Raw genomic sequence first — 57,671 nt, 5'->3', positions numbered from 1 at the left:
CTGAAAACCGCCCATACCTGTTGCTGCCAGCGCTCCGACGATACACATGGCACTGATTTGTTCGGGATTCCACGGACCGTACAGCAAACGTTCTATAGAAGGAAAGGCCAGTAACATAAAAATTGTCATGAATAAAGCTAACAGCGCTTCCAGTCCAATCGACAGCTGAACCGCCAGCGGCATCATTCCGTCACTGTATTTAATGAGCTGCCAAGTCAGCTGAGGAATAATCATCGCTCCTGCCACAGCGATCGGAATGGATCTCTTCACCTTAGGGATCTTAATGATTGCGTGGAACAACAGCAATTGGGCCAGATGGATGACTGCTTGTCCGATCCCGAGAAACGCACTGCCGGCCATTCCTCCTATGAACACGAAAATCATATGCTTGCGATAGCGCATACTCGCCAAGGCCCAGATCGGCAAGAAGAACGGCACTGCCATATCGAATACTACTGCCTGAGACAGAAAGAATGATCCCACTAAGAAAAGAAGAGCCGTCATCAAGTAGACTTTCCGGTTCATCAGCTCTTGCCATGATGCTCTGAACATCTGTACAAATGGTCGCTCCATATTATCTATCATCTTCATTTCCCATACCCCCTATGTTCTCTTACCTAAAACTATACATGCCATCTGCGAGAAATTTTGTCTGTTTGTGGCGGGGTATTCACAAAACATTTCGACGTTATCCGTATGTTTTTTCTTTTTGCAAAAGACCTGTTGACACTTTATCAATTGCCTAGTATGATTAGAGACGTTGCGTTTGAAATACACGTTTTTAACGCACAAATGTCTTGGCGGCGTAGCTCAGCTGGCTAGAGCGTGCGGTTCATACCCGCAAGGTCGTGGGTTCGACCCCCTCCGCCGCTATTATAGAAACACGAAAAACCTCTTGCTTAGGCAGGAGGTTTTTATCATGCAATAAAAATTCATGGGAAGTGCTTCGGCACCGGCCCGCGGCAGATCCGCCGCTGCACCTTTTACGCAAAAAAACGTATGCTCCATATTGCGGAACATACGTAAAGGATGTCATCTAATTTTAGTTCACAGTTGAAACAGACAGCAAGTTATCCTCTTCTGGCTCCACGGCCGCCACGTTTGGACTCTGTCGCTCTCTTTAAGGTAGTTAGACGTTCTTCGCTGTCCTTCATGAATTTCGCCATTTTCTGCTCGAAATTCTCTGGTCGTTCAAAGCTCGGTTTGCTGCCTTGGCGAGGTCTCTGTGGACGTTGCGGACGCTGTGGACGTTCTGACTCAGGCTTCGCCTTACGGATGGAAAGACCGATTTTACCGTCAGATCCCACATTCATTACTTTCACTTCAACCATATCGCCGACTTTTAAATGATCGTTTATATCTTTGACATAATTGTCAGCTACTTCACTAATATGGACTAATCCTGTGGACCCGTTCGGCAATTCAACAAATGCCCCAAAATTTGTGATCCCGGTTACTTTACCCTCTAACTTGCTGCCTACTTCAATTGACATAAAAAAAATGCTCCTCCTTAAGTTTTAAGCGGCTCGTAAGCCTATCAACCATATTGGCAGTGCCTGTATTTTACAGGCTCCTACTTATATTATAGCCAACAAAAAAAGAGTGTCAACATGACTACTCTTTTCTCATCTCTTTTTCTGACTCTTTTTTCTTATCAGGAATGGAAAAAATGATCTCATCGGACTCAGAAAGAAAGTATTCTTTCCGTGCAAGTTTGGCAATGTATTCATCGTCATCCAAGCGGATCAGCTGTGTATTCAATTGTTCCTGCTGGGCTTTCAAATCTTCCAGCGTCGCCTCTGCCTGCGCTTTTTCCTTCAGTTTAGCTGCAAGGATTTCTTTCTGTCCTGCATTCATGTTGAATAAACTTCCAGCCACCACACAAACGATGACAAAAAAGACGGCCAAACGATTACGAAGGCGTTTTTTTTGTGCTTTTTTATAATTTTCTTTTTTTTGCATAGAGCGCACATATTCTGTATCGATTGATGTGACATTCTTAGTTGAGGGCTTCTGTGGTTCTTTCATGGCGCACACACCTTTCTGACGTAATTCCGCTATTGCACTCTATTATATAGTACTCTGCATTTATTTTGAAGGAATTTCCCTATGTTCTTTGCAATTCGGATAAACGGTGACATAATCAGTGACAAAACCGAGACAATCAAATAAATAATACGCCGGCACGTCAGGAAGACAAGACGAATGATGAGCCAGATCGGCCTAAGCACCACAAGTAACAGTAGTCTGCCTGCGAACCGCGCGGGATGATAAAAAACAGCTGCATATAATAACAAGCCACTGATCTGGGCGACAGGGTCATACATTCTCCATGCCCCGCCGCGCACCATGATCAATACTAAAAATGCCCCGATTCCTAACCCAATCCAAACCATGCATTCAAACCAGAATGCCCATCTTTTAATGAATGAACGTTTATCGCTTGCCGCGACAATTGTCCCGAATAAATCCATTACAATTCCAGCCGCAATCCCTGTCCCGATCATCGCCAACAGACTGAAGAACTGGACGGACAGACTCATCCGAATAGTTTATGAAGGAAATTGCGTGAACCTGCTGCGTCTTCATCATCGTATTGCAGTGTTTGGACAGAGCCTTCAAGCGTCAATAAGCCCTTGTCCACGTCCAGATGTACAATACGCAATTCCTCCCCGCGGATTTGCAATACGCCTTGCGATGTTCTGACTAGAAACTCCTCCTGGTCAAAGCGGTCAATCGTTTTCACAGATGTGAGGTCCATTCTTTTGCGATTGCGCATCGTCACTACGTGATCTCCTGATGGAATAGTATACATGGAGCTGTCTGTTTGAATCTGCATATGCGTCCCCCTTTTCTAGTGCGTTCTCCATATCTTATGCAGGGGCTTGGTCAAACATGACAAGCTGTTTTTAAATTGAAGGGGGCCGGCTGCACGTTTAGCGGTCAAGAACTGCTGGCTATTGAGCGGCTGGACAGCGCTAATGATCGCTTGGCAGACAGTTTAGAGCGGATCTGATTCTCCATAGAGCGCTTGCGCATTGCCATTGAGCGGTTAAGGGGCCGCGTAGAGCGCTGGACAGATTTAATGAGCGCTTATGACTTAATCTGCATAAATCTGAAAAAAGAAGACAGCCTGACGTAAGGCTGCCTTCTTTTCACATATCTTTACTCTTCGTCATCCATAAATTCAGGTTCAACTTTCTCCAGACGCTCTTCACCTGTGATCGTGTACATGCCGGCTGCGTCCTCTTTTTTGGTGGAGGCCTTTAATTCATTAACTTTCGCCGTCACAATCTTTTGGCCGAAGCGGATGGACAGCTCGTCTCCCGGCTTGACAACCGAGGATGCTTTGGCTACTTTATCGTTGATGGTGATTCTTCCCTGATCAGCTACTTGCTTTGCCAATGTTCGGCGTTTGATCAGCCGGGATACTTTCAAAAATTTGTCAAGTCTCATTGAGTTCCTTCCTTTCGTTTGGCCTGTCTCCAGAATTCTTCCAGTTCCTCTGCTGTATAGTCTGAGAAATCACCGCTGCCCTGTTTTACGGACTGCTCTACGAACTGGAAGCGGGATTTGAATTTTTCATTCGTATGCCACATCGCTTCTTCCGGTGAGATTTTCAAGAATCTCGCTATGTTGATAATAGTGAACAAGACATCTCCAAGCTCGTCCAGCTGCTGCTCCGTCCCGCCGCTGCGCACTTCTTCCTGGAACTCCTTCCACTCTTCCCGGAACTTGTCAAAAGCTCCTTCTATGGAAGGCCAGTCGAATCCAACTTTTGCGGCGGCTTTCTGATAATTGTAGGCAGTGAGCATGGATGATGCCAGACGTTCCTGACCTTCCAGCAAACTGGACGGTCTCGGCTTTTCCTGTTCCTTGATCGCCTGCCAGTTTGTCAGCACGTCGTCTGTCGTATCTGCTTTCGTTTGCGCAAAGACATGCGGGTGGCGACGGATCATTTTCGCTCCGACCGTTTCAAGAACGTCTTCCATGGAGAAGTATCCGTTATCTTCACCGATTTGCGCGTGCAGGAACACTTGCAGGAGCACATCACCAAGTTCTTCAATGATTGATTCGTCGTCTTCTTCGTCAATCGCCTGTATCAGCTCGAAAGATTCTTCAATTACATAACGCTTCAATGATTCATGCGTCTGCTCACGATCCCAAGGACAGCCGTCCGGCGCGCGCAAGGCCGCGATAATCTCACGGAATGAACTCCATTCTTTCAACCGCTGTTCACGGTCAGGAAGCGGCGGTACGTAGACTGTCGTCAGGTTATTCAAAGCCACGACGCGGTCAAGCTCAAACAGAGGGACTTCTGTCAGCGATTCATCCTGTGAGCCTGCGGACGTTACAATCGTAACGGTGTGATCATCGGGATACTTTTCCATTAGAGATAATTTCACATCTGAAGCGACAAATGCATCGTAAACTTGTCCAATTAAGACATGCTGATCCATGCGTACGTCATCACGCTTCAAGTCCGTTCCGTCAAGCAGCTGAAAGCCTTCGATCGGATCTATACGCAACGCGGTAAAAATGGGATCCAAAAAGCTGCTTCCGCCTGCGATATGCAGTTCGATTTCACCCGCCCGTTCTTTCTCAATCAGCAATTGAACCGTGCGTTCCGCCACAAGCGGATGACCCGGCACGGCATATGTAATCGGCTGTTGCATACTCATTTCAAGCAGCTTTTCGACAATTTGCTGATAGACATCTTCAAATGCATCATTCGCTTCATAGATTGCATCGAAACTGTTCATTTTGAGACCTTCAGAACGCAATTCCTTTACGACAGGATGTTCTTCCGTACGGACAAAGAGATGGTCAGCCTGTTTCAATAATCGGTATGTGCCGAGTGACAGCTGTTCCAAATCACTTGCACCTAATCCAATGACGGTTATCTTATTCACATGATTCACCTTCTATTTTTAGTTAGCCATAGTTGAGCAGTCGCCAGTCTTTTACCGAAAGGCAGCAAATACCACTCTTTTTCTTTCATTATACGTGATTTCAAGACGACGAAAAGGAATATGATTGCTCCGATTGCGACAGCTGAAAGTGCAGTCAGCGCAGCGCTTGCGCGTGATGACAGTGCGTCTGACAGCCAATAATCCACTGACAGCATCCACGGAATCAGCACCCCCGCCATCGCTGCGCCTGCACCGGCCAGCACTGCATAAAAATGGAATGGCGCCAGCGGAAGCTTCCAGTAACGCTTGAAATAGATGATTAACAACACGGCAACAACAGCAAACGCAACGGCACCTGACGCAGCAGCACCTTCAATGCCGAAGTGCCGGACCATCGGCGGTGTGGCTGCCAGTTTAATGAGTATACCGAGCAGCATAAGTATAAGCGGCCCCCGCACGTTTCCGCTCCCCTGCAAGATCGCTGTCAAAGGCAGGATAATCGACAGCCAGAAAATCTGTATACAGAAGATGATCAGAGCAACGGAACCTGTCCGAGTCTGAAACAGCATTTCATTCACATAAGGCAGCACAAGAATCAGTCCGATTGTGGCGGCCCAGCCGAATAAAATAGACGTGCGGAATGTCAGACTGATGAATGGCAATGCACTGCGACCGTCTGTTTTTGAAGCATGGTGTGCAATTAGCGGCACTAATGCGAGCGCTAAAGTCGATGCCAGCAAAATGCCCATTTGCGCCAGCGGCTGTCCGCGGTCATAGACACCTTTCATTTCCATAGCCGCTTCACTTACTGTACCGGCCTGAACTAGCGCATTGTAAATTGTAAATGAGTCCACTAATTGAAAGACCAGTAATATTAAAGAGCTTGCACTGACACTTATACTGATTTTGGTCAGCTCCCTGACCACTTTCCACGGTTTCACGGCTGCTGCTGCCATGCGTTCACGCTGCAGGAAGAACCATGTGAGAATCAAGACGCCTGCCGCTTCGCCGGCCACTGCGGCCCACATTGTAATTTCCCCTATTTTATAAAGCGACGTTCCCGTGCGCACAGCAATCCACGTGCCCGCAAGTACAATCACGACGCGGAGTAACTGTTCCGACACATTGGATATCGCAACAGGTATCATTTGTCCTTCTGATTGGAAGACACCCTTCAGAACGGCAAGAAACGGCAGCACAAGCACAATATATGCCCCGGCCTGCAGAACAGGCGCCAATGCAGTGTCACCCATCCATTCCGCAAAGACCGAAGATCCAGACCGCAATAACAGAAAAACACCTGCGGATAATAAGAGAAGATAAGCAAGCGACACACGTAAAATTCCACGTGACTCCCCCGGGCTTCTGCTTTCCGCCAGCATTTTCGACACGGCGACCGCAAATCCTGACGATGTCCAGACGATAAATATTCCAATGAACGGATATACTTGCTGATAAATATAAAACCCTTTATCTCCAACCAGGTTTTGAAAAGGCACCCGGTACACTGCGCTCAACACTTTGACAATGACGGCCGCCATCGTAAGAATCGACGCACCTTTCATAAACGACTTCATATTCCACTTAGTCAACGCCATACATGCGCCTCTTTCATTCGATGATGGTTTCTAGTATACCATCTCACTGCATCAAAACAGGCGTGTGAATGCAATCAATAAAATAATCACGCCGCTCATGAATGTTCCAAACTGTCCGACAGACATTCTGCCGATTTGGACACCCGCCAATCTGGCACCTAATCTTACGCCCGCCGATAATGTGATATAACTGCCGATTGCCGCTGACAGCGCGATCGCAATGGGCGACAATGCCAGCAGTCCAGCTCCTACACCGTTCGTCAGTGCATTCGCGGAGAGTGCGATGCCGAGCAGCAGCGCTTCTCCAAGGCTAATATGCGAAGATCCGTCAAAGTCCATTCTTTCAGGCTCGCTGAATACATTAGACTGATGCCTTTTCTGCTGCCGAAAAGCAATGACCATAATTCGTATCCCGATCATACTGAGTACTGCAAATGCTATGAGATCAGGAAGCATTCCCGGTAACAGTTCAGCCAACCATGCCCCCGACACGATGCCGATCAAACTGAAGATAAAACAAATTGCCGCTATAAGCGCATTCGATGCGGGCGGAATCCGAACCCGCTGTACCCCGTAAGAAAGTCCGACTCCAAAGTTGTCGATGCTGGATGAAATTGCAAAACCCGCGATCAGTAGCCAAGTCATTCCGTTCCCCCCAAGCCTATTGGTTTTACCTTACTATACGTGCGGGAGGTTGCATGCGTGTGTGCGCGGGGCATACAGAAAAACCAGTCTTTCCATTGTGCAGGAAAAGGCTGGTTCATTTTTTGAAAAGTTAAGGAAATAAAACGTGCTGCCGTTTTGTGCTGCGGCGGAAAGCCGTGTGCCATCCGTTTTACAGGATCCCTGCATAAAAGCAAAACCCGTCTCCCCATAAGCCGGGTAAGACGGGCCTGCATTTCATTTATCGGTTTGGCAGAATCAGTTCTTTTGCAACGGATACACCTGTGCGCATTGCCGCTTTCCCTACTGCATGTGCAACAATTGTCGGAATACGATCATCGAATGGATTAGGAATGATATAATCATCACGCAAGTCTTCATCCTTGATCAAATCGGCAATAGCATAGGTTGCTGCAAGCTTCATCTCTTCGTTAATTTCCGTTGCCCTGACGTCAAGTGCACCGCGGAAGATGCCCGGGAATGCCAAGACGTTATTGACCTGGTTAGGATAGTCTGAGCGGCCCGTCGCAATAATACGCACGCCGTATTCTTCAGCTAACTCAGGCTTCAATTCAGGATTTGGGTTCGCCAGTCCGAATACGATCGGGTCTGTGTTCATCAGGGCAATCAATTCTTTCGTCAGCAAGTTTGCGACAGATACACCCACGAAGACGTCTGCACCTTTCATCGCATCTTCCAATGAACCTTCGATCTTTTCAAGATTCGTAACACGGGACATTTCATGCTTGATGTCGTTCATCGAATAGTCACGGCCTTCAAAAATAATTCCTTTTGAATCACACATAATAATGTTCTCGAAGCCCATGTTAAGCAACAGCTTTGTAATTGCCACGCCTGCCGCTCCGGCACCGTTCAATACGATCTTCACTTCACTGCGTTCTTTGCCGACCACTTTCAATGCATTCAGTAATCCGGCACCTACTACGATTGCCGTGCCGTGCTGGTCATCATGGAAAATCGGGATATTGCATTCTTCCCGCAGCCTTTGCTCAATTTCAAAACAACGCGGCGCAGAGATGTCTTCCAGATTTACCGCACCGAATGTCGGGCTCATCATTTTTACAATATTTACAATTTCATCAACCTTCTTTGTATCAAGACAGATTGGAAACGCATCGATCCCGGCAAACTGTTTCAGCAGCAGCGCTTTACCTTCCATGACCGGCAGTGCAGCTTCAGGGCCGATGTCTCCAAGGCCGAGAACCGCCGTTCCATCCGTCACGACTGCCACCAGATTTCCTTTGATTGTATATTCATATGCAAGAGACGGATCATGAGCGATTTCTACACAAGGTTCAGCAACACCCGGCGAGTACGCCAAACTCAAATCCTCTTTATTTTCCAATGGCACTTTTGAAACGACTTCCATTTTTCCGTTGTGAATTTGATGCATGTGTAAAGAAGATTTGTATTTCTTGTTCATAATATCGCTCTCCCTATCCGTTTTTAATTGTTCTTTCGTGTTGGTAGTGATTATAAGCGTAAACATAAAGTAAACACAAGGGCAAATTTTCTATTAACTCCAAAAATTAAAAATTCGTAAGCGGTTACATTACCTTTGTCAAAGGATTTGCAGCGTCTTTAAATTTTTTAAAAAAAGTTTTGACATTTGCCTCTTTTCGTAGTATGTGAAAACTTTCACTTTAGTTTTAGGCCTTGTGAAGCCCTTCACTAAGCGTTTTTGTGAAAAGGTTCACGTATAAAAAAAGGAGCACATGAAGCAATTTATTTCCGTAGTATGTGAAATTCTTCACCTTTTATCAAAAGAAATAACTAAATATTATTTAACCCCTACTTGGGGAAAACCGGGAATGTTTTACCCGTAACGGTGACCGTATTTACCATTTATTGTATCAAACCAAAACATTCGCACCGCCTGTTTGAATTAATATTTTACCCGGCGCCGCAAAAAGCCGGCTTTTCGGCAAAAAAACTCACAGCGGCTTCTTCCGCTGTGAGTTTTTTAATAAAAGTTTTATACATTCATTAAATCCGCTTAGTTTTCCATCTGTTTGGCCAGAAAACTCGCTGCGGTTTCTGCTGCCTTTTGTTCTACATCTCCTACGAAGTGAACTTTTGACAGCAAGTATACCGCACCAATTGCATCACCATTTGTAACAATCGGGGCAACACAATAGGATTTGACCTGTTCAACCTGACCGGGTACCCATTCCACGGACTTTTCGTGCTTCTCAATGACAGTTGATCTGCCGTTCAGAATCTCTTCACAGACAGGTGAAAGCTGACGGTTCATATAGTCTTTCTTTGAAAGGCCCGCCACCGCCAGCATCTCATCCCGGTCGCTGATCAAAGCCGGCGTCCCGATGGTTTCGTAAAGTGATTCCGCATATTCCACGGCAAATTCGCCAAGCTCTGAAATAGGCGAATACTTCTTTAAAATGACTTCTCCTTCACGGTCAGTGAATATTTCCAAAGGATCGCCTTCGCGAATTCGAAGTGTCCTTCTGATTTCCTTTGGTATAACCACTCTTCCCAGATCATCAATTCTTCGGACAATACCCGTTGCCTTCATATATAATGCCTCACTTTCTCGAAATGAAATGTATTTCTGAGAGTAGTATGCATCATCATTGGTCATTTTATGCAATCGAGGTGTTACAAGGCATCCGAAGATTCTACTTCCTTTGCAGTCTCCTGCATCGTGTGCACCATATCCTCCACCATATCGAACTCTGTGTACTGATTGGATTTCTTTTCATTTACTGTAATTATTATTTGCCCGTTATCGATCGTCAGTCCAACAGCGTGACCGTATTTCAATGATCGCTCCATAAGCTTTGCGCCATCAGCACGCGCTGTTCCTTCTTCTGACAAGCGAATTTCCGCCACGCCTTGCACATTCTTAATGGAAACTACGCCTGCTTTTCGTCCCCAGGCTTTCATTCGTCCGACACGAAGCAGCAAGTCGGCTTCAAACGGCATATCTCCGAAGCGGTCGATCATTTCGTCAACCAGCTCCAAATAATCCTCGTCCCCGGTAATTGCTTTCACCCGCTTATACATCTGGATTTTCTGATAGCCATCCTGAATATACGTTTCAGGAAGGTAGGCATTGATCGGCAATGAAATTTCTACATCCGCCTTGTCTTCTTTCACGACTCCTGTCTGTCTTTCTTCAATCGCTTCCTGCAGTAACTGCGAATACAAATCGAAACCGACAGAATCGATGAAGCCGTGCTGCTGGGAACCGAGTAAGTTTCCTGCACCGCGTATCGATAGATCCCGCATGGCGATTTTAAAACCGGATCCAAGCTCCGTAAACTCTTTAATTGCCTGCAAACGGTTCTCCGCCACTTCTGTCAGCACTTTATCGCGCTGATAGAGCATGTAGCTGTACGCCACACGATTGGAACGCCCGACTCGTCCGCGTAATTGATAGAGCTGCGATAACCCCATTCGGTCCGCGTCATGAACAATTAATGTATTGACGTTCGGAATATCAATCCCTGTTTCAATAATCGTTGTTGTGACGAGCACATCAAATTCCCCTTCAAGGAAACTCATGATCACCGCTTCAAGCGCAGCTTCACCCATCCGGCCATGCGCCGAAGCAATACGCGCTTCTGGCACCAGATCACGGATCTCCTGCACTTTCCGGTCCATATCCTCCACGCGGTTGTATAAATAAAAGACTTGCCCGCCGCGTCCCATTTCCCGCTCGATCGCTTCACGCACCAAGCCTCCGTTATGTTCCATGACATACGTTTGGACAGGGAAACGGTTAGCCGGAGGCGTTTCAATAACAGACAAATCCCGTACGCCGACCATCGACATATGCAATGTCCGCGGAATAGGCGTGGCGGTCAGTGTCAGTACATCCACGTTGGTCTTCAGCTGTTTCAACTTTTCTTTATGCGTGACGCCAAAACGCTGCTCTTCATCCACGACAAGCAGCCCCAGATCCTGGTAGACGACGTCTTTTGAAAGCAGACGGTGCGTACCGACCACAATATCGACAGTTCCCGCTTTAAGCCCTTTAATGGTCTCATCCTGCTCTTTCTTCGTCCGGAACCGGTTCAGCAAAGATACTGTCACAGGATAGTCCGCGAAGCGCTCTTTCATCGTCTCGTAGTGCTGCTGTGCCAGAATAGTCGTCGGAACGAGGAACGCTACTTGCTTGCCGTTTGTCACAGCCTTGAATGCCGCTCGGATTGCGACTTCTGTTTTCCCGTATCCTACGTCTCCGCATAATAGCCGATCCATTGGCCGCGCACGTTCCATATCTTTCTTAATTTCCGCAATAGACTGCAGCTGGTCTTGTGTTTCTTCATATGGAAAGGCATTTTCAAACGAACGCTGCAGATCGTCGTCCTCGCTGAACGCAAAACCTTTCTCCGCTTCCCGCTTGGCATACAGTTTGATCAAGTCATCGGCAATATCTTGAATGGCAGCCGTTACTTTACGTTTCGTTTTCGTCCATTCCGTACCGCCAAGCTTATGCAGTTTCGGCTCTTTTTCCCCAGACGCCACATATTTTTGGATTAAATCAATCTGATCGGCTTGAACGAACAGCTTATCCTCACCGCGGTACCGAATATCCAGATAATCTTTCTGAATACCTTTAACGTCAAGCGTCACCACGCCATAGTATTTACCGATTCCGTGATGGACGTGAACTATATAATCTCCAGGTTTGATTTCGGAATAACTTTTGATCCGTTCCGCATTTGTCAGCTTAGGCGGACGTGCTTTGCGTTTCGGTTTACCTGTAAACATTTCCGCATCCGTAACGACGGCCAGCTTTTGGAATGGAAGCTCAAAGCCCGCTGACAGATCTCCTTCAATAATCGACAAAACACCTTCTTTTCCCGGTTTGCCGTCTATTGCCGCTTCTATATCGTACTCCCGTAAAATATCCTGTATCGCCTGCATTCGTTCAGGTGAAGAAGCAAGAAGAAAGACGTTGTACTTGGACTGCTTCCACCGCTCGATTTCATTTTTCAATAATGGCATCTGACTGTGAAACTGCTGCATAGGCTTACAGGAAACCGAAATAGATTTCTTGATTGTAAAGCCTGGCACCGCGCGCGTAAATAAAGACAGATATAATCGTTTCTGATCAATATTCTCCAGTACCTGCCCGTATTTCCAGGCAAGCTTCGTGTCGTGCAACATTTTTCCGTCTTCCAGCATTGCCAGATGATATTCCTGCTCTTCTGATTCCAATGTTGCGACAGATTCCTGTATACGCCCGAGTTCGTCAAAGACAATCAATCCATCGGCAGGAAAATAATCTGTCAGCATGGCGCTGGCTTCCGAAGAGAAGGACGCATATTTCTTCATTGTATCCGGCACAATACCGTCTTTCATCATGCCGGTATCCTGCATGACGGTTATTAGAAGTTGCTGCTGCAAATCTTCGCTCTTAATTTTGTTCAGACTATCACCGAGTGCCTGCTCCACTTGCTGCGAAACTTTCAATAGTTCTTCAGGCGTCCAAATAAATTCTGTCGCCGGAAGCAGTGTGATGGAATCTAACTTGCCTGTCGAACGCTGATCTTCCGCAGAAAAAGTCCGTATCGAATCAATCGTCGTATCAAAAAGCTCGATCCGCACAGGTTCTTCCATCGTCAGCGGATAAATATCCAGTATTCCCCCGCGCAACGCAAATTCACCCGGTGCACTCACCAGGTCTTTTCGTATATAGCCCATGGATACCAGTTTCTCGAGCCAAATTCCCACGTCAATCTCATCGTCCGTCTTCGCTGTCACATAATGCGTCAGCCAGCGTTCCTTAGACGGCAACAGCTTTCGCAGTCCGGCAACCGGTGTGATATAAATGCCGGAGCCTGTACGCGCCATATGATCAAGCGTGTCAATACGGCCGGCACGCAGTTCGTAACTCGCAAATGAAAAATCTGCCGCCACCAGTTCTTCTGCTGTATAGAGGTGTAAGTGCGCCTCGTCGATCAGCTTGCTCAAGTCCTCATACGTACGCTGGGCTTGGAGCATATTTGGCGAGACAATCAGGACCGGACGTGTCAGTGACTGCTGAATCAGTTTAAAGAATATTGCTTTTGATCCGCCGGATAAGCCTGTGACCAACTGTTGGTCCTGTCCGGCTTCTAAATCATTCAGCAGGCCCTGAATCTCTTTCTCTTCCAGAAAAAGCTGCTCTATTACTCCCACTCGACTGCTCCTCTCTATCTATCGATTAATATAATGATGTGAATCAGAAAGATTTATGCACAAAAAGCTTTGGCTGTCTGCGCCAAAGCATCTGTTACTTATTGTAACCATTTTTTTAAGGTGTAATAATCCGGGAATGTCTGCAGGGATTGTTCACAGTATTCGCAAATGCATCGTATATGCAGTCCGCCATCTGAATCGACGGATAGAAATGTGCTTTTTTCCGCATCTCCCAATTGACTGAGCGTTTCCTTTGCTGATTCGAATGGAATTGAACCGATTTCCGTGTGACAGTGATTGCAAGAATAACGGATCATATTCTCTTCACCTTCCTTTTTCCAAAGTATAGGCAAAGAGTGGAAGTATTATGCTTATGATCCGTTAAATTTATTCATCACTTCAAGGAACGGCGTATTGCGGTGTACCCACTCTTCACAGGCGTCTGCACTTTTTTGTATCGCTTCTTCCATTAATGGCTGCTCATCCTTGCCAAAAGGAGACAGTACATAATCAGAAACTTTCATGCCGCCGGACGGACGGTCAACACCGATGCGGATACGGTTGAATTCAGAGGTAGCCATATGGGCAATTATCGATTTCATGCCGTTATGGCCGCCTGCACTTCCCTTTTGACGAAGACGGATTTTTCCGGCAGGCAAATCCAGATCATCGTATAACACAAGTAATTCTTCGTCATTTACCTCAAAGTAATCTGCCAGCGGACGAACGCATTCTCCGGACAAGTTCATATAAGTCATCGGCTTCAACAGTATCACTTTGCCCTCAGGCGTATGGATCGTCGTATACTGACCGTTGAACTTTTGCTGGAACGGCGGAGCCTGCCAGCGTCTTGCCAGTTCATCAATGACTTGGAAACCTATATTATGCCGTGTTTTTTCGTAGTTCTTCCCGGGATTCCCGAGACCAATCAGTAGTTTCATGCTCTTCTCTTCCTTTTCTAAACAATATATATACATAGAAAAGGAGCGCACGGTTCAAACTCGTGCGCCCATTTTGTAACTTATTTTTCTTCTTTATCTTCACCGATAACTTCCGGCTCTGCTTCAGTACTTTCAGTTGCTTCGTCAAGTGCTTCCATTTCAGCTTCTGAACGTGGTGCAGAAATTGTTACCAATGCTGTTTCATCATCATTCACAATTTCAAACTTCACTTTGTCGCGAATATCGCCAACAAGGATAGTTTCTCCGATCTGAAGTTCTGAAATATCCACATCAATATGCTCTGGAATTTCAGACGGCTTTACGCGAACTGTAACTTCCCACTGAGGCTGCTGAAGTGTTCCGCCTTCTTTTTCACCCGGTGCTTCACCAACCAGGTTAAGGTGTACATCTACTTCAAGCTCTTCCGTCATGTTGATCGCCAAGAAATCAGCATGTGTAAGGAATCCTGTTAGTACATCTGATTGATAATCACTCAATACGACATTTACATCTTTGCCGTCTACGTTCAACTTGATTACACCGTTTCTTCCTGTTTCACGAAGTGTGTCAAGAAGATCGCGTTCTTTTACCGCAATCGGTGTGCTTTCTGTTTGGTAGCCATAGACTACGGAAGGAATCCATCCGTCATTTCGTAATTGTTTTACTGTGCTTTTGTCAGTTTCTCTTAAGTTCGACTGCATTGTGCTCATTTGTATAGTCACCTTTCCTATAAAAAGTTTTTTCTACCTCTTGAAACGTTCAATACCAGACGACATCAAGTAACCTGTCATCAGTCAAATAATGTACTTACAGACTTGTTCTCAAACACACGGACAATTGCAGATGATAATAAAGGTGCAATCGACAGTTGTTTGATCTTTGGAGATTGTTTTTCTTCCGGCAATTTAATGGAATTCGTAATCACCAGTTGCTTGATTTTAGAATTATTAATGCGTTCGATCGCAGGACCGGATAAAACAGGATGTGAACAACAAGCATACACTTCTTTTGCTCCACTTTCAATTAATGCGCTCGCAGCAATGGTGATTGTACCGGCTGTATCGATAATATCATCAATCAGAATCGCCGTTTTACCTTCCACATTGCCGACGATATTCATGACTTCCGCTACATTTGGACGCGGACGGCGCTTATCGATAATAGCAATCGGCGCTTTCATGCGGTCAGCCATTTTACGTGCACGCGTTACGCCGCCGTGATCCGGTGAAACGATGACCAAATCATCGCCTCCTAATCCTTCACCTTGGAAGTACTCCGTAAGGATCGGCTCTGCAATCAAGTGATCGATAGGAATATCGAAGAACCCTTGAATCTGCGGCGCATGCAAGTCTACAGCGATCACACGGTCAGCACCTGCTTTTTCAAGTAAGTTTGCAACTAGTTTCGCCGTGATCGGTTCACGGGAACTTGCTTTACGGTCTTGGCGGGCATAGCCGTAATAAGGCATTACCACGTTAATTGTACGCGCAGAAGCACGCATCAAGGCATCTAGCATAATGAGAAGTTCCATTAGGTTATCGTTGACCGGATTAGAAGTGGATTGAATAACGAATACTTCACAGCCACGGATGCTTTCATCGATATTGATTTGGATTTCCCCGTCACTAAAACGTTTGACTGAGAGTTTGCCGAGCGGAAGCCCGACTTGATCTGCCACTTCTTGTGCAAGTGGTTCGTTTGCAGTTAAAGAAAAGATTTTCAGTTTGTCGTTTGGATAATGATTTGCCATGATGGCCCTCCTGTTGGTTGGGTAAGATTAGTTTTTTACGTATCCTTCTTTATTCTCTTGCCGAACGCGTGCAATTGCAAGTGAATTTTCGGGTACATTTTTAGTAATGGTGGAACCCGCTGCCACAATTACATTTTTTCCTATAGTGACCGGTGCGATTAAGTTAGCGTTACAGCCTACAAATGCATTGTCTTGTATTTCTGTTTTGTGCTTATTTTTCCCGTCATAATTGACTGTAATTGTACCGCAGCCGATATTGACGTTTTTGCCGATTTCCGTGTCCCCAATATAGCTGAGGTGCGACACTTTACTGCTGTCACCAAGCTGAGATTTCTTAACCTCTACAAAGTTTCCGACTTTCACCTTGTCACCGAGCTGTGTTTCAGGGCGTAAATGTGCAAACGGGCCGACCGCCGTCTCGTTCCCTACTGTACTGTCCCGGACAACAGACGAATGTATAGTCGCGAAGTCACCGACTGTACTGTTTTGGATATGACTGTTCGGGCCGATGACACAGTGTGCACCGATTTTGGTTGCGCCTTCAATCAGTACGCCTGGCTGAATGACTGTATCACGGCCAATCTCTGCTTCGGCGCTGATGACAGTCTGCTCAGGGCTGATGATGGTGACACCGTTGCGCATATGCTTCTCTGCAATGAGAAGACGCATTTCCTTTTCTGCCTGCGCCAGTGCTACGCGGTCATTGACGCCCAGTGTTTCATGGAAGTTCTGTGTCGTGTAAGCCGAAATTCTTTGCCCTTCCGACTGCAGGATTCCCAATACATCCGGCAGATAGTACTCACCTTGCGCATTTTCGTTATTCACTTTTTTCAAAGTATCAAATAATACGCGGTTATCAAAACAGTATGTGCCTGTATTGATTTCTTTCACCAGACGTTCTTCATCGTTTGTATCTTTATGTTCGACGTTTCGCAATACGTCACCGTTCTCTGCCCGGATAATTCGTCCGTAACCGGTCGGATCATCTGCGTTGGCAGTAAGTATTGTTGCTTTCGCTTCTGTTTGCTGATGATGTGCAAGGAGCGCCTTCATTGTCTCCGTGCTGATCAGCGGCGTATCCCCGCAGACAACGAGTGTTGTGCCGTCCAAATCTCCAAGCACCGCTTCAGCCTGCTGAACCGCGTGTGCAGTGCCCAGCTGTTCTGCCTGCAGCGCATATTCGCTTTTATCGCCCAGCGTTTGTTCTACCATCTCGGCTCCATGACCGACAATCGTGACGATCCGATCTGCGTGCAGATCGTGAATATGATCGATCACGTGCTCTACCATCGGTTTGCCGCAGACTGGATGAAGTACCTTGTAAAGATCCGACTTCATTCGCGTACCCTGTCCCGCAGCCAGGACAATCGCATATGTGTTTGTCATCTGCCAGCCTCCATCCTTGTTTCATAAATTCATAATTGACTATATCGGAAATGACTGATTTTTTCAAGCATATCCCCTTGACAATTACATGGCTTTATTTTATGATTATTAATCTTTTTGTAATTATATTGATAGGTAAATCGGCTGACGGGCGGGAAATACAATTCGAATGATCTCTATTCGGGAGATTGGATTTCCGGCAGCCGCTTTATTTCAGAACGGCCAAAAGACCATCTACTCGAATAGATGGTCTTTTGGCGGATACGATGTATAAATCTATTTTCTTTTTTCTCGAATTACAGCGCAGCTTCTTCCAATACCCCTTGCTGTTCGCCTGCTTGATGATACGCCGCCAGGATTGATTCCTGAACCTTCATGCGTGCATCAGAATTAATTGGATGCGCTACATCGCGGAATTCCCCATCCGGCGTGCGCTTGCTTGGCATTGCCACAAATAATCCGTCATTCCCCTCGATGACTCGGATATCATGGATGACAAACTGATCGTCCAGCGTAATGGATGCAATCGCTCTCATTCTGCCTTCCGTTTCCACCTTGCGTAACCTCACATCTGTGATCTCCACTTTCCCCACTCCCTTGTTGTCGTTTTCACACTGAATGTATTCTAGGCTGGATCATGCTGTTTCTTTTTCTACCCATAATACTTGTGCTGATTCTATAATACTATTTTTTGTTGCAGATTAAAATAGTATTTTTGTGAATTTTTAAATATTTGTATATTTCTTCAATAGACTGGCTACTTTCAGACTAATTTTTAATAAAAATAAGCCTTAACGTATTTGTACAAATACGTTAAGGCTTCTCAAATAATTAGCTGCAAATTGCGATTGCTTCTATTTCCACTCGGACATCTTTTGGCAAACGGGCTACTTCGACTGTCGAGCGGGATGGTTTATGCTCACCGAAATGTTCTTCATAAATTGCATTCAATGCTGCAAATTCATTCATATCCTGAATAAATACTGTCGTCTTGACGACTTGCTGCAAACTCGAGCCGGCTTCCTCGAGCACTTTGCTCAAATTAATAAGAACCTGATTGGTCTGTTCTTCAATCCCGCCTTCTACTACATCACCTGCGGCAGTTAAAGGTATCTGCCCCGATGTGTAGACTACACCGTTTACTTTTACCGCTTGTGAATAAGGGCCAATCGCCTGCGGTGCCTGCTCTGTCTTTACATATTTCATCAATCATTACCGCCTCTCGTGAAGTAATTTCCTTCTTCGAGCTCAATCTTCCGATGCTTCTCATCGACAGCGCGCAATTTAACTAATGAAAGATAGTCATCCACCAGCACTTCCTCAGGATGCTCCGCTTCCACTAGTACTGCTACACCGCCAAGTTCGCAATCGAATTCCTCGAGCAGTGTTTTCATTCCTTGAATCGTGCCGCCCACTTTCATAAAATCGTCTGTCAGCAAAACTTTTTGACCGCTCTGCATGCTTCTTTTCGACAGAACCATCGTTTGAATTCTGCGCGTAGAACCCGACACGTAATTGATGCTCACCGTCGATCCTTCCGTCACTTTGCTGTCGCGGCGAACGACGATAACCGGCACATTCAAATGACGCGCAATCGCATGCCCAATCGCAATGCCTTTCGTTGCAACAGTCATGATTGCATCTATTTCCTGATCATAAAAAGCCGATGCAATGACTTTGCCGACCCGGTCAAGAAACCTTGGATTGCCTAATAAATCAGTCATGTACAAATAGCCGCCGGGCAGCAGCCGATCTGATTTCCTGAGCTCGTCCATCAACGAGTGAATGACTTCTTTTATTTCACCGCGGCTGACTAACGGAATGTATTTGATGCCGCCGGCGGCACCGGAAATCGTCAGCAGACGACCAGTGCCGCTTTCTTCAAAAGTCTCTTTCAGAATGCCAAGATCTTCACTGATTGATGATTTTGCCGCAGCGTATCTGTTAGAGAAAAACGTCAAAGAAATGAGGGTGTGCGGGTTTTCCAGCAAATGGCGCGTCATATCTACAAGCCGTTCACTTCTTTTCCATTTCATATAATACCGACTCCTAAATCCGAATGATTTATAAGTAGACTATCATAATCGTCCGGTATTAATCAACTACAATTCGTTCGCCCAGCATACGTACCGCATGTACATCCGGACAGAACCCTCTCAGCGCATTAACAATTTTCGGCACACGCGATTCGTGCTTCACTAATCCAAAAACTGTCGGACCGCTGCCGCTCATCAATACTGCATCCGCACCGAATCGCTCCATTTGTTCCTTCAGTGTGACAACTTCCTGATGGAGACCCATCGTAACCGGCTCCAGCACGTTGCCTAATGACGCACACATCTTGTCATAGTCGCCTTCCCGCAAGGCCTCCATCATATGCCCGGTCTGCGGATGCGTGATGGCGGACAAGTCGAGCTGTCCATAAATATTGCCTGTTGATACGCCAATCGTCGGCTTTGCCAGCACGACCCAGCAATTCGGCGGGGCAGGTAAATGTGTGATATTCTCTCCGCGTCCTCTTGCGATGGCTGTTCCGCCATATACGCAAAACGAAACGTCCGATCCGATTTCTGCGCCAAGGACCGCCAGTTCATCCAGGGACAATCCAAGATCCCATAAGCGGTTCAGCCCGCGCAAAGCAGCAGCGGCATCTGAACTTCCACCCGCCAGTCCTGCTGCAATTGGAATATTTTTGTCCAGCGTAATTTCAACTCCGTGATTCAATTGATAGCGTTTACGCAGTAAATCCGCCGCCTGATACGCTAAGTTTTTACGGTCATTCGGCACAAATCGATGAGATGACTTTATCGTAATAGCTTGATCCGTCGTAGGACGGAGCCAGATGCGGTCAGCCAAGTCGACAGTTGTCATAATCATCTCGACCTCATGATAGCCGTCAGGCCGTTTACTCAGCACGTCTAACGTTAAGTTGATTTTCGCAGGCGCCTTTTCGTAAATCATGATAAAAGCTCCCTCCCCACAGCATTGTTCTTGCTCATATATTACCACACAATGAATAGAACGTAGGGGGAATAATAAAAAAAAGAACTGCGAAGACTTTGCGGTTTTGTTCACCCGCCGGAATCTGTTTATACAGATTTCCGGAGATGATTTACTGCGGCTATTGCCGTCTATTCATTACATTACTCCCGCAAAATCTTTTCCATAGTTTTTCCCTTTGCCAGCTCGTCGATCAACTTATCCAAATACCGAATTTCCTGCATCGTCGGCTCTTCAATATCTTCCACTCTCACACCGCAGATCACGCCTTTAATCAAGGATCTTGAAGGATTCAGCTGCGGAGCCTCCGCTAAAAATGTCTCAAAATCTGTTTGTTTTGCTATTTGCGCTTCTAACATCTCTTGGCTGTATCCTGTGAACCAGCGAATGATCTCATCGACTTCCTGTTTCGTACGCCCTTTTCTTTCCGCTTTCGCAACGTACAGGGGATAAACAACGGAAAAACTCATAGTATAAATTTTATGTTTCATGCGTTTTTACCACACTCTCATCTATTATTTATAATTTGATTCACTTGAGAAATAATATCGGACAGTAATTCAGCAGCCGGCTTTCTCTTGCTCAACCGCGGAGATTGTCCGCTCCACAAATGAATCCATTCCGGCCGGTTCTGTCTGGCCGCCTCGCCCCGGATACCTGTCGTCAGTGTGTTCATAATTGGGTATTCCGGCAAACTTTCTTCATAAGGTTTCATTTCCCGGATGAAATCGTTTTGGATACCCCTTGCCGGTTTACCGCTGAATACCGATGTAATAACAGTTTGATCTTCCGTACCAGTTAAAATAGCATCAATATGCTGTGTTTTCGCCCCGCTTTCAGCAGCTGTCACAAAAGCAGTTCCCATTTGAACCGCCTGCGCACCCAAAGTAAGGGCTGCCAGCACACCCCTGCCGTCCATAATACCCCCGGCAGCAATTACCGGAATCTGAATATGATCCGCAGCTTGCGGGATGAGCGACATCGTTCCAATCATGGCGTCTCCGAATGATCCCGAGAATGTTCCCCGATGTCCGCCTGCCTCACTGCCTTGCATGACTACCATGTCCATTCCCTGCTCTTGATTGATGAGGGCTTCTTTTACAGTTGTAGCAGTCCCCATCACGACAATATTCTCTTCTTTCAGCTTTTGCACTGTTTCTTTAGAAGGAACACCAAATGTAAAACTGCATACAGCCACCTTTTCCTGAATAATTATCTCCACTTGCTTGTCAAAGTTCGCAGTGGACATCTCTTTTATTTCAGGCTCCGCCACACCCAGCTCTTCGCGGTATGGGCGCAGTAATTCATTTGCTTTTTTGATCTTTTCCACGGATATTTCTGAAGCTTCAGGAACAAATAAGTTTACTCCAAACGGCCGGTCCGTTTTTTGTTTAATTTCGACAATCGTTTTTCTCATGTCTTCCGCCTTCATATATCCTGCACCAAGCGTCCCAAGACCGCCGGCATTTGAGACAGCGGCCACCAGTTCCGGTGTAGTAGTTCCAGCCATCCCTGCCTGTATGACCGGATACTGAATGCCAAGCTTTTCGGTCAAGTTGTTGTGATTCCACATCTTTTATACATTCCTCCATTCATTCCTCATTCAAGGGCATCGAAATAAATACTACTGCGATGATTGAATTGTCAAAAGATACGCATACTCTCTTTATTGTAACATTTATCTATGCTCATCCCTTGGTTATCACGGGGCTATTTTCCTTTGTATCATTTGAAAGTAAATAAGTAATATATAATCAGAATACACTAACTATAGTGTGTTGCATAACAGAACAAGGATAAATTCAGTAGGCAATTCTAATTATTTTTCTATGTGTTTTTTTGAAATCTTTTCACAATTACAGATCTTTATTTAGGCATATCCTCATAATTAATATCCATTTTTACTGCTAAATATTTCCTTAACGGCACATTTATATAAAAACTTTACTATTTCCACTGAAAAAGAACCGTTTTTCGGGCATTGATTAGCACCACGAAAGGTTCTATGATGATAGCATATTACGACATAGTTATTACAAACTAGCAGGAGGATAAAGTAGATGAAGTTACATATTGATCGAGAGATTCAATGGCCTGTATTGCTTGGTATTGCGTTCATAATGGTACTGACTTTTTCATTTTCAAGTCAGGCATCTGCACATGGATATGTAAGCCAGCCCGAAAGCCGCGCTCTCTTATGTAAGCAAGGACAAAATAAAAACTGCGGGAGAATTATTTATGAGCCGCAGAGCCTGGAAGCACCCGGGAATTTTCCTGCCGGCGGTCCCGCTGACGGTAAAATCGCCAGTGCAAATATATTTTTTGAATTAGATGCGCAATCCAGACTTCGCTGGGAGAAGGTTCCGATGAAAAGCGGGGATTATCAATTCAAGTGGAAATTTACAGCTCCGCATGTCACAGGATCATGGGAATATTACATCACCAGAATAGGATGGGATACAAACCAGCCATTACAGCGCGCAGATTTTCAAAAGTTTTGTACTATAGACGGTAAAAAACAAAGACCGCCTTCCGAAGTCACACATACGTGTAAGGTGCCTGAACGCACAGGCTACCATGTGATCCTGGCTGTCTGGAACATAGGCGATACAAAAAATGCATTTTATAACGTCATTGACACTGAATTCGGCGGAAAACAAGTACTGCCGACCAAGCCTGAAACAAAGCCTGAGGAAAATCACGGCACATCAGACAGTCTGACACCAGCGCCATTGCCTGACGTTCAGCCTGAAAAGCCGCTTCAGCCAGCAGCAAAGTGGGATGAGGACAAAGTGTATGTTGAAGGCGATAGAGCGCTCTACGCTGGCTCTTTATATGCCGCAAAATGGTGGACGCGCGGCGATCTCCCTGGCGATTCCGCTGTATGGAAGCTGTTGAAGCCGGCGAACGATGATGTACATGAATGGAAAACAAGAAATGTCTATGAAGTCGGCGATCAAGTCATGCATGAAGGCGTTCTATACAGCGCACAATGGTGGACAAGCGGTGACGAGCCAGGAAAATCAGACGTATGGAAATTATTAAAGATCATCAATGGCAATGTGAAGAAGTGGGAAAAGCAAAGTGTATATCTGGCAGGTAATCAGGTACTTCATGAAAATGTGATATATGAGGCCAAATGGTGGACCCGCGGCGATCTTCCCGGTAACTCTGCCGTGTGGACATTACTGAAAACTTCTGGCATGAATGCACCGGAGTGGCGGACTGCAAATGTTTATGTTGCCGGAGACCAAGTTATGTTCAATGGAAATTTATATGAAGCGAAGTGGTGGACACGCGGAAATGTGCCAAGTGACAGCGCACAATGGAAACGGCACTGAAAAATAAAAACCAACGGATAGTAATGCGTCATATCAATGCGCATTACTATCCGTTTTTTCAATAAAAAACTGCAAAGCACGTTCCCCTTTGCAGTTTTTCTTGTCAGCCTTTTTTGGATTCTACGGACATTGGTCGGTTTACTTCTTTTCCTCCACTTGTCTGCTTGCCATTTCAATTGCACGTTTTACCATATTTCCTGCATCACGTGAACGAATACCGCCCCAGCCCTCACGCTGTACTACATCGTAAAAGCCAAGTTCTTTCGCGATCTCTTCTTTCAACTGATCTGACATGACGCCTTTTCTCGCCATTTCGGTTTCCTCCTTTTCGGCTGACGTCTATAGTCTGTGCTGTAAAGGAAAAATTACACTTTATAATTACTAACAAAAAAACCCGCCAGAACGTACCAGGCGGATTCACTAGGAAATAAATTAAAATAGCATAAAAAATTATTTGATGATAAAAGCCGTTTGGTCTGAACCATCAAGAATTGTTATTTCAACCGCTTCGGTCAAAATATCTGCATAGCTGTAAGAAACTCTTTCAAACGCATTGTCATCCTGATCCAACTCGACTACGAAAACGGCACGATACGTATCGCGCAAGACTCCTGCATGTTCGATGGTCTTCTTACGACCGCCGTTTGCTTTCAGATGGAGACGTTTCCCTAAATGAGCGTCCAGTGACTTTTTAATGTCTGCTAATGTTTTTGGCATGTTACTTACACCTCACTAATAACTATCATAACATTTTTAGGAGGTGTTGTCAATCAAATTTTTCATTTTAACAGTATATCTATGTTTTTGTCAATTGTTTTATCATAAAATTTATCATTTTTCTCAACTAAATTTGTCATTTCTTTATTCCGGTTTCGGGTTGCCAAAGTGAGGGTAAAGTGCATTGGCCAGTTCAATAAACTCTGGTATTGACAGTGTCTCTCCCCTTCTGCTTGGGTCTATTCCGGCCTGATTGAATGCCTGCTGAATAAGGTCTTTCTTTTCTTTTCCCTCGGCGAGAGACGCCTGGAGATTATTCCATAACGTTTTACGCCGATGCAAGAATGATCCCTGCGTCACAGTAAACAGGAAATCTTCATCCGCCACTGCAGCATACGCTTCTTCCCGGCGCGTTAAACTAAGAACAGCCGATTCCACATTCGGCTGCGGAATAAACACGGTTTTCGGTACGATCATCGATACTTCCGCATCCATATAATACTGGACAGCAATCGACAAAGAACCATACGCTTTTGTGCCTGGCGACGCTGTAATACGGTCTGCCACTTCCTTTTGCATCATGATCACAAGCTGTTTCACCCGCGCTCTTTCCATAAGAAACTTCATAATGATAGGCGTCGTAATATAGTACGGTAAATTTGCCACCACGACTACGTCTTCATAGTCGGCAAACTGTTCTTCTATTACCCCGTGCAGATCTGCTTTCAGGACATCCTGGTGAAGCACTGTCACATTTGGATATGGCGACATCGTATCTTCAAGAACAGGCAACAGACGCCCGTCTATCTCGAACGCCACGACCTTTCCGGCTTGCCTCGCAAGGTGTTCTGTCAATGCACCAATTCCCGGTCCCACCTCAATAACGCCCGTATCTTTTGTAATTGCTGCGCACGAGACGATATTATGAAGTACGTTGGAATCCACCAGGAAATTCTGACCCAGACTTTTCTTGAACGAAAATCCGTGTTTCTGTAAAATCTCTTTTGTTCTCATAGGTGTAGCTATGTCTTTATACATCAGTGTTCATTCCCTCCCCGTCGACAATTCGTATCGCTTCATTTAACTGTGCGTTGGAAATCCGGAACATTTCCAGCCGCTTCTTCAATCCTTTACCGTTCACTTGGCCGATATGCAACAGCTCGGAGAGACGCTCCCTGCGCTTTCTGGAGTCCTCGTGACCGATCAATTGGGCTTCCAGCAATACTGCCATTGGAATCTCTTCTATAGTATGTTCACTCACCGTATAAACAGAAGCTAACGCGCGGCGAATTGCATCATCACTCGCATGTTCGATGCCTAACCCGTGACCATTTTTTGCAATTGTCTCCTTCTTTGTTAAAAATGCATGCTTTACGCCAGGCACCTGTTCTTCTACAATTGCCCGTATACGCCGCCCGGGAAAATCAGGGTCAGTAAAAACGATGACGCCCCTCGTTTGCTGCGCATGACGAATCCGTTCAATGGTCTTGTCTGACACCGCCGAACCGTTCGTTTCAATCGTATCGGCGCCGGTCGCTCTTCTGACCGCTACGGTATCCGACTTTCCTTCCACTACAATTACTTCTTCTATATTCACAATATTCCTCTTTTCTTCCGTTGTCATTCTTTCTATTTTACTGTTTTTTCGCATCGCACACAACCAAACCGCGGAGGTTCTGCGAAAACAGAAAAAACCGATAAGGGAAAGAGTTTTCTTCGCCTCATCGGTAGATTGCTATTAGTTAATTACTTTAATCTTTACTTGGCGGCGGCCAAAGTTATAAGCCGCTTCCTTTGTAGGCATGTGCAGATCAATGCGGTTTCCTTTGATCGCACCGCCTGTATCACCTGCGATTGCATAGCCGTAGCCTTCCACCCAAACTTTAGACCCGAGTGGAATGACACGCGGATCTACCGCGATTAATTTCATGTTCGGGTTTGCACGCAAGTTAATACCCGTTGCTGTTATTCCTGAACAGCCTGTGCAATATGCTGTATACGCACTTGCATTGGCATAGAATTCTTTTCCGCCGCTTGGCTCACTGCCGCTGCCGCGTGATACGGCAACTTGAGAACTTGCAGACGTGCCACCAGATTTTGCCTTGGCCGGTGCTGCAGCCACTTCTACTTTAGGCGCTTTTGCCCCTACGTGAACTACTTTATGTGTAGGCTCTTCCACCATTGTTTTGCCGACAAGTTCACGGGAAACAATCTTTCCGTTCTTTTTCGTGATTTGGAATTTCTTTTGTACTTTACCTTTTTTACCTTCAGTCACGACTTTCTCTTTACCTTTTAACATAGTCATATCTGTTTTTCTTTTCACTTTGAAGTTAGCCGATTCTTCTACTACATCGGTAACCTTTTCTACACGCGCAATGTTTACCACAGCATTAGATGCGGTCAGTTTTGCTTTTGTATCGCCTTCTACTTTATCTAAATTAGAAAGACGGATATTTTGATCTGTCAAAAACTGTCTGACAGTCGTTTGAGTGGACCATACCGTACGTTCCTTGCCGCCGTCTTTCACAGTAACAGGGAATGCTTTAGCAATAGTGATCGGCTGGTTATCTGTAACCTTTGCTGCCAATGCAGGCTCTACTTCGTCATGTGTCGTCACTTCAATTTCTGCTGTCTTCAGCACATCATTCACTGTGCGGTCTGTTGTCCAAAGTTCCTGTGTTTTGCCATCTATGTCAATCGTAACTTTCTTAGCCTGCTGCCACTTAATATCCGTATCAGCTGTAATCGGTGTATCAACTGCCGGCTCTACGATGTCATGTTTTTGCACTTCTACGTCATTTGCCGCCAATACTTCTCCAACTGTAGCTGCTGCTGTGCGTACTTCTACTTGTTTGCCGTTAAGATCCAACGAGACGTTCTTCTTTTTTCCGTCAATCAATACGAGTGACGTAGTAGTTACGAATAACGCCATTGCTACGAATAAAATTGCAATGCGCATACACTTTGTATTCTTTTGAAACATGAAAAAATTTCCCCCTTCATTACTCGGCTGAGTATATAGCGTTTATATTACACTGTCAAACTTCCAAACTATTAACCGGAAACTAGAAACATCTGAATTCTTTTTGGCCTTTGCAACAAATGTTTTCCGTAAATCGTTTACTGAATCTTAAACAGCTGTAATGCATTTGCAGTCGTTTGCTTCGCTACTTCCTCAACTGTCACTTCCTTCAACCGTGCGATTTCTTCTGCCACTAACGGGATATAGGAAGGTTCATTACGTTTCCCCCGATATGGATGCGGCGCTAAATAAGGTGCATCTGTTTCAATCAGCAGCTTGTTGAGTGGAATTTCTTTCGCTACTTCTTTTGGCATTCTGGCATTTTTGAACGTGACAGGGCCGCCGAGAGATATGAGGAAACTCATCTCTATACATTGTTTGGCAGTTTCAACACTGCCTCCGTAACAATGCATAATCCCTCCGACTTCTGCTGCATGTTCTTCCTGCAGAATGCGAACTACATCGCCTGTTGCATCGCGATTATGAATAATGATCGGCAAATTAACTTCCTTTGCCAATTGAATATGCTTCCGGAACAATTCTTGCTGTATGTCTTTCGGTGATTTATCCCAGTGATAATCAAGACCTGTTTCTCCGATGCCGACTACTTTAGGATGAGCGGATAATTCCTTTATCCATTGCAGATCGCTTTCTGTGCAATCTACCGCATCGACAGGATGCCAGCCAATTACGCCATAGATGAATGAATATTCATCAATTAACTTCATGGCTTTATTGATAGTTTTCGTATCAAAACCGACCACTACCATTTTTTCTACGTTTGCATCAATTGCACGCTGAATGACGTCTTGTAAGTCTTCTTCGTATTGATCTGCATTTAAATGAACATGTGTATCAATAAACATAGTATCTCTCCTAACACTGTTTCCTATTCTAGTAGGATTGATTGTGTCTTTCATCTCATTTATATTACAGTTGTGTAACAAAGAGTTTGTAAATTCCGTCTAACAGACCGTAAACGCTGTAAAACTAGTCAAATGCACCCACCGTGGAGTGTATGGTGAACAATTAGATTTCATACGTTTACTGTAACAACTGTGACACAAAACAAAAAAGCTGTCAGCAGAAACCGTATGAATGCGGCTTCTGCTGACAGCTCTGTATAGTATGGATTTATTTTACTCTCGCACCGTTTTCCAGTAACGGATCGACCGTTGCAAGTTTCAGGACACCGTCTTCCTCGCCTGCGAGGATCATGCCCTGTGATAGTTCTCCCCGAAGTTTGACCGGTTTCAAGTTCGCAACGACAATAACTTTCATACCGACTACGTCTTCAGCTTTATAGTGTTCGGCAATGCCGGACACAACTTGACGCTGTTCATAGCCGAGGTCGACTTGCAATTTGAGCAGTTTGTCGGCTTTTGGCATCTTTTCACACGCCGTTACGGTTGCTACACGCATGTCCACGTTCATGAACTCGTCAAACGTAATTTCATTCTGTTCTTCTATTACTTCCTCTTTTACCTCTTCCACTTCAGCGGGTGCCGTAATTGCCATTTGCTTTCGGATATACTCTACTTCCACTTCTGTATCCAAACGCGGGAAAATAGGAACACCTTTTTTGATAACTGTCGTGCCGGCTGGAATTGAATACTCTTCCTGCAAAGCATCCCAGTTTAATGAATCTGCGGAAAGACCAAGTTGTTCTATCATTTGTTTTGGCGCATTTGTCATGAACGGCTGCAGAAGAACTGCTGTGTGATGAAGGGAAAGTGCCAAATGATACATGACAGATGCCAGTTTCATACGGTCTTCTTCTGACTTCGCCAATACCCACGGTGCAGTTTCATCAATATATTTATTCGTACGGGAAATTAATGCCCATACGTCTGAGAGCACGACACTGAATTGCATCTTTTCCATGGAATGCTCGTATTTCGCCGCCGTTTGACGAATCATGTCACGCAACGGCGCGTCAAATTCAGTTGGTACAAGGTCTTCCGTCAAAATTTCCCCATCGAAGTATTTATTGATCATGGAAATCGTACGGTTCAATAAGTTTCCTAAGTCATTCGCCAAGTCGTAGTTGATGCGCTCAACAAATGCCTCCGGAGAAAATACTCCGTCTTGTCCAAATGGCAGCTCACGCAGCAAGAAGTAACGTGTAGCATCCAGGCCGTAGCGTTCAACCAGCATTTCAGGATAGACAACATTGCCTTTGGATTTCGACATTTTGCCGTCTTTCATCATGATAAATCCATGTGCAAATACTTTTTTCGGTAATGGCAGATCAAGCGCCATCAGGAAGATTGGCCAATAGATTGTATGGAAGCGAACGATGTCTTTCCCTACAACATGAACATCTGCCGGCCAATATTTCTTGAACAATGAGTCATCATCGGACATATAGCCAAGAGCTGTAATATAGTTCGTCAATGCATCGACCCACACATAAATGACATGCTTCGGGTCCCCCGGCACTTTAATTCCCCAGTCAAATGACATACGGGACACCGAAAGATCTTCAAGTCCCGGTTTAATGAAGTTATTAATCATTTCGTTCTTACGAGATTCCGGCTCAATGAATGTCGGGTTCTCTTCATAATACGCAAGAAGGCGATCCGCATACTTCTTCATATTAAAGAAATAAGACTCTTCTTCTACGCGGTGAACCGGGCGTCCGCAATCCGGACAATTTCCATCTGTCAATTGTGATTCTGTAAAATACGATTCACACGGCACACATTTCCACCCGTCATACTTCCCTTTGTAAATGTCCCCGTTATCAAGAAACTTCTGAAAGATCTTTTCGACAACGACTTTATGGCGGTCTTCTGTCGTGCGGATTAAATCATCGTAAGAAATATCCATCAGCTTCCACAGATCCTTCGCGATATCGGCAATGCCATCTACGTATTTTAGCGGAGTCATACCTTCCTCTTCCGCTTTCTCCTGGATTTTTTGGCCATGCTCGTCCATTCCTGTTAAAAATCTGACGTCATAGCCGCGCAGCCGCTTATAGCGTGCCATTGCATCCGATGCGATGGTCGTATATGCCGTTCCTATATGAAACTTCCCGCTTGGGTAATAAATAGGCGTTGTAATATAAAATGTTTTAGATTGATTCTCCACGCATAATTCCTCCAAATAGTTAATGTATACTTTCATTTTATCGGATGTTGCACAAAAGTGCCATGTTCGCATCCGAAACGTTATACTTATTGCTGATTTCCTATACTGTCCCCCCGCTAAATCCCCTAATTGCCCCTGCAGCTTTCATTTTTTACCTGTCAAAAAATTAATAAATAATAATCGTATTTAAATAGGTTGTGATGATTGACGATTATTGGAAGAGTTGGTATGATATTAAACAGACAAAAGAAATATGTCGAATTTTGACGAATTTAAATCTAGGATGTAGGAGGAATACTTCTCATGAAGTCTACTGGTATCGTAAGAAAAGTTGATGAGCTGGGTCGCGTTGTAATCCCGATTGAACTGCGTCGCACGCTTGGCATCGAGCAAAAAGACGCGTTGGAAATATACGTGGACGACGATAAAATTATCTTAAAGAAGTACATGCCAAATATGACATGTTCTATTACCGGTGAAGTATCGGACGACAATCTTCGTTTGATCGACGGTAAGTTAATTTTAAGTCCTGAAGGCGCAAAACAATTGATTCAGGAAATTGAAAATAAAATCAATTAATTTGTTGGCGACCTGAACGTAAATACGTTCAGGATTTTTTATTTACTCTACGTGATATGCCTGATAAACATCCCGCTTACTTAGTCCGCGTGTTTCCGCCACTTCTTTGATTGCATCTTTCGAACGAACCCCTCGTTCTTCTATTACATATTCGACGTGTTCCTTCATTGAAAGTTCCGTCCACCAGGCAGTGTTCATTTCATCTTCCGCTTGCGTATTCCCTTCTACAACCAGACAGAACTCTCCGCGAATTTCATTCGACTCTGCCCATTCCACTGCCTCGCCTATGGTTCCTCTCAGCAGCTCTTCAAATCGTTTGGTTAACTCGCGCGCCATCACAATTTTCCGTTCACTTCCAAATTGTTCTGCCAAACTGCGCAATGTCTGCTTTAAACGGTGCGGCGCTTCATAAAATAATAAAGTCTCTTCGCAGCGCTGCAGTTTGGCCAGCTGTGCCTTTTGCTCTTTCTTTTGACGAGAAAGGAATCCGAAGAACGTAAATGGCTGGGGAGTAATACCTGACGCGACCAATGCCGTAACCGCTGCATTCGGACCCGGCACAGGAACTGCCGCAATTCCCTTCGCAATTGCCAATTCAACGAGATCTGCACCTGGATCTGAGATACATGGCATTCCTGCATCGCTGACAATAGCCACATCTTTCCCATCTTGAAGCAATTCTATAATCTTTTCTCCCGCTGCCCTTGTATTATGTTCATGATAGCTAATTAATTGTGTATGAATATCAAAGTGGTTGCATAGTTTGATGGTGTTTCGCGTATCTTCTGCCGCTATATAATCTGCTTCCTGCAAGATCCGGACAGCACGAAAAGACATATCTTCCAGATTGCCGATCGGTGTACCAACAATGAATAACTTTCCATGCTCTGTCGTTTCAGCACTTTTTTGGGACGTAATCATGTGCAACGCTCCTTTGTTATATATTGCTCTTTCTGTGCGCGGCTTAATTGTTTGAACTGGTATTCAGCCTGCATGGCCCCGCGCTGTGTTTCAAATAGTTCTTGATAGACATAACGCACAGGCAGCCGCCCTCTTGTATACTTGGCGCCTTTTCCTTCATTATGTACCCGTAAGCGGCGATCTAAATCATTTGTATAGCCCGCATAATAGGAGCCGTCATTGCATTCAAGAACATAAAAGAAGTGCTCATTCTTCCCCATACAATAACTTCCTCACTTCTTCTGTATATTCTCCATCCTCTTGATAGACATATAAAGGAGGAAGTATCTTCAAATCGGGCTTCCCGTCTTTGATTGCTTCAATCAATAGGGTGTTTGCTTCCTTTCCTTCTTTCGGGTAGACGAAACGAATGCGCTTCGGCTCCAGACGATATTTTCTCATCGACGTGATTATATCCAGCAATCGCCCGGGCCGATGGACAAACGCTGCTTTTCCGCCTTGCTTCAGTAATTCACTTGCAGACTTTACGGCCTGATCAAGTGTCAGCTCTACTTCATGACGCGCAATCGTATAATGCTCACTTTTATTTCTCGTGCTTGCATTATTTGCCGGGAAATACGGCGGATTGCACGTGACCGTATCATATAGTTCATAGCCAATTTCCTTTGCAATCCCAATAACATTTGCTTGATGTATCGTGATCTGCTCTTCCAGCCCATTAAGTTCAACGCTTCTTTGTGCCATATCTGCCAGACGTTCCTGTAATTCTATGCCAATGACAGCCCCCTTCGTCCGGGCACTCAGAAATAAAGGGATGGCACCGTTCCCCGTGCATAAGTCTACGATTTTCCCACCGCGCAGCGGCATATAAGCAAATCGCGCCAACAGTACTGCATCCAATGAAAATGAAAAAACAGAAGGGCTTTGAATAATCCGCAAGTCCTCTGCCAGTAAATAGTCAAGCCGTTCGTCGCCTTGTAATTTCACACTCTACACTCCTTCAGTCAAAAGAAAAAGCCAATACCTAAAAATAGGAATTGACCTTTAACCGTTCTGTTTATTTAAAAATGACAGGCAGAATAAACAATCTTCGCCTTTACGGCTGCTGCCATAATGCACGTTGCATACATGAAACCCTTCATTATACAGGCGAGCCAGATTATCTACGCCTTCACCCACATCCAGCTTCTTCGGACGTTCATCCCGCGCGGTCTCTTCTATACTCTGTGTAATCTTATCAATTTCGTCCAGCCGCGTTCGCAGATGATGGTTTTCCAGACGAAGCGAGTGGTTTTCTTCAGTCATTTCCGCAACAAATCCAATCAGCTCTCTGAATTGTTTTTGCATTGAATCCAACTGCTGTTCAAACTCCATTACTCTGTCAAGAAAGTTCACTTCTTTCAACTGTTCCACCTCATCATTTTGTCAATTGAGCCATTTCCTTTTGTAAATCCTCAATCTCACTCCACGCATATTCCAGTACTCGTTCAAACGCCGGTACATTCACTTGCAGCACCCGCTCCAATAAATTCAGACCGACTACTTTCCCTATTCCATCTGGTGTTGCCACTTGCTTGCCGAGATCTGGCATTTGTGCTTTTGCGTCTTCATATGCGTCATTTTCATATTTCAGACAGCACATTAAGCGGCCGCATAGACCGGAAATTTTTGATGGATTCAACGAAAGGTTCTGATCCTTGGCCATCTTAATGGATACTGGTTCAAAATCACCTAAAAATGTTGAACAGCAAAGCATCCTGCCGCATGGTCCGATACCGCCAAGCATCTTGGCCTCATCCCGTACACCAATTTGGCGCAATTCAATTCTTGTCCGGAAAATGGAAGCAAGGTCTTTTACGAGATTACGGAAGTCCACCCGTCCTTCAGCAGTGAAATAGAACACGATTTTATTGCGGTCAAATGTATATTCTACGTCTACTAAACGCATATCTAATTGATGCTCTGCAATCTTTTGTACACAGACATCAAAAGCTTGATTTGCTTCTTGCTCATTCTCTTTGACACGTTCCCGATCAGTTTCATCCGCAAGACGAATGATCTTTTTCAGTGGCAAGACGACATCTTCATCATCTATTTCATTACTCCGACTGGCTACTTTGCCGTATTCTACTCCTCTGGCGGTTTCTACAATCACGTAGTCTCCAATTTCAATCGGCATATCCAATGGGTCGAAATAATATAACTTACCCGCTTTTTTAAAGCGGACGCCTACGACTTTATACAAACAATAACCCCTCCTGCATAGTAAGCACCAATTGTTCCAGTAAAAGCGTACGATTCATATTTTGATGCAATCGTTTTTTCGCCTGCAAGATGGCATCTATTTTCACAGTCAGACTGCTATACGCATTTTTGACAGAGTAACCTGTGAAGGGTTCCAATTGATCGGGATAGGCAATGGTTGATTGCAGCCCCGCTTTTACCGCTACAATATCACGGTACGCGAAGAGAAGCAAATCCAGTCCTTGCTCACAATCACTTTTTTCCTTCATAACAGGCATCCAATCTGTCTGAATGAACAGCAGCGCCTCACCCGGAGACCGCTGTTCGATTGCCTCTACTAATTTTAACACTAATTTTCGTCTCTGTACAAAGGAATCTTCCTGAGCCATGTCAAAGGCCGCCTCTACATTGGCCGTCATCATCGTAACTGTGGCTGCCATGGAGGCAGTTATTCCTTTTTCCACGAGACGTTCTATACTTTCCTGGCGATTCATCGGCTGCAGGGAAATTCTCTGACAGCGCGATTGAATGGTAGGTAAAATGGATGGGTAGGATTCAGTTAAAAGAATGGCTGTAACGTTTCCTTCAGGTTCTTCAAGAAACTTCAGCAATGTATTGGCTGCAGACGTATTCATACGTTCTGCTTGGACAATCACATATACTTTCCGGCCCTCTTCAAATCCTTTTTTCGTCATTTTCATGATTAATCCGGACATTTGCTCTTTTTTAATACCCTGTCCGTCAGGCCTGATCTCCACTACGTTCGGATGATTGCCCGATTCAATTCGCTTGCACGAATGACATGTTTCACATGGAACATTGTCTTTAGGTTCCATGCATAAAAGCAGCTTCGTGAAGTATTGCGCAATAGCTTCTTTTCCTGCCCCGTTCGAACCATCAAAGATGTAGGCATGCCCAATGCGCTGTCGCTCATGAATCTTAGCTAATCGGCTGATCACCTGTTTCTGAGACTGCAATGCATGATTGTGCAGCTTTTCTGACATGCAATCTCCTCCTTGGCAAATAAAGTTCTTGCAAAAAACCCCGTGCTACAAGTTAAGTGCAGCACGGGATCACGTATATAAATTGATCAGAAGGCCTTTGATTTCCCCTATTTTCGCTAGTAAATCAATGGACGATTCTTCTTCATCCAATAGCGCTTCCGTCAACGCAATTAGTTTTTCATCTATTGTTTGGACCAGCTTTAAACGGCGCCCCTCGCCGAATTGGTTCCATGTATGGGATTGTGTTAACTCGATGCCTGAATCCACTGCTTCTTTCAAGAAACGTTTAATGAGCATCTTATACTTTGCCATATCACGCAAGTTCCGCGATCTGGCCAATCGGTCGCCGGCAGTAGAAATATCTCCGAATAAACGGGCAATCTGTTCACTTTGCAGACGCGATGCCTGTTTTTCCACCATCTGCCCAAACTTGGCATTGCCTGGTTGATGCCGAAGAGGATCCGCCGGTAATTTATCCATACCTGTACGGTAGTCACTATTGACTTTCATCAGCATTCACCTCTGCATCAAAAATGGTGGAACTGTTCAATTGGCAAGACGAATACAGTTGCTCCCCCTACTTCCACTTCAATGGGATAAGGAATATAAGAATCCGCGTTACCGCCCATTGGTGAAACAGGAGCAACCATCTGATCGCGGGAACGGCAATTGTCCCGTATTAAATCCAATGCTTTGGAAACTAATTCATCTTCCACACCCATTAGGAATGTTGTATTTCCAGCGCGGAGAAATCCGCCTGTACTGGCTAATTTTGTATTCCGAAAATCACTTTTAGTCAATGCAGAAGACAATCGGTTACTATCTTGGTCCTGTACCACTGCTACAATCAGTTTCAATGTACTCTCCCCTTTTCCGATTTCCCGTAATAAAAAAGCTTCCTTCTCATTATATCACGAATTCTTATGTAAGTTGACTTCTGAACTTACAATTTTCCAAACATTTTCCGCCACTTGCTCCGGCGATTGCTGTGCATCAACCACTCGTATACGCTCCCCGTCACGGCGCAGTACTTCTTGATACCCTTTATACACTTGTTCATGGAATTCCACTTTTTCCAAATCCAAGCGGTTTTGTTCCCGCTCTTGATCCTTCCAGATACGCGCCAAACCTACTTCAGGAGGCACATCGAAAAAGATTGTGCAATCGGGCATATAGTTGTCTATCGCAAATAAATTGATTGCCAGCACGTTATCGATTCCAAGCTCCCGTGCAAATCCCTGATAAGCCAGCGAACTGTCAATAAACCGGTCACACAGGACAATTTTGTTCTGCTTAAGCGCCGGTATGACTTTCTCGACTAAGTGCTGTCTCCGGGCGGCTGCGTACAGCAATGCTTCTGTCTTTCCGTCCATTGCTTTGTGATTCGCATCTAAAATAATTTCACGAATCTTCTCGGCAATCGGAATGCCGCCAGGTTCACGCGTCACTACCACATCTTGTCCTTCCAACTTCAGGCGGTTTGCTATCTCCTGCAATACCGTCGTCTTCCCCGCCCCTTCAGGCCCTTCAAAGCTGATGAATAATCCTGTCATTTTACTGTCTCCCGTCTAGTTGCCAACTACTTTTATTTCTTTTGTCTCCATATTTATTGCTCCCTGAAATCTGCAGCCGGCTGCCAATAAGTCTTGGATTTGCTTGATATACTCCTCTGTAACCCGCTCCCCTGCGCATAATAGCGGTATCCCGGGGGGGTAAGGAATAATGGACTCTGCTGCCACTCGTTGTGCCGCCTGTTCTATATGTACCCATTCAGTACTCATCGTATGAAGTTGCTTGGCTGTATATGCCGTCACGGATACAAGGCTGGAAGGCGGTGAAAAATAAGTCTGTACAGCGGCAGCTTCTTTGTCTGTCAAACTCTTTACCGCCCGTCTGAATTTGTCGGCCGTATTTGCATGTTCTTCGTCATAGTCCGCTTTCACCAAAGGCAGTATAAGCAATACCTGATATAAATCTGCCAGTTCCACGTAGATCCCCTGCTGCTCCAATGCTTCCTGCAGGACAAATCCTGTATGGCCTTCTGCGCGCAGCAGCAGTTTCAGTCCGTCATCAGGCTCTACTGCCTCAACCCCCTGTATACTGCGTAAGTCTTGGATCAGGCCCTGCCTATATGATAGAAACCTCGCATAGTCTTTTTCGTTATACGTCTCTGCATAGTATCTCGCATCATCTAAAGAAGCCATCAATACATACGAAGGACTGCTTGATTGAAGCATCTGAAGATAATGCGCTACCCGTTCAACAGAAACCAATTGTGAATGAATGTGTAAAAAGGAAGCCATCGTCATAGCTGGCAATGTTTTATGCGCGGACTGAACGACCAGGTCTGCTCCAAGATCCAATGCACTTTTTGGGAATGCTTCATTCACTATAAAATGGGCACCATGCGCTTCATCAACCAATACAGGTATGCTGTAACTATGGCATATTTTTATGATGTCTTCCATTTCATGATTCGTTACTCCATAGTAAGTGGGCGCAGTAAACACAGCGGCCTTTATATTCGGATATTGCTTGAGCGCATATTTCACGTTTTCCAGTGACACTGTGCCGGCTGTCTGAGTCTGCTCATGCCAGTCAGGAGATAAAAACACCGGCTGCGCGCCCGTCAGCTCCAGTGCGTGAAATACAGACTTATGTGCATTGCGCTGCACCAGCACCAAGTCACCTTGCCGGACCGTTGCATACAGCATTGCCAAGTTCCCGACTGTCGATCCATTTACCAAGAAGAAACTGCGGTCACTCCCATATAAACGTGACAGCTTATCTTCTGCCTGTTTAATCGCTTCCGCGGGTTCATGCAGATCATCGAGTCCCGTCAGTTCCGTGACATCATAGACAAACGCCTGCCGCATGTTGTCCGGCAAACCAGAAAGCATACCGTTTTTATGCCCCGGCACATGAAATGAAAGAGGGTTACGGCTTTGGAAATTTTGTAAAGCCCGCACAAGCGGCCGGTCTTCATACGTCATTTGCTATGCACTCCTTTACTTTCATTAAGTATAACGTAAGCCCGTAATATAAAAAAACGTACCTATTTGGTACGTCATCACAAATAGCCCGATTGCTTCCTGTTTTTGAAGCAGCGGGCTGTTATTTTTTACATTCCAGTTGGATTTGTGGCGACCACGGCAGATAGTCATCCAGTCGTGAAGGATTCTGGCCGAATTCCAGATTCGGAAGTTCCGAAAAGACCTTTTTCAAATACATATAGAAATCAATCCCATGTAATTTGGCGGTCTCTGCTAGGCTGAGACAGATGGCGTTCGCTTTCGCGCCCGCTTCGCTGACAGAGAATAGCCAATTTTTTCGACCGATCACGTTCGGACGGATAGCGTTTTCTGCCGGATTGTTATCGATTTCCAGACGACCATCTGTTAAGAATAGCTGAAGCTCTTTTTTCCGCTTCAACGTATAGTCTGCGGCTGTTGCCAGCGCATTCGTTCCGTAAAAAGGACTCTCTTCTATCCATGCGAAGAATTTTTTCACGATCGGCTTGGAATACTTTTTCCGCATCCGTCGGCGTTTCCCTGGCCGTAGTTGGCGAAACTCTCGTTCTAACGCATATAGTTGGTTACAGAAATCCACGCCGATTTGTCCATTCTTGGAGTTGGCTTTCAGCCAATACCTACGGACGTGCGCCCAACAGTTGGCGAATTGTATATCCGGCAGATTACCGTAAGCAGAATATCCGTCACAAATGACGGTTCCCCGAAATCCTTGGATGAAAGATTCCAAAACGGCACGAGAACGCGACAGGGAACTATGGAACAGCACCATGACAGGACCTTGGCAAGGAATCGTTTTGCACACCCAATTATAAGCCTTGCTTTGAGCCGGTTTACCGTCTGTGCGAAAGAGTACCTGAGCTGAGGTTTCATCCACATGCAGGACGTTCCGACAAGTCAACAGTTCTTTCATTCGCTCGTAGAGAGGAGCTAACCAGTCTTCGGTTGCACGGATGACCCAGTTAGACAAATTTTTGTCATTAGCTTTGAGCCCATGACGTGCCCATTCCTTTACCTGTCGGTAAAGGGGAAGATATTGCATGAACTTCTGGTAAATGACGTGGGCCAAGACACTCGGTCCAGCGACGCTTCTTTGAATGGCGGGCTGCGGGGCCTTTCCTCTGACAATCATGGAGGAAGTGTTCGAATCTGTCTTGCAGTGTGTACATTCGTAGGTATGTTCTACGTGCTGAATACGTTTCAGGCTAGCTGGGATGAATTCTGCCTCTTCCCGAACGACTTGACCCTCACCCATCTCTGTCAATGGATGCAGGCAGCAGTTGCATTCCAACTGCTCGGGATGATGATGAATGACTTCTGTGGGGATCCCCTCATCAAATAGATCATTTCGTTTCTTCGGACGTTTTCGGACAACAGTGTAAGAAATCATCTGTTGGCTTTGTTCTTCTGTCTGCTCAGAATCGGGAAAAGGGTTCTCGTCCTCATCGAATAAGGATCCTTGCCCGTCGGGCACTTGATACTTGGATTTCTCTGTTTTGGAACCAAATAATTGCTTGGTCAAATACTGTACCTGTTGAGTCAATGTCTCCACCTGTCGGGACAGCTTTTCATTTTGTTCATTGGAATACGCCAGTTGTTCTTCCAATAGCGCAATGACTTTTTCCAATGATTCTTCTGCTGAACGCTTGGCCATTTCCTTCACCGCTTTCCTTCTCGTTGTGAGTAGTATACCGGATTTCACAGGACGTGAATAGCTATTTTTAAAACACACCTCTTGCAGAAGGGGGAATCGCTTTTGGCTGTTGGATGGACAACCCTTCGAGCAGCCAGCGCAGTTCCTGTTGTGTCAGGTTCTTGACCTCCGTTTCACTCCGTGGCCATTGCAGTTTGCCTGTGTCTAGCCGCTTATACAACATCGCAAATCCATCCCCATCAAAGTAGAGACATTTATAGCGGTCTTTTTTCCAACCGGCGAACAAAAAGATGGAGTCGCTGTAAGGGTCAAGTTCAAAAGAGTCTTGGACTAATGTCGCCAGTCCATCAATGCCTTTTCGCATATCGGTCTTTCCGCAGACAATATATATATTCTGCACATCCGTATAATCCTGTTTCATGGATGCATCAGCTCCTTCATGACGGCTCGGATGATGCGCTCTTCTACGCCGTTATGGAAATGGATTTCCGCGTTCGCTATCTTGACGGAGCAAGTGCCCGGCGAACTGCTAGCAGGGGCAGCCGGAAGGCTGGGAGAGGAAATCGGATGTAAAGTCACGGGGACAATCGTTAACGGTTTTATTGTTGGCATGAAAAGCACCTCCCAAATCAAATAATAATTTGATCTTACCGGGAGGCGCTTTGAAAATATATGCGTTGTTTGATTACGGGCTTACAGTATAACAAAACAGCGACACTCCTCATACAAGAAGCGCCGCCGGTCGTTTCATTATTCACTTTGCCTTATATGCTTTTAACATGGCTTCTGTTCTTGACTTCACATTCAGCTTCTCACATATAGATGTTAAGTGGATGCGCAACATTCCTTCTGTCAAAGATAAACTTTTTGCTATTTTATGATCCGGCTCGCCTGATGTCAGTTGCGAAAATACTTCTTGCTCTCGCGCTGTCAGCAAATCAGTGAGAGGAGCAGTCCGTTGCGTCGCCTGAACTAAACGCTCCACGTAGAAGGATGGAACACCAGACCAATCTATATCGCCACGTTGTTTACGCACTTTTGCATATTCCTTCAGCATCGCTTCCATACAATCTTCTTCAGCGAATAACTGGGTATAGCCGTATTCTTTACTGCACGTCATCGCCTCCTGCAAAGCCCGGGCCATTTGCTCCCAGCTTCCGCTGCGGGCATAACATACACTCTCCAAAATAGCTGCCTCGATAAACGTCAAGACCTGCGCTTCCTTCTGTGCATCCAGTTTCACACGGCGAACCGCTTCCAGTGCTGCTTCCTGACTGGAGTTTTCCAAAAGCATTCTGGCGCGCACAAGCGAGATGAAAGAATGCTTTTCGCAATTTTCGTCAACGGCGTTCTCTGTTTTTGACAGTATTTCTTCTGCAAGCTGAACATGCTGTTCTTTCAAATAAATCAATGCTTGACATGCATGTAAAAACTTTCTCCAGAAACTATCTGGGGCATAAGATAAAGCATTTTTGACAGTTTCGTGCGCTTTAGCCGTTTCACCTTTCGCCAAGTACAGCTTGCAGCGGAGGATATACATTGGAATCAGCAGACCCGGATCCTGATAATGATGCGCTAAAAGCAAGGCTGCTTCCTGTGCCTGTCCCGCTTCTTTCAAATAACCATTCACATACCATGTCTCCGCCTGAATACCATGGTAATACCCTGTAACAGATAATTTATTTGACCCGTAAGAATACTTAGTTTGACAGAATGATGGACTTTCCAGTCTGTCCGTCTTTTTATGGCGGCCTACTGGTGTGCGCCATAATATCGGTTCGTCTTTATTGAACTGAAGCGGCAGCAGATAAAATTTAGAACTCTGCCCGGCATTCAAATTAAATCCTTTTTGCAGCCACTGCCCGACTTCAGTCACACCGCCCATTTTAATAATTGTAATATAGGACCTGACCAGAAAATAGTCGTATGCGGCGGATTTGACTCGTCCCGTAAACGCATTCCATTCTTTTCGATTATTTTCTGCCGTCATTTGGTTTGTGACACGGTCCGCTTCTTCTGCTTTATGCTCCGCCACTAGTGAAAAAGCAAACAGAAGCTGAAGGTCTAAAGTTAATGGAATACCGGCTTCTTCAAATTCATAGCACCAAGCTGCGAATGCAAGTGTATGCCGATTCCTTATCATTTGTTCTCCGTAATTCGTCATCAAGGCGGCTGCTAACGGGTAGGCCTTACCTTTTAACGCATGAGTGATTGCCCGCACGATATCGCCCTGCTGAAGATATCTGCATGCTGCATTTTTAAGCAGCACTGCATCGGGCTCTTCTGTCTGGGCGAACTCTTTCCTTACGTACTGCTGCTTGGGATGTTGCATCTTATATATATCATTGGAAGTCAATTGCAAATGCTCCGCTCTGACTTCAGTCACAGTGAATAAAGAGTGCCACAATGTAAGGCTGATCGGCGCAAGGCTGCGGCTTGCAAAGCAAATCTTCAACGATTCAGGCATTGCCACTACAAAATACTGAATCATTTCTAACAACTCGGGATTGTTTATGTGATGAAAGTCGTCGATAACTAACCGAACCGGCTTCTCTAATCGGCTGCCTGCCTGCTTATACAAATCCCACATTGCATTAAGTTCTCTGCGGTTTGCGTTAGCCAATTCACGCTGCAGCCTGTCCTGCGGGAGCAAGGCACAAGCCGAATACACTGCATAAACGATATACCGGAAAAAACAGAGCGAGTGATTGTCTGTCTCATCGACTGTCAGCCAGGCAATATTTTCATCCAGGTTCTTTGTCCAATGCGCCAAAAATGCCGTTTTGCCATAGCCTTCGGGCGCACTTATAAACAACACATCTGACCGGATTGCTTCCTCTTGAACAGACGCCATATTCTCTCTGCTGATCCAGCTTTCAGCATGCGCGGGTATTTGAATTTTTGATGCTAATAATGCCGTCATTGCCGTCATCCCCCTTACCGAAAATAATTTTCCCAGCTTTATTGCCAATCATCCGCCAGCAGTATAGCCTGAGCACGTGAGCAGACATTGAGTTTTTTATAGACCTTCGATAAATAGACTCTCACTGTTCCTTCAGAGAGAAAAAGCTGCTCCGCAATTTCTTTATTGGATGCGCCAGAGGCAATCGCCTTGATCAGCTGTTCTTCCCGGGGAGTCAGCTTCGGTTTTATTTTCTTGGGATCGGTTCGCGGACGGATGATATGATCCGTTGTCAACGACTGCACAAAGACAAGCGGAACAGTTTCCCACTCAGCCTGTTCAACATTTTTCCGGCTTTTTATATAGTGCAGCAATACCGGCTGTAATGCCTCTTCGTCTAAAAAAATCCGCTTATATCCTGACTCCGCGGCCAGCTCCAATGCTCCATGTAGTACACTTGCGGCACATTTCTTCTTGCTGCTATTCCATAAGCAGAGCGAATGTAATACTTTTGCTTCTATAATCGGTATTACACGGGATTCCCGTTTCGCATCTCTGATTACTTGCTCAATGTAATGAAGTGCTTTTCGGCCATTGCCTCTTTCCATATGCAGTCTCGCCTGTACAAGCATCCAAAATTCCAAGCCAGAATCAGCCCGGCGTATAACATTTGATGATCGCGCGAGCTCCATTTCAGCTTTTTCAAAAGCCCCCTCCCGAATAAATGCCAGACCTTTCATAGTAAGCAAAATACATTTCCAGTCAATGTTCAGCGGGCTGTTCATCGCATGGTTCAGTCCTGCCTGTGCTTCGGTGAAATGTTTGGCAGCCAAATGAATCTTTGTTTTCAAGATACACAGTGGAACAGACAAACCTGGATCATTATGGCCGTCAATGTATTCCATTGCCTTTTTTATGAGCTCATCGGCTTTTGGCAGTACATTCATTTCATAATAAATCTCGGCTTGTAAAGCGAAGCTATATCCCGCAAGAGGACGGGGCAAGTACGCATCATTTCGCAATTGATCATTGAGCTTCATTAATGGTTTGAAGGAGCCGAGCTTTCCACCGTTGCCCAAATTGGTTTGCAGCAATTGCGGCTTGAAGTGATTATAGATCATTGAGAACCGGTTCCACCGGGAGTCAAAGGGAAACGGATGGCAATGAACCTGATTCAAAACGTGTGATATGCTCTTTTCTGTCATGCGCCCCTGCAAAAACAATATATATACTTTTAAAATATCCAACATACACGCTGCATCTTTTGAATCCGCTTCAGCCCGCCAGCCTGACTTTTCATGTCTGCGGTCGAGTTCCCGGACAATGGACACAGTTCTCTCCATCTCCCGCTGCACAGCGCACATATATGCGTAGAATACGAGCGTCTCCGGATGTACATCAAAAGAATTTTTACGCAGCATTAATATCCAGTGCTTGAAACTACCTGTCTCTTTGGAATGAAATATATTTACCAGGTTCTCCACAATCCAACGATCCGCCAATTCAAATAAATTTCCTCTGACTGCAGTCTCAATGGCGGCCGGGTAATCTCTTCTTTCATACAAGAGTTTTGCGGTTATCCTATAAACGTCCATAATGGATTCTTTCGATAAACGCCGATGCATCTCGTTCTGTAAAGCGGTCGAAAATAGAGGATGAAGCCTGTATGTCAGAGGACTGCCTTCCAGCTGGCTGATAAATAATCCCTTCCGCTCGATTTCCTTCAATACCTCTTCACTGTCATCTCGCTTCATTACTTGATTACAATAGGCTGGAGTTAATTCTTTCAAGAGAGATGTGCGTATGAGAAATTGCTGCACAGCAGCCGGCAGACTGGACAGAACTTCATAGAGTACATAACTTCCGACTACGGGCGACAAGATAGAAAGTTCCATTGATTTCCGTTGCCGATCTTTGTGCGGTTCGGTCAAGCTCAGTAAGCGGACGCCGAATGGCCAGCCTTCCGCAGCACATAGCACTTGCTGGTAAAAAGACTTGGTCCGAGGAGTGACAACGGCATTATTTTCATAAAACTCTTTTACCTCGTCTAATGTAAACTGAAGCTGCCCGATGCCTATTTCATACATCCAGCCTTTTATTCGCCATTCCGAAAGGGGCAGAGGTATTTCGTCTTGGCTTATAATAAAAACTTTTACATGGCGCGGCAAGAAGTGAATGAAGCGTGCCATCATTTTATGAATGACTGGGTTGCTGATCAAATCGTAATCGTCCAGAACAAGGGAGATGTTCTCTTGTTTTCTGCTGAGTTCATCCAACAGCATATCGACAATCCTATAGAAAGGCGGACCGGTTTCTAGGAAAGACAGTACCTTTTCTTTATTTATTGCTTTCCCGCTATGCACGATGGAATGAATGATGCAGCTCCAAAATCGCACCGGATCATTGTCCATTTCATCTAACGCAAGCCAAGCAGTATACCCATTTACGCGGGAGAGTGACTTACTCAGCAATGTCGTCTTTCCGTATCCCAGCGGCGCCTGTATGGCAGTCAATCGGACCATTTTTATGTGACAAGGAATTTGTATTTCTTTTCGAATAATGAAGTTTTCATCGGCAACAGGCATTTTGACTTTTACAGCCGCTTCTGATTCTTTCACAAATCCTCCCTCCTCTCTGTCAATTTATAGCCTTTACTGCTATGGACTGTCTGCACCGATTTCTGTACTTTTATGAAATATCCGTATTAAAAAAGATTTCACCAATCGGTTTATTAAGAACATCCGAAATCTTTTTCATTGTTTTCGCACTTGGATAATACGCGCCATTTTCTATTTTGGATAAAGCTGTACGCCCGATGCCCACCTGCTCAGCCAATTCTGCCTGCGTCAGATTCATTTGTTTCCTGAGTTCTTTAATATGATTGGCAAACATCTCTTCTTCCCCTTCCGATTCTTAGTTTTAACGGATAGCTTTATTCAGAAATTCCAATGTGGATGTCTCAATCCCTCCCATCCGCCAAAGAGAAACCTTAGTATTGCCTTCTTCAGCCGCGATCTTCATCCATTGGTGCAGGGTCTGCCGATCCGCGTACCAAACGGTGAACTTCTCACCGTTTTTTTCTTTATAATCAAAATACATGCCGCCGCTAGCCGGGTCTCTTACGGGTTTTTCGTGACTCTTTCGGGCCAGCTCTTCTGCTTCTATTTCTGTAAGAGTGGCAGTATGGTCTTTCCCATGCTGCCATTTGAATCCGCCTGCAGAAAATGCCATTATTGGCTCGCCGGGCAGCGCGCTCATTTTTTTCGCTACATTACGAATAAACTCCTCGTTTGCTTTCGGGCCCGGATCTGAATGTCCGCCATGCAAGTTATACGCCATCATCACATAAACAGGGCCGGCAGGAAATTGATAGTCTTCCACGCGTAAATTAGGTTCAAGAATGACACGTAATGTTTTTCCGTGTGTTTCAAGCGCCTGGTTCAGCTCTTTATAAAATTGAATCAGGTTAGGTAAATCTTCTGTATTTACATTTTCGTAATCGATTTCAAGTCCATCAAACTGATACTTACTGATATAGTGCAAAATAGTGTCGATATGGGCTTTTCGGCTGGCTGAACTTCCTACCAGCCGCGCAATTAAATCCGCATCTTTATGAACGACCGTATTGTCCGGCAGAAATTGATCATTTACGATAGTTAAGTCTAGCGGAATTTTCCGCTTTCTGGACAGCTCTTGCATGGCAGCAATTGCCTCATGCATTTTGTCACTGAAATATAACTGGTCATCACTGTCAAAATACGCTGCAAAAACCTGCGTACGATCCAAACCTTGTACTTGCTTCAGATCTTCCATTCCACTCTGCCATTGCCACTCAGTCACCCAGGCGGATAACTCCAAACTTTTCAATTCTGCAACATCCATCTGCTGTTCGTGTTCTTGCCCGCGGCAGCCGCTTAAAAGTAAACAGGTAATAACAATGTGGGCCATCTTATTCTTCGTTTTCATTGCAATCCCCGCTTCTAGTAGTATCTATAGTGGTCTTAGAAATTATCAACTACCCAGTTCATTGCGGATTTTATTGAACTGATGCATGTGTAGATTAACTTTTGATAATTTCCTCTTTCGTTGGTAAATAGAGCAGTCTGGTTCGCATGATTTTTGTCCAATGAAGTAATCGCAATATCACTGAAATATGCGTCATGAATCGGATCATTAAAATCACCTGTTACCCAAGAAGAACCGAGCGCCAATTTACCTGACTGTATGTCTTGATTGACTGCAAGATTATTTACAATTTCTTTGTCATTCAGCTGGATTGCCAGTTTATTGTCTTTGAGCGTTATTTCTACATATTTCTCATTCGCAAGTTTTTCCTCATCTGTTTTCTTTTCTTTTCGTCCAGATGATTGACTGTCATTCTGTTCTGCAATGTGTGCGTCAGGGATTGCCTTTGTCTCCAATAATTCTTTCAGCTGTCCTTTTACTTTTTCTTCAATAATCAGCTGATCATTTTCAAATGCTACTTTTATATACGCGTCCCCGTCATTACTGCGTCTGAGGAAGACCGCCTGCTGACCTTCTTCAGTTCCCCCGACTTTCCCTGTGAACTGAATGTCTGTGTTGCCGCTCTCATTCAGCACTAAATGTGATTGTTTTTTCGCCTTTGACGTCAGAATAATTGTGTTTCCGTCAAATTCCGCCACACCTTCTGCTGCTTTCCATTGCTTCGCCTGCTTTTCATTTCCCCGGACGAACTCTACCTTTCCTTTCGTGTCATTTTGAATTTTCATTAATAAATGATTAGTTGACCAGGATGCTGCCGGCTGAACCCGCGTCAGATTGTACAGATCATTTCCATTTGTATTGTACGTGTTTCCTTCAAGATTAAAATGCATGGCAAATGTTTTTCTGATTTCTTTATCGTTTATATCTGAAACCAATCTGTTTGCTGTATTATATAAGGCATTTGCATGCATAATCATATACACATCAGGCGTAGCTCCTAGCTGTTTTTCATACACCTTGCGCATCTGCTCATAGTCTTCTGTAATCCGCTTTTCCATTTCCGTTCGATTCTCAATCGGAATTGAATACTGATCACGTATAAAATCCATGGAGAAGTGATTATAAGAATCGATTTCACTTTTATTCAGCACTTCATCGTCGTCACGAATAGGTAAAAATGTCCCTTCTTTATTAAATATATTTATATATGTTAAGCGGTTGCCGTTACTGCCCAATTCCCAAAATCCGCTTTTCTTCATTTGCGACAGATGTTCCGGCTGCAGAAAACGTTTGTCGTTTGTCTCCAGTTTATTTGCAAATGACAGCAACGTCGCTTTGTAGTTGTATTTCTTCAGCAATGGATGTACAAATACACTCGTATCCGTGCGTCCGTCTTCAAAGGAAAGAAACAGTGCTTTCTCGGGTAAAGGTTTCTTTTTATTGTAATAGTCTAAAATATCTTGTTGGGAGATAGTCTCATATCCTTGATCGGTTAACGCCTGCAGCTGTTTCTGCAATTGTTTTTTCGCAAAAAGCGAGTCGGATCCATCTCTCGATACACCTGGATAGGATAGGGCGATAAACCCCTTTTTATTACTCCATTCTGTCTGATCTGGCGCATCGTAACGATTCATCTCAACAAACGTTTGAAACACAAGGAACACAATAACTGCCAGGATCGCCAATTGAAAAATCGAGCGCCTTTTTTTCCGCTGATTTTTCTTTTCATAATCTAACACTTCGTTATATTTACGTTTCATATGCAATTCTCCTTGTCTACAAATTCATATACTTATGATTTGATAGTTAGAGGATCCTTTTTTTCTTTCTTGCGGGCCTTCTTTTCTCTCGCTTCAATATCTTGAGGCGTATCGCGCGTTCCCCATGTTGATTTCCAGAACGTTACCCAAGCAATCGGCATCTGCCATAAAAGAACCGCTTCATACATCAAAACGAAAACAAAGCCGAATATCCAGAGACTGCTTTTCTTGAAAAACAAGTACGCCGCGCTCATCATGAAAGCCATCAGGAACAAACCCATCAGGAAAGTTGCCGGAAAAACACCGTGATAGAGAGGAACATATACTAAGTTATAAATCACGACAATCGGTGCTGCAATTGGCACAATCAGCCCGACGTAAAAGAACAGTGCCATGAAGACTTCCTTTTTCCAAATGAAGGTGCCCGCCCGTAACGATTCACGCAGCCAGGATCGTTTCCAGCGCATTTGCTGTTTCAGGAACATTCCGAATTTTTCAGGTACAATTGTAGAACAAATAGCTCTGTCCTGGTAGGCAGTGCGATGTGTCTGCAAGATAAAGTTGGTCATACTTCGGTCATCTCCGAATGTTGCCGGCTGTCCCAAGAAGGTTTGATTCACCCAGTCTTCCTGATGTTTCAAAATCAAAGACTTCCGATAGCAAGACAAAGGACCTGACAGGCAAGTGACGCAGTCAAAATAAGATTCTGCCGCTTTCATCACGCGAAATGCAATATAGTAACGCACAACCTGCAGTTTCGTTATACTGTTCGTATATTTGTTTTCCACATCTGTACGGCCTGCAACACCGCCCATTTTAGGGTCTTGAAACGGCTGCACGAGATTCAGAATGGCATTCGGCTCGAGAAAACTATCCGAGTCAACAAAGACAACCAGATCGTGCTTTGCCATTGCCACGCCTTCCACCAGCGCTTCGCGTTTTCCGCCATTGACCGGCATTACATGCACTTGAAGCCGTTCTTTGATGTTGTATATTTCATCTTCCTGGCTTAGCTTTTCGACTGCTTTCAAGGCGTTTTTTACAGTTTGATCTGTAGATTGATCGTCAACCACAATTACTTCTAGCTTATCGATGGGATAGTTCTGATTTAGACAGCTATATATCGTTTTGTGAATCCACTCTTCTTCATTAAATACAGGAATAATGATTGAAACACCCGGCCGGTAATTCGGATTAATTGGAATGTTTTTGTAGAAGGCACCAAATATATACCGAGACAATAGAAACGCAGCTGCAATGAGACTGTAAAAGTAGATGAATTTATTGAATTTAAAGTAGACTAAACTCTCCACTCGCATTAATACGATAAAGAAAGCAACAAGTAAGAGACTGGCAAACGTAAATGTCTTTATATACTTCCATCTCGTTCTCTCAAAATAGGAGTCGAGTGATTCGACAAAACTGAAGACCATTTTCCACGTAATTTCACCAGTTGGCATCTGTATTTCTTGCCAGCTTGCCGTTCCGCGAATCCTTACTGTTGATTCGTATCCTTCCTCAATTGTTCCTTTTGGAATTTTGAAACGTAAAGTTACAATATCACCGTTTCCGATTGCATTCATTGCGGAATTGAAGTCTACGATCACCTGCGTTTTTGATATTTCGACAGCATCTGTTTTAATTCTCGCTCCAAACACGTTTTCTCTAATAACCACCTGAAAGTTACACGAATAAGAATCTTTCAGCAGGCGATTTGTTTCAACCATGTTCCCGGCTGCATCTCTCTTCACTATCGGAACGTTCGGAAGAAGTGTTGCATTCTCAGTGTGTAAAATATAGGGTCTGGCATTATGTTTTTCTGTCACTGTACTTCCACACCTTTCTCATAGACTCCAATACCTAATGTTCTGGTCTTCGAATTCTTTTTTGTTGTAAATACCTTTCACATCAACCAATAACTTTGCACCTTCTATCTTAAACATTTGCTGGAAGTCATCCAGTTCCAGCCCTCTGTATGCTTCGTGAGGGACTGCGACTACCACTGCATGCAAGTCTTTAAAATCCTCCACTGGTACAAGTGTAATATCGCATTCTTTTTTTACTGTATAGGAGTCTGCCATAGGATCGGCCACAATGGGATCAATGCCGTATTCTTTTAATTCATTGATAATATCCAGAACTTTCGTATTACGAAAATCGGGGCAATCTTCTTTAAACGTTAGACCCAAGATTCCTATTCGGATATTATTCATATTGACCTTCTGCTGCGCGAGCATCTTTAGTATTTGCTGCGAGATGTAAGCCGCCATTGAATCGTTGATATGCCTTCCTGCCAATAAGATTTTGGAATGATATCCGCAATCCTCAGCTTTATAGGTTAAATAATAAGGATCTATCCCAATGCAGTGTCCGCCGACCAACCCGGGTGTAAATGGAAGGAAATTCCACTTGGTTTTTGCGGCACGCAAGACTGCCTGTGTATCAATTTTCATTTGATTGAACAGCATAGACAGCTCATTCATAAACGCAATATTAATATCCCGCTGTGCATTTTCTATTACCTTTGCGGCTTCTGCAACTTTAATACATTCCGCGCGGTATACGCCTGCGTCAATAATCATTTCATAGACATTTGCAATAGTTTCAAGTGTCTGTTCATCGCTGCCAGATACAATTTTGATAATATTTTCAAGGCGATGTACCTGATCACCCGGATTAATGCGTTCAGGCGAGTATCCTACGGTAAAGTCCGTGCCGAATTTCAAGTTCGACGCCTTTTCCAATTCAAGTATACAAACTTCTTCTGTAACGCCAGGGTATACAGTCGATTCATACACTACAACTGACCCTTTTTTCATATTCCTTCCTACGGTTTGACTGGCCATCTGCAAAAATTTCAAGTCCGGCAGATTTCCGGACTGAATTGGCGTTGGAACAGCAATCACAAAGAACTTGGCGTTTTGCAGCTCCTTTTCGTCTGAAGTAAACAGCATATCCGTATTTTGAATCCGTTCCTCTCCTACATCACCCGTCATATCAATGCCTTCAAGCAGTTCGGCAATCTTTTTCTCGCTTATGTCGAATCCAATTACGTCTGCCACTTCGGAAAACGCGATGGCTACCGGCAGACCCACATATCCCAGCCCGACCACTGCAATTTTTTCTTGCTTATCCGCGATTTGCTCATATAGTGAATTCGCCATTGAGACCATCTCCATCTATTAGTTATTATTCATGCGCATTAATTCCGACATATGTTTAAATGTGTAGCCCTCCTCACGTAATGTGTGGATAATCATTGGGAGAGCTTCGATAGTATGTTTATCATCCAGAATGTGCAAAACAATTACGCTTCCTTCGCCGCGTTTCTTCATGACGCGTTTCAGGATTTCATCCGCATCATTTGCTACATCCCAGTCGAATGGTGTGACATCATATAAAGCAATACTTTTATATCCCGTTGCCATGGCAACCTTTGCCGTTTCTTCATCAATTTCTCCTGTTGCGGGACGGAAGAGCCTTACCGGTTTTGCTTGAATGGCTTCCGTTAGGACTTGATTTGCTTTCACCAAGTCTTGTTGCAGATCCTCTGGCGTCATCTTCGTCACGATTTCATGACCATAAGAGTGACTTGCCACTTCATGACCCTGCTCATAAATGGCACGTGCCAAGTTTGGATTTTTTTCTACACCTTTACCAATTAAGAAAAACGTGGATGGCACTTTCTCTTCTTTTAAAATGTCTAGAATCTTTGTCACCGTATAATCGCTTCCCCAGTCATCAAATGTTAACGCAATAACCTTTTCTTCAGTTTTGGCATCGTAAAAAATATTTGGTGTAATATGTTCATAGTCTGGATTAATTTGAATACTGTCATATCCTGCAATTTGATCGAATGGTTTATGTTCCGTTCCCCGTTTGACCAATTCTTTTAACGGGACCAGCTTATAGCCAATCTTTTCTACTGCTTTCGCAATATATGGAATTGCACCGACAACTTCGGGATTAATATCTGTATGCATAGAAATGATGGAACCGCGCGTTATATATCTTTCAATATATTCACCGATCTCTTTGGCACTTTGCATATCCCCTTCGCGCGGATTAATTGTGTAATTAATAACTGCCTCCATGCCAAGCTGTGCAGCGACTGCCTGCAAATCCTCATCAGAATCACCTGATCGAGTTCTTACATAACGCGGAGTTACGCCTGTTTCATTTCGAATAACTTCATTGCTTAACTTGACTTCTTTATACAATTGTTCGTAACTCATATTGCGGATTTCCCGCTGATTAAGTGTGTTGTTTTCAATTTCATGACCGCGTTCCAGTATCATTTTGGCTATATCAGGCTCTTCGGCTACCCGAATCCCCGGCAGAAAGAATGTAGCTGGAATGTGGTGTTCATCGAGTGCATCTAGTAGCTTAATCATTGTTTTCTTATCGGCCATTCCATTGAATGTCAGTGATAATTCTTTTCGCGTAGTCCATACATAAGAAAGAACTTCGTTTTTCGCTCCCGCATACGGATCCACTTTTTCATTGGCAAGCAGAACCGCTGCTGCATCTCCATTTGTCTTTCCGCCAAATAACGGCGAGCATCCCCCTGCCACCAATAAAAGACTTAGAAACGATAATAGTGAAATAGACTGTAACTTGCTCATTCGTCTGCAATTTGTGAATTCATGCCGCATTCTCAACACCTGCGCTTTCTGTTTTATACTTTCAAAAGATTGTAAGGAGAGAAGACCGGCCCTGTTTGAAATAACAATAGCTCTAATTTTTTGTACAGAAGATGTTTACGTTATAAAGTACAAGTTTCCTTTGCGATCCCGAGATAGTGCAGATTACAACCTCCTTTTAATTAAAATTTAACTTGTGTTGTATTTCTAAACAAAAAGGGTGGAAAAGTCACATTGTTTAGTCTTACAACACACTTTATGTCTATTTGTTCTTTTTGTCAACACATTTATTTTCTATTCTGAAAATTTTTCAAATGAAAAAGAATTTAAAATACGGCAATAAACAGTTATAGATCTTAAAAATTAGGGATATGGAGTATAGCAGATCCCCTACAACTAAGATAGAATTGTATATATGTAGGTAAAAAAAATGGTAGGTATACACGGGGTTGGCTGGTTATTTCGGCATGTTAATTGCCGGAAATACTTCTATTCCGATCGGGATATTTCTGCAAATTTTTATAATATCCGATATTTTAGACTATTTTACTATATCCTTTACGATAGCATTGCTTTTTATTTATCAATTAATCAGTTATGATAGTATTATCAATCAGCAAATCGCAGACTGAGTAGAAAAGGTGGGAATATAAATGAATGAGTTTGGTAAGCGCCTGCGTAAAATACGTGAACAAAAAGAAATGACCTTACGTTATTTGGCAGAGCGTGCTGATTTAAGTTATTCCTTTATTGCATCATTGGAAAAGGGACGCTATAATCCTTCCCGTGAAACGATTTGTGCGTTAGCAACAGCGTTGGACACAGATAAGAACGAGTTGCTCATATTGGCCGGATACCTGCCTAATGATACAGTAGATCAGGCATTTTTCACTTCAAAAAAGAAACAAATAACCAAAGAGCTTGCACTTGAGAAAGTATTAAAAGAATCGGTTTCATTTAATGGAATCAGTTTGTCTTCTGACGACAAGAGTGCACTGCTGGCTTTCATGCAAACTATGTTCAGTTTAAAAAAATAAACTTTTTACCCCTTTTTCTACAAATTTACAATACTCAGTAGTATTATCCGTCATTCTGCTATATAATATTGGCAGAATGATTTTTCTATACGCTATAATTCTCTTTTGAGAAGAAAGTATACGTTACAGGCTTTATTTTTAGAGAGCCGGCATTCAGATACTAGGCGAACAGAAAATTGTTCTATTCTCTCGTCAACTGCGCTCTTGAGCAAACTATAAAAGGGGATGAGCAATATGCCGGCTTATATGGTCAATGAATATTATGTTTTTACTTCCTATGAAGATATGTCTTCTCTCATTCATGATATTATCCACTATTCTCTCCTGCCTTCGCAGCAAGACCAATATTCGTTTTCTATTCTTATTGGCAATTTAGACATAAATACGCTTCAATTTCAATCATCCACCGGTCAGACTATTGCCGTGCGCTATGAACAAGATAACGACATTTACTACTCCGTATGATTAGACAGCCAGATTAGATCAAATTGAATTGAATAACAATATCTGCTTTCTAATCCATGGGCTTCTCAGCCATGGATTATTTAATTTGCGGAATTATATTAGAGCGAGTTTTTGCCGGTGATCAAGGAAGTTATTTAGGCGTCCGTGAATAATTATAATTTTAGTGGGCAAAACAGCTGATTTTTCCAGCGGCTGTACTGAGCCTTGAAATGACTCAACCACCCTTGAGATGTTTTGTCCGCTGACACGCTGCTTGTGCTCATTACTTAATTTTTTCATTGGGAAAAGACTGTGGTGTGGGAGGAGATTTTGAGGGGATGCCGCGTGAGTATGGGCGCTTGGCCAGGGGCTTAGAGCGGATGTCGCGTGAGTATGAGCGCTTGGACGGAGGATTAGAGCGGATCTCGAGCGGGTATGAGCGCTTAGCTGGAGGCATAGAGCGGATGAACTGGAGTTATGAGCGCTTGGCCTGAGGCATAGAGCGAATGCCGCGTGAGTATGAGCGCTTGAACGGAAGATTAGAGCGGATACCCGGCGAGTATGAGCGCTTGGCCAGGGGCTTAGAGCGAATCTCGAGCGGGTATGAGCGCTTGGACGGAGGATTAGAGCGGATGCCGCCCGAGTATGAGCGCTCAGCCGAAGACATAGAGCGGATACCGGGCGAGTATGAGCGCTTGGACGGAGGCTTAGAGCGTATGCTGCCTGAAAATGAGCGCTTGAACAGCCACTATGATCGAATGGCCAAAAGAATGAGCGGACAACAGAAAAATATTCTCTCAAAAGCACAAAAAAGCCACTCCCCAAAGGGAATGGCTTCGCTTGCCTAGCAACGTCCTACTCTCACAGGGGGAAACCCCCAACTACCATCGGCGCTGAAGAGCTTAACTTCCGTGTTCGGTATGGGAACGGGTGTGACCTCTTCGCCATCGTTACTAGACTTCTTGAGTAAAGCTTGTTCACTCAAAACTGAATAAAAGACATTGGGTCATTCAAGTAACTTCTTTTTATAATAGGTTAAGTCCTCGATCGATTAGTATCTGTCAGCTGCATACGTCGCCGTACTTCCACCCCAGACCTATCCACCTCATCATCTTTGAGGGATCTTACTTACTTGCGTAATGGGAAATCTCATCTTGAAGGGGGCTTCATGCTTAGATGCTTTCAGCATTTATCCCGTCCATACATAGCTACCCAGCGATGCCTTTGGCAAGACAACTGGTACACCAGCGGTATGTCCATCCCGGTCCTCTCGTACTAAGGACAGCTCTCCTCAAATTTCCTGCGCCCGCGACGGATAGGGACCGAACTGTCTCACGACGTTCTGAACCCAGCTCGCGTGCCGTTTTAATGGGCGAACAGCCCAACCCTTGGGACCGACTACAGCCCCAGGATGCGACGAGCCGACATCGAGGTGCCAAACCTCCCCGTCGATGTGGACTCTTGGGGGAGATAAGCCTGTTATCCCCGGGGTAGCTTTTATCCGTTGAGCGATGGCCCTTCCATGCGGAACCACCGGATCACTAAGTCCGTCTTTCGACCCTGCTCGACTTGTAGGTCTCGCAGTCAAGCTCCCTTATGCCTTTGCACTCTGCGAATGATGTCCAACCATTCTGAGGGAACCTTTGAGCGCCTCCGTTACTCTTTAGGAGGCGACCGCCCCAGTCAAACTGCCCACCTGACACTGTCTCCTGCCCGGATCACGGGCAAGGGTTAGAAGTCCAATACAGCCAGGGTAGTATCCCACCAATGCCTCCTCCGAAGCTGGCGCTCCGGAATCCAAGGCTCCTACCTATCCTGTACAGGCTGCACCGGAATTCAATATCAGGCTACAGTAAAGCTCCACGGGGTCTTTCCGTCCTGTCGCGGGTAATGCGCATCTTCACGCATATTATAATTTCACCGAGTCTCTCGTTGAGACAGTGCCCAGATCGTTACGCCTTTCGTGCGGGTCGGAACTTACCCGACAAGGAATTTCGCTACCTTAGGACCGTTATAGTTACGGCCGCCGTTTACTGGGGCTTCAATTCAGAGCTTCGCTTGCGCTAACCCCTCCTCTTAACCTTCCAGCACCGGGCAGGCGTCAGCCCCTATACGTCATCTTACGATTTTGCAGAGACCTGTGTTTTTGCTAAACAGTCGCCTGGGCCTATTCACTGCGGCTCTCTCGGGCTATTCACCCTACCAGAGCACCCCTTCTCCCGAAGTTACGGGGTCATTTTGCCGAGTTCCTTAACGAGAGTTCTCTCGATCACCTTAGGATTCTCTCCTCGCCTACCTGTGTCGGTTTGCGGTACAGGCACCTCCCGCCTCGCTAGAGGCTTTTCTTGGCAGTGTGAAATCAGGGACTCCGGAGATAAATCTCCTTGCCATCACAGCCTAGTGTTATATGAGAACGGGATTTGCCTCGTTCTCCACCTCACTGCTTAGACACACAACCAACTGTGTGCTCACCCTATCCTACTGCGTCCCCCCATTACTCAAACGGCGGGGAGGTGGTACAGGAATATCAACCTGTTGTCCATCGTCTACGCCTATCGGCCTCGACTTAGGTCCTGACTAACCCTGAGCGGACGAGCCTTCCTCAGGAAACCTTGGGCATTCGGTGGAAGGGATTCTCACCCTTCTTTCGCTACTCATACCGGCATTCTCACTTCCAAGCGCTCCACCAGTCCTTCCGGTCCAGCTTCAACGCCCTTGGAACGCTCTCCTACCATTGACCATACGGTCAATCCACAGCTTCGGTGATCTGTTTAGCCCCGGTACATTTTCGGCGCAGCGCCACTCGACCAGTGAGCTATTACGCACTCTTTAAATGATGGCTGCTTCTAAGCCAACATCCTGGTTGTCTGGGCAACGCCACATCCTTTTCCAC

General features: G+C 44.8%; 57 protein-coding genes, 1 tRNA gene and 2 rRNA genes (2 of these 60 cut by a window edge). 8 read left to right on the top strand and 52 right to left on the bottom strand.

From position 1 onward, the window contains the following. Positions 1-591 carry the start of a SpoIIE family protein phosphatase gene (locus SporoP37_RS10060; protein WP_085430853.1) on the bottom strand. Its footprint begins 1,809 nt before the window's first position, so only the first 591 of its 2,400 coding nucleotides appear in the window; it begins with the start codon at positions 589-591; the stop codon falls past the left edge of the window. A 208-nt stretch (positions 592-799) separates the two neighbouring features. Between SporoP37_RS10060 and SporoP37_RS10055 the strand changes: the two genes are divergently transcribed. Then, positions 800-873, top strand: a tRNA-Met gene (locus SporoP37_RS10055). A 197-nt stretch (positions 874-1,070) separates the two neighbouring features. Here the strand turns inward: SporoP37_RS10055 and SporoP37_RS10050 are convergent. From SporoP37_RS10050 to SporoP37_RS09940, 22 genes are all read right to left on the bottom strand, one after another. Further along, positions 1,071-1,493 (bottom strand): S1 domain-containing RNA-binding protein, encoded by a 423-nt coding sequence (locus tag SporoP37_RS10050; RefSeq protein WP_081243529.1) that lies wholly within the window; start codon positions 1,491-1,493, stop codon positions 1,071-1,073. 121 nt (positions 1,494-1,614) lie between these two features. Next, complete coding sequence (locus tag SporoP37_RS10045) at positions 1,615-2,028, bottom strand: FtsB family cell division protein (protein WP_081243528.1); 414 nt, start codon at positions 2,026-2,028, stop codon at positions 1,615-1,617. A gap of 29 nt (positions 2,029-2,057) precedes the next feature. Beyond that, entirely contained in the window at positions 2,058-2,543 is a 486-nt protein-coding gene (yabQ, locus tag SporoP37_RS10040; RefSeq protein WP_081243527.1) for a spore cortex biosynthesis protein YabQ, read from the bottom strand. Then, the gene (yabP, locus tag SporoP37_RS10035) at positions 2,540-2,839 is read right to left on the bottom strand and encodes a sporulation protein YabP (protein WP_081243526.1); all 300 of its coding nucleotides are present in this window, start codon (positions 2,837-2,839) and stop codon (positions 2,540-2,542) included. The genes yabQ and yabP overlap by 4 nt, the downstream gene beginning before the upstream one ends. A gap of 326 nt (positions 2,840-3,165) precedes the next feature. Beyond that, the gene (locus SporoP37_RS10030; RefSeq protein WP_081243525.1) at positions 3,166-3,456 is read right to left on the bottom strand and encodes an RNA-binding S4 domain-containing protein; all 291 of its coding nucleotides are present in this window, start codon (positions 3,454-3,456) and stop codon (positions 3,166-3,168) included. Next, the gene (mazG, locus tag SporoP37_RS10025; RefSeq protein ID WP_085430852.1) at positions 3,453-4,913 is read right to left on the bottom strand and encodes a bifunctional methyltransferase/pyrophosphohydrolase YabN; all 1,461 of its coding nucleotides are present in this window, start codon (positions 4,911-4,913) and stop codon (positions 3,453-3,455) included. Before mazG ends, SporoP37_RS10030 begins: the two co-directional genes overlap by 4 nt. Positions 4,914-4,918: 5 nt before the next feature. Beyond that, positions 4,919-6,511 (bottom strand): putative polysaccharide biosynthesis protein, encoded by a 1,593-nt coding sequence (locus SporoP37_RS10020; RefSeq protein ID WP_085430851.1) that lies wholly within the window; start codon positions 6,509-6,511, stop codon positions 4,919-4,921. 51 nt (positions 6,512-6,562) lie between these two features. Further along, positions 6,563-7,156 (bottom strand): sporulation membrane protein YtaF, encoded by a 594-nt coding sequence (ytaF, locus tag SporoP37_RS10015; protein ID WP_081243522.1) that lies wholly within the window; start codon positions 7,154-7,156, stop codon positions 6,563-6,565. A gap of 259 nt (positions 7,157-7,415) precedes the next feature. Beyond that, a complete protein-coding gene (locus SporoP37_RS10005; protein WP_085430849.1) occupies positions 7,416-8,618 on the bottom strand; it encodes an NAD(P)-dependent malic enzyme in 1,203 nt (400 codons plus the stop codon). A 573-nt stretch (positions 8,619-9,191) separates the two neighbouring features. After that, positions 9,192-9,728: a stage V sporulation protein T gene (gene spoVT / locus SporoP37_RS10000; protein ID WP_085431758.1), complete on the bottom strand. Its 537-nt coding sequence runs from the start codon at positions 9,726-9,728 to the stop codon at positions 9,192-9,194. An 83-nt stretch (positions 9,729-9,811) separates the two neighbouring features. Further along, positions 9,812-13,345, bottom strand: a complete 3,534-nt coding sequence (gene mfd / locus SporoP37_RS09995) for a transcription-repair coupling factor (protein WP_085430848.1) — start codon at positions 13,343-13,345, stop codon at positions 9,812-9,814. 98 nt (positions 13,346-13,443) lie between these two features. Further along, positions 13,444-13,662 carry an anti-sigma-F factor Fin gene (locus tag SporoP37_RS09990; RefSeq protein ID WP_081243519.1) on the bottom strand — a complete coding sequence of 73 codons (219 nt, stop codon included), beginning with the start codon at positions 13,660-13,662 and terminating at the stop codon, positions 13,444-13,446. A gap of 54 nt (positions 13,663-13,716) precedes the next feature. Further along, positions 13,717-14,286, bottom strand: a complete 570-nt coding sequence (gene pth / locus SporoP37_RS09985) for an aminoacyl-tRNA hydrolase (RefSeq protein WP_081243518.1) — start codon at positions 14,284-14,286, stop codon at positions 13,717-13,719. An 80-nt stretch (positions 14,287-14,366) separates the two neighbouring features. After that, entirely contained in the window at positions 14,367-14,996 is a 630-nt protein-coding gene (locus SporoP37_RS09980; protein WP_081243517.1) for a 50S ribosomal protein L25/general stress protein Ctc, read from the bottom strand. An 80-nt stretch (positions 14,997-15,076) separates the two neighbouring features. After that, on the bottom strand, positions 15,077-16,036 hold the full coding sequence (locus tag SporoP37_RS09975; RefSeq protein ID WP_081243516.1) for a ribose-phosphate diphosphokinase: 960 nt from the start codon (positions 16,034-16,036) through the stop codon (positions 15,077-15,079). A gap of 27 nt (positions 16,037-16,063) precedes the next feature. Continuing rightward, a complete protein-coding gene (gene glmU, locus SporoP37_RS09970; RefSeq protein ID WP_081243515.1) occupies positions 16,064-17,422 on the bottom strand; it encodes a bifunctional UDP-N-acetylglucosamine diphosphorylase/glucosamine-1-phosphate N-acetyltransferase GlmU in 1,359 nt (452 codons plus the stop codon). Between the two features lie 296 nt (positions 17,423-17,718). Then, positions 17,719-18,006, bottom strand: coding sequence for a septation regulator SpoVG (gene spoVG, locus SporoP37_RS09965; protein WP_081243514.1), 288 nt, complete (start codon positions 18,004-18,006; stop codon positions 17,719-17,721). Positions 18,007-18,253: 247 nt separating this feature from the next. Continuing rightward, complete coding sequence (locus SporoP37_RS09960; protein ID WP_081243513.1) at positions 18,254-18,628, bottom strand: RidA family protein; 375 nt, start codon at positions 18,626-18,628, stop codon at positions 18,254-18,256. Further along, positions 18,628-19,458: a pur operon repressor gene (gene purR, locus SporoP37_RS09955; RefSeq protein WP_085430847.1), complete on the bottom strand. Its 831-nt coding sequence runs from the start codon at positions 19,456-19,458 to the stop codon at positions 18,628-18,630. The genes SporoP37_RS09960 and purR overlap by 1 nt, the downstream gene beginning before the upstream one ends. Before the next feature lie 58 nt (positions 19,459-19,516). Continuing rightward, positions 19,517-20,383, bottom strand: coding sequence for a 4-(cytidine 5'-diphospho)-2-C-methyl-D-erythritol kinase (gene ispE, locus SporoP37_RS09950; protein ID WP_081243511.1), 867 nt, complete (start codon positions 20,381-20,383; stop codon positions 19,517-19,519). A 182-nt stretch (positions 20,384-20,565) separates the two neighbouring features. Continuing rightward, positions 20,566-20,913, bottom strand: a complete 348-nt coding sequence (locus SporoP37_RS09945) for a DUF2200 domain-containing protein (RefSeq protein WP_085430846.1) — start codon at positions 20,911-20,913, stop codon at positions 20,566-20,568. 17 nt (positions 20,914-20,930) lie between these two features. After that, positions 20,931-21,977, bottom strand: coding sequence for an NAD(P)H-dependent flavin oxidoreductase (locus tag SporoP37_RS09940; protein ID WP_335696751.1), 1,047 nt, complete (start codon positions 21,975-21,977; stop codon positions 20,931-20,933). A 505-nt stretch (positions 21,978-22,482) separates the two neighbouring features. Here SporoP37_RS09940 and SporoP37_RS09935 point away from each other — a divergent pair. After that, positions 22,483-23,763 (top strand): lytic polysaccharide monooxygenase, encoded by a 1,281-nt coding sequence (locus SporoP37_RS09935; protein WP_085430845.1) that lies wholly within the window; start codon positions 22,483-22,485, stop codon positions 23,761-23,763. A 138-nt stretch (positions 23,764-23,901) separates the two neighbouring features. Here SporoP37_RS09935 and SporoP37_RS09930 read toward each other — a convergent pair whose 3' ends face one another. The 7 genes from SporoP37_RS09930 to metG all read right to left on the bottom strand — a co-directional run bounded on the left by SporoP37_RS09930 (position 23,902) and on the right by metG (position 30,631). Continuing rightward, on the bottom strand, positions 23,902-24,075 hold the full coding sequence (locus tag SporoP37_RS09930; RefSeq protein WP_081243507.1) for a small, acid-soluble spore protein, alpha/beta type: 174 nt from the start codon (positions 24,073-24,075) through the stop codon (positions 23,902-23,904). Positions 24,076-24,213: 138 nt separating this feature from the next. Then, a complete protein-coding gene (gene veg, locus SporoP37_RS09925) occupies positions 24,214-24,480 on the bottom strand; it encodes a biofilm formation stimulator Veg (protein WP_081243506.1) in 267 nt (88 codons plus the stop codon). Between the two features lie 144 nt (positions 24,481-24,624). Further along, entirely contained in the window at positions 24,625-25,518 is an 894-nt protein-coding gene (rsmA, locus tag SporoP37_RS09920) for a 16S rRNA (adenine(1518)-N(6)/adenine(1519)-N(6))-dimethyltransferase RsmA (protein WP_085430844.1), read from the bottom strand. Beyond that, positions 25,511-26,077 (bottom strand): ribonuclease M5, encoded by a 567-nt coding sequence (rnmV, locus tag SporoP37_RS09915; protein WP_085431756.1) that lies wholly within the window; start codon positions 26,075-26,077, stop codon positions 25,511-25,513. Before rnmV ends, rsmA begins: the two co-directional genes overlap by 8 nt. Before the next feature lie 141 nt (positions 26,078-26,218). Then, positions 26,219-27,463, bottom strand: a complete 1,245-nt coding sequence (locus SporoP37_RS17660) for a G5 and 3D domain-containing protein (protein WP_085430843.1) — start codon at positions 27,461-27,463, stop codon at positions 26,219-26,221. Between the two features lie 137 nt (positions 27,464-27,600). Then, positions 27,601-28,368 carry a TatD family hydrolase gene (locus SporoP37_RS09905; RefSeq protein WP_085430842.1) on the bottom strand — a complete coding sequence of 256 codons (768 nt, stop codon included), beginning with the start codon at positions 28,366-28,368 and terminating at the stop codon, positions 27,601-27,603. Positions 28,369-28,636: 268 nt separating this feature from the next. Continuing rightward, the gene (metG, locus tag SporoP37_RS09900; protein WP_085431754.1) at positions 28,637-30,631 is read right to left on the bottom strand and encodes a methionine--tRNA ligase; all 1,995 of its coding nucleotides are present in this window, start codon (positions 30,629-30,631) and stop codon (positions 28,637-28,639) included. A 267-nt stretch (positions 30,632-30,898) separates the two neighbouring features. On the opposite strand from metG, the gene SporoP37_RS09895 reads away from it, so the two are divergent. After that, on the top strand, positions 30,899-31,174 hold the full coding sequence (locus SporoP37_RS09895) for a transition state genes transcriptional regulator AbrB (RefSeq protein WP_081243502.1): 276 nt from the start codon (positions 30,899-30,901) through the stop codon (positions 31,172-31,174). A 42-nt stretch (positions 31,175-31,216) separates the two neighbouring features. Here SporoP37_RS09895 and rsmI read toward each other — a convergent pair whose 3' ends face one another. The 12 genes from rsmI to tnpB all read right to left on the bottom strand — a co-directional run bounded on the left by rsmI (position 31,217) and on the right by tnpB (position 40,447). Further along, on the bottom strand, positions 31,217-32,092 hold the full coding sequence (rsmI, locus tag SporoP37_RS09890; RefSeq protein ID WP_085431752.1) for a 16S rRNA (cytidine(1402)-2'-O)-methyltransferase: 876 nt from the start codon (positions 32,090-32,092) through the stop codon (positions 31,217-31,219). After that, a complete protein-coding gene (locus tag SporoP37_RS09885; protein WP_081243501.1) occupies positions 32,092-32,355 on the bottom strand; it encodes a GIY-YIG nuclease family protein in 264 nt (87 codons plus the stop codon). Before SporoP37_RS09885 ends, rsmI begins: the two co-directional genes overlap by 1 nt. Beyond that, complete coding sequence (locus SporoP37_RS09880) at positions 32,342-33,082, bottom strand: tRNA1(Val) (adenine(37)-N6)-methyltransferase (RefSeq protein WP_081243500.1); 741 nt, start codon at positions 33,080-33,082, stop codon at positions 32,342-32,344. Before SporoP37_RS09880 ends, SporoP37_RS09885 begins: the two co-directional genes overlap by 14 nt. Positions 33,083-33,139: 57 nt before the next feature. Continuing rightward, positions 33,140-33,499: a DNA replication initiation control protein YabA gene (gene yabA, locus SporoP37_RS09875; protein ID WP_081243499.1), complete on the bottom strand. Its 360-nt coding sequence runs from the start codon at positions 33,497-33,499 to the stop codon at positions 33,140-33,142. A 13-nt stretch (positions 33,500-33,512) separates the two neighbouring features. Next, positions 33,513-34,340, bottom strand: coding sequence for a PSP1 domain-containing protein (locus tag SporoP37_RS09870; RefSeq protein WP_085430841.1), 828 nt, complete (start codon positions 34,338-34,340; stop codon positions 33,513-33,515). Continuing rightward, a complete protein-coding gene (holB, locus tag SporoP37_RS09865; protein ID WP_085430840.1) occupies positions 34,333-35,343 on the bottom strand; it encodes a DNA polymerase III subunit delta' in 1,011 nt (336 codons plus the stop codon). Before holB ends, SporoP37_RS09870 begins: the two co-directional genes overlap by 8 nt. A gap of 69 nt (positions 35,344-35,412) precedes the next feature. Further along, entirely contained in the window at positions 35,413-35,853 is a 441-nt protein-coding gene (locus tag SporoP37_RS09860) for a YaaR family protein (protein ID WP_081243496.1), read from the bottom strand. A 17-nt stretch (positions 35,854-35,870) separates the two neighbouring features. Further along, the gene (locus SporoP37_RS09855; RefSeq protein WP_009499399.1) at positions 35,871-36,200 is read right to left on the bottom strand and encodes a cyclic-di-AMP receptor; all 330 of its coding nucleotides are present in this window, start codon (positions 36,198-36,200) and stop codon (positions 35,871-35,873) included. Positions 36,201-36,254: 54 nt separating this feature from the next. Continuing rightward, entirely contained in the window at positions 36,255-36,896 is a 642-nt protein-coding gene (gene tmk, locus SporoP37_RS09850; RefSeq protein ID WP_081243495.1) for a dTMP kinase, read from the bottom strand. Positions 36,897-36,911: 15 nt separating this feature from the next. After that, entirely contained in the window at positions 36,912-38,336 is a 1,425-nt protein-coding gene (locus SporoP37_RS09845) for an aminotransferase class I/II-fold pyridoxal phosphate-dependent enzyme (RefSeq protein ID WP_085430839.1), read from the bottom strand. A 121-nt stretch (positions 38,337-38,457) separates the two neighbouring features. After that, complete coding sequence (tnpC, locus tag SporoP37_RS09840; RefSeq protein ID WP_085431677.1) at positions 38,458-40,026, bottom strand: IS66 family transposase; 1,569 nt, start codon at positions 40,024-40,026, stop codon at positions 38,458-38,460. A 67-nt stretch (positions 40,027-40,093) separates the two neighbouring features. Beyond that, positions 40,094-40,447: an IS66 family insertion sequence element accessory protein TnpB gene (gene tnpB, locus SporoP37_RS09835; protein ID WP_085430172.1), complete on the bottom strand. Its 354-nt coding sequence runs from the start codon at positions 40,445-40,447 to the stop codon at positions 40,094-40,096. Between the two features lie 18 nt (positions 40,448-40,465). On the opposite strand from tnpB, the gene SporoP37_RS16945 reads away from it, so the two are divergent. Continuing rightward, complete coding sequence (locus SporoP37_RS16945) at positions 40,466-40,663, top strand: hypothetical protein (RefSeq protein WP_157118611.1); 198 nt, start codon at positions 40,466-40,468, stop codon at positions 40,661-40,663. 117 nt (positions 40,664-40,780) lie between these two features. Here SporoP37_RS16945 and SporoP37_RS09825 read toward each other — a convergent pair whose 3' ends face one another. The 8 genes from SporoP37_RS09825 to SporoP37_RS09790 form a co-directional block, all read right to left on the bottom strand. Then, complete coding sequence (locus SporoP37_RS09825; protein ID WP_158233627.1) at positions 40,781-42,949, bottom strand: LuxR C-terminal-related transcriptional regulator; 2,169 nt, start codon at positions 42,947-42,949, stop codon at positions 40,781-40,783. A 38-nt stretch (positions 42,950-42,987) separates the two neighbouring features. After that, positions 42,988-45,546, bottom strand: coding sequence for a winged helix-turn-helix domain-containing protein (locus SporoP37_RS09820; RefSeq protein ID WP_085430837.1), 2,559 nt, complete (start codon positions 45,544-45,546; stop codon positions 42,988-42,990). Positions 45,547-45,616: 70 nt separating this feature from the next. Next, positions 45,617-45,820, bottom strand: a complete 204-nt coding sequence (locus tag SporoP37_RS09815) for a helix-turn-helix transcriptional regulator (protein ID WP_081243491.1) — start codon at positions 45,818-45,820, stop codon at positions 45,617-45,619. Positions 45,821-45,847: 27 nt separating this feature from the next. Beyond that, a complete protein-coding gene (locus SporoP37_RS09810; protein WP_085430836.1) occupies positions 45,848-46,894 on the bottom strand; it encodes a glycosyl hydrolase family 18 protein in 1,047 nt (348 codons plus the stop codon). A 35-nt stretch (positions 46,895-46,929) separates the two neighbouring features. Beyond that, positions 46,930-48,654 carry a polysaccharide deacetylase family protein gene (locus SporoP37_RS09805; RefSeq protein WP_085430835.1) on the bottom strand — a complete coding sequence of 575 codons (1,725 nt, stop codon included), beginning with the start codon at positions 48,652-48,654 and terminating at the stop codon, positions 46,930-46,932. Positions 48,655-48,686: 32 nt separating this feature from the next. Further along, the gene (locus SporoP37_RS09800) at positions 48,687-50,381 is read right to left on the bottom strand and encodes a glycosyltransferase family 2 protein (protein ID WP_085431750.1); all 1,695 of its coding nucleotides are present in this window, start codon (positions 50,379-50,381) and stop codon (positions 48,687-48,689) included. A 117-nt stretch (positions 50,382-50,498) separates the two neighbouring features. After that, positions 50,499-51,818: a nucleotide sugar dehydrogenase gene (locus SporoP37_RS09795; RefSeq protein ID WP_085430834.1), complete on the bottom strand. Its 1,320-nt coding sequence runs from the start codon at positions 51,816-51,818 to the stop codon at positions 50,499-50,501. Between the two features lie 18 nt (positions 51,819-51,836). Then, entirely contained in the window at positions 51,837-53,279 is a 1,443-nt protein-coding gene (locus tag SporoP37_RS09790; RefSeq protein ID WP_099662759.1) for a polysaccharide deacetylase family protein, read from the bottom strand. A 671-nt stretch (positions 53,280-53,950) separates the two neighbouring features. On the opposite strand from SporoP37_RS09790, the gene SporoP37_RS09780 reads away from it, so the two are divergent. The 4 genes from SporoP37_RS09780 (at position 53,951) to SporoP37_RS09770 (ending at position 55,626) form a co-directional block, all read left to right on the top strand. Next, positions 53,951-54,334 (top strand): helix-turn-helix domain-containing protein, encoded by a 384-nt coding sequence (locus SporoP37_RS09780; RefSeq protein ID WP_081243485.1) that lies wholly within the window; start codon positions 53,951-53,953, stop codon positions 54,332-54,334. Between the two features lie 234 nt (positions 54,335-54,568). Next, positions 54,569-54,799 (top strand): hypothetical protein, encoded by a 231-nt coding sequence (locus tag SporoP37_RS09775; RefSeq protein ID WP_085430833.1) that lies wholly within the window; start codon positions 54,569-54,571, stop codon positions 54,797-54,799. A gap of 317 nt (positions 54,800-55,116) precedes the next feature. Then, the gene (locus SporoP37_RS16940; protein ID WP_157118627.1) at positions 55,117-55,272 is read left to right on the top strand and encodes a hypothetical protein; all 156 of its coding nucleotides are present in this window, start codon (positions 55,117-55,119) and stop codon (positions 55,270-55,272) included. Positions 55,273-55,284: 12 nt separating this feature from the next. Then, positions 55,285-55,626 (top strand): hypothetical protein, encoded by a 342-nt coding sequence (locus SporoP37_RS09770; RefSeq protein WP_085430832.1) that lies wholly within the window; start codon positions 55,285-55,287, stop codon positions 55,624-55,626. On the opposite strand, the gene rrf is transcribed toward SporoP37_RS09770, so the two are convergent. Together rrf and SporoP37_RS09760 are read right to left on the bottom strand one after the other, a co-directional pair. After that, positions 55,621-55,736, bottom strand: a 5S ribosomal RNA gene (gene rrf / locus SporoP37_RS09765). The two genes, SporoP37_RS09770 and rrf, sit on opposite strands and share 6 nt — an antisense overlap. A gap of 73 nt (positions 55,737-55,809) precedes the next feature. Then, positions 55,810-57,671: ribosomal RNA gene (locus tag SporoP37_RS09760) — 23S ribosomal RNA — on the bottom strand (it continues 1,067 nt past the right edge of the window).

Origin of the sequence: Sporosarcina sp. P37, from assembly GCF_002109365.1 — a bacterium.
In the GTDB taxonomy this organism is placed as follows: domain Bacteria; phylum Bacillota; class Bacilli; order Bacillales_A; family Planococcaceae; genus Sporosarcina.
The sequence above is the reverse complement of the archived record's forward strand: the minus strand, read 5'-3'. Positions and strand labels throughout refer to the sequence as shown.

Coding starts and splice junctions, on each gene's coding strand:
- SporoP37_RS10050 (WP_081243529.1), bottom strand. CDS start 1,493: ATGTCAATTGAAGTAGGCAGCAAGTTAGAGGGTAAAGTAACCGGGATC.
- SporoP37_RS10045 (WP_081243528.1), bottom strand. CDS start 2,028: ATGAAAGAACCACAGAAGCCCTCAACTAAGAATGTCACATCAATCGAT.
- yabQ (WP_081243527.1), bottom strand. CDS start 2,543: ATGAGTCTGTCCGTCCAGTTCTTCAGTCTGTTGGCGATGATCGGGACA.
- yabP (WP_081243526.1), bottom strand. CDS start 2,839: ATGCAGATTCAAACAGACAGCTCCATGTATACTATTCCATCAGGAGAT.
- SporoP37_RS10030 (WP_081243525.1), bottom strand. CDS start 3,456: ATGAGACTTGACAAATTTTTGAAAGTATCCCGGCTGATCAAACGCCGA.
- SporoP37_RS10020 (WP_085430851.1), bottom strand. CDS start 6,511: ATGGCGTTGACTAAGTGGAATATGAAGTCGTTTATGAAAGGTGCGTCG.
- ytaF (WP_081243522.1), bottom strand. CDS start 7,156: ATGACTTGGCTACTGATCGCGGGTTTTGCAATTTCATCCAGCATCGAC.
- SporoP37_RS10005 (WP_085430849.1), bottom strand. CDS start 8,618: ATGAACAAGAAATACAAATCTTCTTTACACATGCATCAAATTCACAAC.
- spoVT (WP_085431758.1), bottom strand. CDS start 9,728: ATGAAGGCAACGGGTATTGTCCGAAGAATTGATGATCTGGGAAGAGTG.
- SporoP37_RS09990 (WP_081243519.1), bottom strand. CDS start 13,662: ATGATCCGTTATTCTTGCAATCACTGTCACACGGAAATCGGTTCAATT.
- pth (WP_081243518.1), bottom strand. CDS start 14,286: ATGAAACTACTGATTGGTCTCGGGAATCCCGGGAAGAACTACGAAAAA.
- SporoP37_RS09980 (WP_081243517.1), bottom strand. CDS start 14,996: ATGAGCACAATGCAGTCGAACTTAAGAGAAACTGACAAAAGCACAGTA.
- SporoP37_RS09975 (WP_081243516.1), bottom strand. CDS start 16,036: ATGGCAAATCATTATCCAAACGACAAACTGAAAATCTTTTCTTTAACT.
- glmU (WP_081243515.1), bottom strand. CDS start 17,422: ATGACAAACACATATGCGATTGTCCTGGCTGCGGGACAGGGTACGCGA.
- SporoP37_RS09960 (WP_081243513.1), bottom strand. CDS start 18,628: ATGAAATATGTAAAGACAGAGCAGGCACCGCAGGCGATTGGCCCTTAT.
- purR (WP_085430847.1), bottom strand. CDS start 19,458: ATGAAATGGAAAAGAAGTGAACGGCTTGTAGATATGACGCGCCATTTG.
- ispE (WP_081243511.1), bottom strand. CDS start 20,383: ATGATTTACGAAAAGGCGCCTGCGAAAATCAACTTAACGTTAGACGTG.
- SporoP37_RS09945 (WP_085430846.1), bottom strand. CDS start 20,913: ATGAAACATAAAATTTATACTATGAGTTTTTCCGTTGTTTATCCCCTG.
- SporoP37_RS09935 (WP_085430845.1), top strand. CDS start 22,483: ATGAAGTTACATATTGATCGAGAGATTCAATGGCCTGTATTGCTTGGT.
- SporoP37_RS09930 (WP_081243507.1), bottom strand. CDS start 24,075: ATGGCGAGAAAAGGCGTCATGTCAGATCAGTTGAAAGAAGAGATCGCG.
- veg (WP_081243506.1), bottom strand. CDS start 24,480: ATGCCAAAAACATTAGCAGACATTAAAAAGTCACTGGACGCTCATTTA.
- rsmA (WP_085430844.1), bottom strand. CDS start 25,518: ATGTATAAAGACATAGCTACACCTATGAGAACAAAAGAGATTTTACAG.
- SporoP37_RS17660 (WP_085430843.1), bottom strand. CDS start 27,463: ATGTTTCAAAAGAATACAAAGTGTATGCGCATTGCAATTTTATTCGTA.
- SporoP37_RS09905 (WP_085430842.1), bottom strand. CDS start 28,368: ATGTTTATTGATACACATGTTCATTTAAATGCAGATCAATACGAAGAA.
- metG (WP_085431754.1), bottom strand. CDS start 30,631: ATGAAAGTATACATTAACTATTTGGAGGAATTATGCGTGGAGAATCAA.
- SporoP37_RS09895 (WP_081243502.1), top strand. CDS start 30,899: ATGAAGTCTACTGGTATCGTAAGAAAAGTTGATGAGCTGGGTCGCGTT.
- SporoP37_RS09885 (WP_081243501.1), bottom strand. CDS start 32,355: ATGGGGAAGAATGAGCACTTCTTTTATGTTCTTGAATGCAATGACGGC.
- holB (WP_085430840.1), bottom strand. CDS start 35,343: ATGTCAGAAAAGCTGCACAATCATGCATTGCAGTCTCAGAAACAGGTG.
- SporoP37_RS09860 (WP_081243496.1), bottom strand. CDS start 35,853: ATGAAAGTCAATAGTGACTACCGTACAGGTATGGATAAATTACCGGCG.
- tmk (WP_081243495.1), bottom strand. CDS start 36,896: ATGACAGGATTATTCATCAGCTTTGAAGGGCCTGAAGGGGCGGGGAAG.
- SporoP37_RS09845 (WP_085430839.1), bottom strand. CDS start 38,336: ATGACGTATGAAGACCGGCCGCTTGTGCGGGCTTTACAAAATTTCCAA.
- tnpC (WP_085431677.1), bottom strand. CDS start 40,026: ATGGCCAAGCGTTCAGCAGAAGAATCATTGGAAAAAGTCATTGCGCTA.
- tnpB (WP_085430172.1), bottom strand. CDS start 40,447: ATGAAACAGGATTATACGGATGTGCAGAATATATATATTGTCTGCGGA.
- SporoP37_RS16945 (WP_157118611.1), top strand. CDS start 40,466: ATGACGGCTCGGATGATGCGCTCTTCTACGCCGTTATGGAAATGGATT.
- SporoP37_RS09825 (WP_158233627.1), bottom strand. CDS start 42,949: ATGACGGCATTATTAGCATCAAAAATTCAAATACCCGCGCATGCTGAA.
- SporoP37_RS09815 (WP_081243491.1), bottom strand. CDS start 45,820: ATGTTTGCCAATCATATTAAAGAACTCAGGAAACAAATGAATCTGACG.
- SporoP37_RS09810 (WP_085430836.1), bottom strand. CDS start 46,894: ATGAAAACGAAGAATAAGATGGCCCACATTGTTATTACCTGTTTACTT.
- SporoP37_RS09805 (WP_085430835.1), bottom strand. CDS start 48,654: ATGAAACGTAAATATAACGAAGTGTTAGATTATGAAAAGAAAAATCAG.
- SporoP37_RS09800 (WP_085431750.1), bottom strand. CDS start 50,381: ATGGTTGAAACAAATCGCCTGCTGAAAGATTCTTATTCGTGTAACTTT.
- SporoP37_RS09795 (WP_085430834.1), bottom strand. CDS start 51,818: ATGGCGAATTCACTATATGAGCAAATCGCGGATAAGCAAGAAAAAATT.
- SporoP37_RS09790 (WP_099662759.1), bottom strand. CDS start 53,279: ATGAGCAAGTTACAGTCTATTTCACTATTATCGTTTCTAAGTCTTTTA.
- SporoP37_RS09780 (WP_081243485.1), top strand. CDS start 53,951: ATGAATGAGTTTGGTAAGCGCCTGCGTAAAATACGTGAACAAAAAGAA.
- SporoP37_RS09775 (WP_085430833.1), top strand. CDS start 54,569: ATGCCGGCTTATATGGTCAATGAATATTATGTTTTTACTTCCTATGAA.
- SporoP37_RS16940 (WP_157118627.1), top strand. CDS start 55,117: ATGCCGCGTGAGTATGGGCGCTTGGCCAGGGGCTTAGAGCGGATGTCG.
- SporoP37_RS09770 (WP_085430832.1), top strand. CDS start 55,285: ATGCCGCGTGAGTATGAGCGCTTGAACGGAAGATTAGAGCGGATACCC.